The sequence below is a fragment of the Streptomyces sp. NPDC005794 genome (genome assembly GCF_042871445.1).
Classification (GTDB): Bacteria; Actinomycetota; Actinomycetes; order Streptomycetales; family Streptomycetaceae; genus Streptomyces.
Genome location: NZ_JBIAIN010000027.1, coordinates 36,250 through 89,832 on the forward strand (window position 1 = coordinate 36,250; position 53,583 = coordinate 89,832).

60 protein-coding genes (1 of these 60 only partly in view) are annotated in these 53,583 nt (G+C 70.5%); 30 read left to right on the forward strand and 30 right to left on the reverse strand.

The genetic code is table 11. From position 1 onward, the window contains the following. On the forward strand, positions 1-1,067 hold a 1,067-nt coding region (locus tag ACFYQ5_RS32185), incomplete at its 5' end, for a tetratricopeptide repeat protein (RefSeq protein ID WP_389202707.1). Here ACFYQ5_RS32185 and ACFYQ5_RS32190 read toward each other — a convergent pair. Then, a complete protein-coding gene (locus ACFYQ5_RS32190) occupies positions 1,064-1,252 on the reverse strand; it encodes a hypothetical protein (RefSeq protein WP_389202709.1) in 189 nt (62 codons plus the stop codon). The two genes, ACFYQ5_RS32185 and ACFYQ5_RS32190, sit on opposite strands and share 4 nt — an antisense overlap. Before the next feature lie 153 nt (positions 1,253-1,405). On the opposite strand from ACFYQ5_RS32190, the gene ACFYQ5_RS32195 reads away from it, so the two are divergent. Continuing rightward, positions 1,406-2,287 carry a hypothetical protein gene (locus ACFYQ5_RS32195; protein ID WP_389202711.1) on the forward strand — a complete coding sequence of 294 codons (882 nt, stop codon included), beginning with the start codon at positions 1,406-1,408 and terminating at the stop codon, positions 2,285-2,287. 134 nt (positions 2,288-2,421) lie between these two features. Further along, positions 2,422-2,631, forward strand: coding sequence for a hypothetical protein (locus tag ACFYQ5_RS32200; protein WP_389202714.1), 210 nt, complete (start codon positions 2,422-2,424; stop codon positions 2,629-2,631). A 16-nt stretch (positions 2,632-2,647) separates the two neighbouring features. Here the strand turns inward: ACFYQ5_RS32200 and ACFYQ5_RS32205 are convergent, their stop codons facing one another. Continuing rightward, complete coding sequence (locus ACFYQ5_RS32205) at positions 2,648-2,995, reverse strand: metal-sensitive transcriptional regulator (protein WP_389202715.1); 348 nt, start codon at positions 2,993-2,995, stop codon at positions 2,648-2,650. A 221-nt stretch (positions 2,996-3,216) separates the two neighbouring features. On the opposite strand from ACFYQ5_RS32205, the gene ACFYQ5_RS32210 reads away from it, so the two are divergent. Together ACFYQ5_RS32210 and ACFYQ5_RS32215 are read left to right on the forward strand one after the other, a co-directional pair. Beyond that, entirely contained in the window at positions 3,217-3,837 is a 621-nt protein-coding gene (locus ACFYQ5_RS32210; protein WP_389202716.1) for a DUF47 domain-containing protein, read from the forward strand. Positions 3,838-3,842: 5 nt separating this feature from the next. Continuing rightward, a complete protein-coding gene (locus ACFYQ5_RS32215; protein WP_389202718.1) occupies positions 3,843-4,841 on the forward strand; it encodes an anion permease in 999 nt (332 codons plus the stop codon). 171 nt (positions 4,842-5,012) lie between these two features. Here ACFYQ5_RS32215 and pstB read toward each other — a convergent pair whose 3' ends face one another. From pstB to ACFYQ5_RS32275, 12 genes are all read right to left on the reverse strand, one after another. After that, on the reverse strand, positions 5,013-5,789 hold the full coding sequence (gene pstB / locus ACFYQ5_RS32220) for a phosphate ABC transporter ATP-binding protein PstB (protein WP_389202720.1): 777 nt from the start codon (positions 5,787-5,789) through the stop codon (positions 5,013-5,015). Positions 5,790-5,816: 27 nt separating this feature from the next. Beyond that, complete coding sequence (gene pstA / locus ACFYQ5_RS32225; protein WP_389202722.1) at positions 5,817-6,905, reverse strand: phosphate ABC transporter permease PstA; 1,089 nt, start codon at positions 6,903-6,905, stop codon at positions 5,817-5,819. Continuing rightward, a complete protein-coding gene (gene pstC, locus ACFYQ5_RS32230) occupies positions 6,902-7,897 on the reverse strand; it encodes a phosphate ABC transporter permease subunit PstC (protein ID WP_389202724.1) in 996 nt (331 codons plus the stop codon). Before pstC ends, pstA begins: the two co-directional genes overlap by 4 nt. A 133-nt stretch (positions 7,898-8,030) precedes the next feature. After that, complete coding sequence (pstS, locus tag ACFYQ5_RS32235) at positions 8,031-9,164, reverse strand: phosphate ABC transporter substrate-binding protein PstS (protein ID WP_389202726.1); 1,134 nt, start codon at positions 9,162-9,164, stop codon at positions 8,031-8,033. Between the two features lie 246 nt (positions 9,165-9,410). After that, positions 9,411-9,830 (reverse strand): NUDIX hydrolase, encoded by a 420-nt coding sequence (locus ACFYQ5_RS32240; RefSeq protein WP_389202728.1) that lies wholly within the window; start codon positions 9,828-9,830, stop codon positions 9,411-9,413. Next, positions 9,827-10,819 (reverse strand): CHAD domain-containing protein, encoded by a 993-nt coding sequence (locus ACFYQ5_RS32245; RefSeq protein ID WP_389202730.1) that lies wholly within the window; start codon positions 10,817-10,819, stop codon positions 9,827-9,829. Before ACFYQ5_RS32245 ends, ACFYQ5_RS32240 begins: the two co-directional genes overlap by 4 nt. Next, on the reverse strand, positions 10,806-13,052 hold the full coding sequence (locus ACFYQ5_RS32250) for an RNA degradosome polyphosphate kinase (RefSeq protein WP_389202732.1): 2,247 nt from the start codon (positions 13,050-13,052) through the stop codon (positions 10,806-10,808). Before ACFYQ5_RS32250 ends, ACFYQ5_RS32245 begins: the two co-directional genes overlap by 14 nt. Before the next feature lie 268 nt (positions 13,053-13,320). Then, positions 13,321-14,277 carry a hypothetical protein gene (locus ACFYQ5_RS32255; RefSeq protein WP_389202733.1) on the reverse strand — a complete coding sequence of 319 codons (957 nt, stop codon included), beginning with the start codon at positions 14,275-14,277 and terminating at the stop codon, positions 13,321-13,323. Continuing rightward, positions 14,274-15,167, reverse strand: coding sequence for an ABC transporter ATP-binding protein (locus tag ACFYQ5_RS32260; protein WP_389202735.1), 894 nt, complete (start codon positions 15,165-15,167; stop codon positions 14,274-14,276). Before ACFYQ5_RS32260 ends, ACFYQ5_RS32255 begins: the two co-directional genes overlap by 4 nt. Next, positions 15,164-15,574, reverse strand: a complete 411-nt coding sequence (locus ACFYQ5_RS32265; protein ID WP_389202736.1) for a GntR family transcriptional regulator — start codon at positions 15,572-15,574, stop codon at positions 15,164-15,166. Before ACFYQ5_RS32265 ends, ACFYQ5_RS32260 begins: the two co-directional genes overlap by 4 nt. A gap of 92 nt (positions 15,575-15,666) precedes the next feature. Beyond that, the gene (gene mshD / locus ACFYQ5_RS32270; protein WP_389202738.1) at positions 15,667-16,590 is read right to left on the reverse strand and encodes a mycothiol synthase; all 924 of its coding nucleotides are present in this window, start codon (positions 16,588-16,590) and stop codon (positions 15,667-15,669) included. A 73-nt stretch (positions 16,591-16,663) separates the two neighbouring features. Then, positions 16,664-17,734: a YhcG family protein gene (locus ACFYQ5_RS32275; RefSeq protein ID WP_389202739.1), complete on the reverse strand. Its 1,071-nt coding sequence runs from the start codon at positions 17,732-17,734 to the stop codon at positions 16,664-16,666. A 172-nt stretch (positions 17,735-17,906) separates the two neighbouring features. Here ACFYQ5_RS32275 and ACFYQ5_RS32280 point away from each other — a divergent pair, with 172 nt between their 5' ends. Beyond that, complete coding sequence (locus ACFYQ5_RS32280) at positions 17,907-19,712, forward strand: bifunctional metallophosphatase/5'-nucleotidase (RefSeq protein ID WP_389202740.1); 1,806 nt, start codon at positions 17,907-17,909, stop codon at positions 19,710-19,712. A gap of 234 nt (positions 19,713-19,946) precedes the next feature. Here the strand turns inward: ACFYQ5_RS32280 and ACFYQ5_RS32285 are convergent, their stop codons facing one another. The 3 genes from ACFYQ5_RS32285 to ACFYQ5_RS32295 form a co-directional block, all read right to left on the reverse strand. Continuing rightward, complete coding sequence (locus ACFYQ5_RS32285) at positions 19,947-20,975, reverse strand: DUF6801 domain-containing protein (protein ID WP_389202741.1); 1,029 nt, start codon at positions 20,973-20,975, stop codon at positions 19,947-19,949. 120 nt (positions 20,976-21,095) lie between these two features. Then, positions 21,096-23,879 carry a trypsin-like peptidase domain-containing protein gene (locus tag ACFYQ5_RS32290; protein WP_389202743.1) on the reverse strand — a complete coding sequence of 928 codons (2,784 nt, stop codon included), beginning with the start codon at positions 23,877-23,879 and terminating at the stop codon, positions 21,096-21,098. Further along, positions 23,876-24,175: a trypco2 family protein gene (locus ACFYQ5_RS32295; protein WP_389202745.1), complete on the reverse strand. Its 300-nt coding sequence runs from the start codon at positions 24,173-24,175 to the stop codon at positions 23,876-23,878. The genes ACFYQ5_RS32290 and ACFYQ5_RS32295 overlap by 4 nt, the downstream gene beginning before the upstream one ends. Between ACFYQ5_RS32295 and ACFYQ5_RS32300 the strand changes: the two genes are divergently transcribed. The 3 genes from ACFYQ5_RS32300 to ACFYQ5_RS32310 all read left to right on the forward strand — a co-directional run bounded on the left by ACFYQ5_RS32300 (position 24,153) and on the right by ACFYQ5_RS32310 (position 25,672). Continuing rightward, positions 24,153-24,455: a hypothetical protein gene (locus ACFYQ5_RS32300; RefSeq protein ID WP_389202747.1), complete on the forward strand. Its 303-nt coding sequence runs from the start codon at positions 24,153-24,155 to the stop codon at positions 24,453-24,455. The genes ACFYQ5_RS32295 and ACFYQ5_RS32300 overlap by 23 nt on opposite strands. Before the next feature lie 37 nt (positions 24,456-24,492). Beyond that, the gene (locus ACFYQ5_RS32305; protein ID WP_389202748.1) at positions 24,493-24,690 is read left to right on the forward strand and encodes a hypothetical protein; all 198 of its coding nucleotides are present in this window, start codon (positions 24,493-24,495) and stop codon (positions 24,688-24,690) included. An 88-nt stretch (positions 24,691-24,778) separates the two neighbouring features. Continuing rightward, a complete protein-coding gene (locus ACFYQ5_RS32310; protein WP_389202750.1) occupies positions 24,779-25,672 on the forward strand; it encodes a phosphatidylinositol-specific phospholipase C in 894 nt (297 codons plus the stop codon). Positions 25,673-25,705: 33 nt separating this feature from the next. On the opposite strand, the gene ACFYQ5_RS32315 is transcribed toward ACFYQ5_RS32310, so the two are convergent. After that, the gene (locus tag ACFYQ5_RS32315) at positions 25,706-26,422 is read right to left on the reverse strand and encodes an SDR family oxidoreductase (protein ID WP_389202752.1); all 717 of its coding nucleotides are present in this window, start codon (positions 26,420-26,422) and stop codon (positions 25,706-25,708) included. A 133-nt stretch (positions 26,423-26,555) separates the two neighbouring features. Here ACFYQ5_RS32315 and ACFYQ5_RS32320 point away from each other — a divergent pair, with 133 nt between their 5' ends. Next, positions 26,556-27,002 carry a MerR family transcriptional regulator gene (locus ACFYQ5_RS32320; RefSeq protein ID WP_389202754.1) on the forward strand — a complete coding sequence of 149 codons (447 nt, stop codon included), beginning with the start codon at positions 26,556-26,558 and terminating at the stop codon, positions 27,000-27,002. A 56-nt stretch (positions 27,003-27,058) separates the two neighbouring features. On the opposite strand, the gene ACFYQ5_RS32325 is transcribed toward ACFYQ5_RS32320, so the two are convergent. Beyond that, entirely contained in the window at positions 27,059-28,588 is a 1,530-nt protein-coding gene (locus ACFYQ5_RS32325; RefSeq protein ID WP_389202756.1) for an alpha/beta hydrolase, read from the reverse strand. A gap of 271 nt (positions 28,589-28,859) precedes the next feature. Between ACFYQ5_RS32325 and ACFYQ5_RS32330 the strand changes: the two genes are divergently transcribed. Further along, positions 28,860-29,642, forward strand: coding sequence for a MerR family transcriptional regulator (locus ACFYQ5_RS32330; protein WP_389202757.1), 783 nt, complete (start codon positions 28,860-28,862; stop codon positions 29,640-29,642). Between the two features lie 33 nt (positions 29,643-29,675). Here ACFYQ5_RS32330 and ACFYQ5_RS32335 read toward each other — a convergent pair whose 3' ends face one another. Both ACFYQ5_RS32335 and ACFYQ5_RS32340 read right to left on the reverse strand, forming a co-directional pair. Continuing rightward, a complete protein-coding gene (locus ACFYQ5_RS32335) occupies positions 29,676-30,752 on the reverse strand; it encodes a cell wall protein (RefSeq protein WP_389202759.1) in 1,077 nt (358 codons plus the stop codon). Positions 30,753-31,065: 313 nt separating this feature from the next. Beyond that, positions 31,066-31,539: an ATP-binding protein gene (locus tag ACFYQ5_RS32340; protein WP_389202760.1), complete on the reverse strand. Its 474-nt coding sequence runs from the start codon at positions 31,537-31,539 to the stop codon at positions 31,066-31,068. 204 nt (positions 31,540-31,743) lie between these two features. Here ACFYQ5_RS32340 and ACFYQ5_RS32345 point away from each other — a divergent pair, with 204 nt between their 5' ends. Next, a complete protein-coding gene (locus ACFYQ5_RS32345) occupies positions 31,744-32,601 on the forward strand; it encodes a helix-turn-helix domain-containing protein (RefSeq protein WP_389202762.1) in 858 nt (285 codons plus the stop codon). Positions 32,602-32,606: 5 nt separating this feature from the next. Next, positions 32,607-32,801 carry a DUF397 domain-containing protein gene (locus ACFYQ5_RS32350; RefSeq protein ID WP_389202834.1) on the forward strand — a complete coding sequence of 65 codons (195 nt, stop codon included), beginning with the start codon at positions 32,607-32,609 and terminating at the stop codon, positions 32,799-32,801. A 208-nt stretch (positions 32,802-33,009) separates the two neighbouring features. Here the strand turns inward: ACFYQ5_RS32350 and ACFYQ5_RS32355 are convergent, their stop codons facing one another. Continuing rightward, on the reverse strand, positions 33,010-33,849 hold the full coding sequence (locus ACFYQ5_RS32355) for an SDR family oxidoreductase (protein ID WP_389202763.1): 840 nt from the start codon (positions 33,847-33,849) through the stop codon (positions 33,010-33,012). Between the two features lie 91 nt (positions 33,850-33,940). On the opposite strand from ACFYQ5_RS32355, the gene ACFYQ5_RS32360 reads away from it, so the two are divergent. The 3 genes from ACFYQ5_RS32360 (at position 33,941) to ACFYQ5_RS32370 (ending at position 35,284) form a co-directional block, all read left to right on the forward strand. Beyond that, positions 33,941-34,312 (forward strand): winged helix-turn-helix transcriptional regulator, encoded by a 372-nt coding sequence (locus ACFYQ5_RS32360; RefSeq protein ID WP_389202765.1) that lies wholly within the window; start codon positions 33,941-33,943, stop codon positions 34,310-34,312. A 126-nt stretch (positions 34,313-34,438) separates the two neighbouring features. Then, positions 34,439-34,885 (forward strand): helix-turn-helix domain-containing protein, encoded by a 447-nt coding sequence (locus ACFYQ5_RS32365; protein ID WP_389202767.1) that lies wholly within the window; start codon positions 34,439-34,441, stop codon positions 34,883-34,885. A gap of 240 nt (positions 34,886-35,125) precedes the next feature. Then, a complete protein-coding gene (locus ACFYQ5_RS32370; protein ID WP_389202770.1) occupies positions 35,126-35,284 on the forward strand; it encodes a hypothetical protein in 159 nt (52 codons plus the stop codon). Positions 35,285-35,296: 12 nt separating this feature from the next. Here the strand turns inward: ACFYQ5_RS32370 and ACFYQ5_RS32375 are convergent, their stop codons facing one another. The 5 genes from ACFYQ5_RS32375 to ACFYQ5_RS32395 form a co-directional block, all read right to left on the reverse strand. Continuing rightward, positions 35,297-36,709 (reverse strand): sensor histidine kinase, encoded by a 1,413-nt coding sequence (locus ACFYQ5_RS32375; protein ID WP_389202772.1) that lies wholly within the window; start codon positions 36,707-36,709, stop codon positions 35,297-35,299. Further along, on the reverse strand, positions 36,706-37,440 hold the full coding sequence (locus tag ACFYQ5_RS32380; RefSeq protein WP_389202773.1) for a response regulator transcription factor: 735 nt from the start codon (positions 37,438-37,440) through the stop codon (positions 36,706-36,708). The genes ACFYQ5_RS32375 and ACFYQ5_RS32380 overlap by 4 nt, the downstream gene beginning before the upstream one ends. Positions 37,441-37,592: 152 nt before the next feature. Further along, the gene (locus ACFYQ5_RS32385) at positions 37,593-38,774 is read right to left on the reverse strand and encodes a trypsin-like peptidase domain-containing protein (RefSeq protein WP_389202775.1); all 1,182 of its coding nucleotides are present in this window, start codon (positions 38,772-38,774) and stop codon (positions 37,593-37,595) included. Positions 38,775-38,868: 94 nt separating this feature from the next. Then, on the reverse strand, positions 38,869-39,912 hold the full coding sequence (locus ACFYQ5_RS32390; RefSeq protein WP_389202777.1) for a LacI family DNA-binding transcriptional regulator: 1,044 nt from the start codon (positions 39,910-39,912) through the stop codon (positions 38,869-38,871). Between the two features lie 24 nt (positions 39,913-39,936). Next, positions 39,937-40,740: a response regulator transcription factor gene (locus ACFYQ5_RS32395; RefSeq protein ID WP_389202780.1), complete on the reverse strand. Its 804-nt coding sequence runs from the start codon at positions 40,738-40,740 to the stop codon at positions 39,937-39,939. 298 nt (positions 40,741-41,038) lie between these two features. Between ACFYQ5_RS32395 and ACFYQ5_RS32400 the strand changes: the two genes are divergently transcribed. From ACFYQ5_RS32400 to ACFYQ5_RS32435, 8 genes are all read left to right on the forward strand, one after another. Continuing rightward, positions 41,039-42,010 (forward strand): alpha/beta hydrolase, encoded by a 972-nt coding sequence (locus ACFYQ5_RS32400; RefSeq protein ID WP_389202783.1) that lies wholly within the window; start codon positions 41,039-41,041, stop codon positions 42,008-42,010. A gap of 41 nt (positions 42,011-42,051) precedes the next feature. Beyond that, positions 42,052-42,306 carry a MoaD/ThiS family protein gene (locus ACFYQ5_RS32405; protein ID WP_099174183.1) on the forward strand — a complete coding sequence of 85 codons (255 nt, stop codon included), beginning with the start codon at positions 42,052-42,054 and terminating at the stop codon, positions 42,304-42,306. A gap of 10 nt (positions 42,307-42,316) precedes the next feature. Next, positions 42,317-43,522 carry a hypothetical protein gene (locus tag ACFYQ5_RS32410; protein ID WP_389202784.1) on the forward strand — a complete coding sequence of 402 codons (1,206 nt, stop codon included), beginning with the start codon at positions 42,317-42,319 and terminating at the stop codon, positions 43,520-43,522. Between the two features lie 165 nt (positions 43,523-43,687). Further along, a complete protein-coding gene (locus tag ACFYQ5_RS32415) occupies positions 43,688-44,383 on the forward strand; it encodes a DUF2993 domain-containing protein (protein ID WP_389202787.1) in 696 nt (231 codons plus the stop codon). A 249-nt stretch (positions 44,384-44,632) separates the two neighbouring features. Further along, complete coding sequence (locus tag ACFYQ5_RS32420; protein ID WP_350310325.1) at positions 44,633-44,713, forward strand: putative leader peptide; 81 nt, start codon at positions 44,633-44,635, stop codon at positions 44,711-44,713. 152 nt (positions 44,714-44,865) lie between these two features. Next, on the forward strand, positions 44,866-45,711 hold the full coding sequence (locus ACFYQ5_RS32425) for a sulfurtransferase (protein ID WP_389202789.1): 846 nt from the start codon (positions 44,866-44,868) through the stop codon (positions 45,709-45,711). 48 nt (positions 45,712-45,759) lie between these two features. Then, positions 45,760-46,047 carry a DUF1416 domain-containing protein gene (locus tag ACFYQ5_RS32430; protein WP_014154938.1) on the forward strand — a complete coding sequence of 96 codons (288 nt, stop codon included), beginning with the start codon at positions 45,760-45,762 and terminating at the stop codon, positions 46,045-46,047. Positions 46,048-46,179: 132 nt separating this feature from the next. Further along, on the forward strand, positions 46,180-46,569 hold the full coding sequence (locus tag ACFYQ5_RS32435) for a DUF3099 domain-containing protein (RefSeq protein WP_389202791.1): 390 nt from the start codon (positions 46,180-46,182) through the stop codon (positions 46,567-46,569). Between the two features lie 28 nt (positions 46,570-46,597). Here ACFYQ5_RS32435 and ACFYQ5_RS32440 read toward each other — a convergent pair whose 3' ends face one another. Continuing rightward, positions 46,598-46,960, reverse strand: coding sequence for a DsrE family protein (locus ACFYQ5_RS32440; protein ID WP_389202794.1), 363 nt, complete (start codon positions 46,958-46,960; stop codon positions 46,598-46,600). 300 nt (positions 46,961-47,260) lie between these two features. On the opposite strand from ACFYQ5_RS32440, the gene ACFYQ5_RS32445 reads away from it, so the two are divergent. The 3 genes from ACFYQ5_RS32445 (at position 47,261) to ACFYQ5_RS32455 (ending at position 49,363) form a co-directional block, all read left to right on the forward strand. Next, on the forward strand, positions 47,261-47,833 hold the full coding sequence (locus ACFYQ5_RS32445) for an FABP family protein (protein WP_150488558.1): 573 nt from the start codon (positions 47,261-47,263) through the stop codon (positions 47,831-47,833). A gap of 72 nt (positions 47,834-47,905) precedes the next feature. Beyond that, positions 47,906-48,367 carry a Fur family transcriptional regulator gene (locus ACFYQ5_RS32450; RefSeq protein ID WP_389202797.1) on the forward strand — a complete coding sequence of 154 codons (462 nt, stop codon included), beginning with the start codon at positions 47,906-47,908 and terminating at the stop codon, positions 48,365-48,367. Positions 48,368-48,397: 30 nt separating this feature from the next. Next, positions 48,398-49,363, forward strand: coding sequence for a YgfZ/GcvT domain-containing protein (locus ACFYQ5_RS32455; protein ID WP_389202798.1), 966 nt, complete (start codon positions 48,398-48,400; stop codon positions 49,361-49,363). A gap of 39 nt (positions 49,364-49,402) precedes the next feature. On the opposite strand, the gene dtd is transcribed toward ACFYQ5_RS32455, so the two are convergent. Continuing rightward, the gene (dtd, locus tag ACFYQ5_RS32460; protein WP_389202799.1) at positions 49,403-49,852 is read right to left on the reverse strand and encodes a D-aminoacyl-tRNA deacylase; all 450 of its coding nucleotides are present in this window, start codon (positions 49,850-49,852) and stop codon (positions 49,403-49,405) included. A gap of 115 nt (positions 49,853-49,967) precedes the next feature. On the opposite strand from dtd, the gene ACFYQ5_RS32465 reads away from it, so the two are divergent. The 3 genes from ACFYQ5_RS32465 (at position 49,968) to ACFYQ5_RS32475 (ending at position 52,979) form a co-directional block, all read left to right on the forward strand. Further along, the gene (locus ACFYQ5_RS32465; RefSeq protein WP_389202800.1) at positions 49,968-50,645 is read left to right on the forward strand and encodes an ABC transporter substrate-binding protein; all 678 of its coding nucleotides are present in this window, start codon (positions 49,968-49,970) and stop codon (positions 50,643-50,645) included. 47 nt (positions 50,646-50,692) lie between these two features. Further along, positions 50,693-51,661, forward strand: coding sequence for an asparaginase (locus ACFYQ5_RS32470; RefSeq protein ID WP_389202801.1), 969 nt, complete (start codon positions 50,693-50,695; stop codon positions 51,659-51,661). A gap of 61 nt (positions 51,662-51,722) precedes the next feature. Continuing rightward, positions 51,723-52,979 (forward strand): GNAT family N-acetyltransferase, encoded by a 1,257-nt coding sequence (locus ACFYQ5_RS32475; RefSeq protein ID WP_389202802.1) that lies wholly within the window; start codon positions 51,723-51,725, stop codon positions 52,977-52,979. Positions 52,980-52,999: 20 nt separating this feature from the next. Here the strand turns inward: ACFYQ5_RS32475 and ACFYQ5_RS32480 are convergent, their stop codons facing one another. Continuing rightward, positions 53,000-53,583, reverse strand: partial view of an ABC transporter permease gene (locus ACFYQ5_RS32480; RefSeq protein WP_389202803.1) — the 3' portion only. 190 nt of this gene lie beyond the right edge of the window; only the last 584 of its 774 coding nucleotides appear in the window; the start codon falls outside the window, past its right edge; it ends in the stop codon at positions 53,000-53,002.

The following is a 53,583-nucleotide window of genomic DNA, read 5'->3' on the forward strand; positions in this document are numbered from 1 at the left end:
CCGGCTACGGCCGTGCCATCGGGATGGATCCGGAGTACGCCTGGGCCTACGGCAGCCGGGCGCGGGTCCATGAGGCCATGGGCCGGTACGAGGAGGCTCTGGCTGATTACGACCGTGCCGTCGGGATCGATCCGCAGTACGAGTGGGCCGTCGGCAGCCGGGCTCAGTTGTTCGAGCGGATGGGCCGGTACGAGGAGGCTCTGGCCGGCTACGGCCGTGCCATCGGGATGGATCCGGAGTACGCCTGGGCCTACGGCAGCCGGGCGCGGGTCCATGAGGCCATGGGCCGGTACGAGGAGGCCCTCGCCGACTACACCCGGGCCATCGAGATCGTGCCCGAGTACGCCTGGGCCGTCGCCGGGCGTGCTCAAGTCCACGCCGCGCTGGGCCGCCACGAGGAGGCCCTGAGCGGTTTCGGCCGTGCCGTCGCGATCGATCCGGAGTACGCCTGGGCCCATGGCAGCCGGGCGCAGGTGTACGAGGCGCTGGGCCGGCACGAGGACGCCCTCGCCGACTACACCCGGGCCATCGACATCCGCCCCGGGTACGCCTGGGCGGCCGGGCGCCGCGCCGAGGTGTACGAGCGGCTCGGCCGTTACGAGGACGCGCTCGCCGATCTGACCAGGGCCATCGGGATCGATCCGGCCTCCGACTGGACCCTGGGCGCCCGCGCCCGGATGCATCTGCGCCTGGCCAGGCATCAGGACGCCCTCGCCGACTGCGTCCGGGCCGTCGAGATCGATCCGGCGGACGGCTGGAACCAGATGCTGTACGCCCTCGTGCTGCGCGCGACCGGCGACGGGGAGGGGGCGCAGGCGCGTTTCGCGCAGGCCCTGCACCTCTTCACCGCTGCCGACGACGCAGAGGTGCAGGGCCTGCTGGTGCTCTCCTGCGCCCTGCTCGACGCCGACGGGGCTGCCGCCCGGTGCGACGAGCTGATCGCGCTCGCGCCCGGGGAGAGCGCGGTCGGGGAGACGATCGAGGACCTCTCGTTCCTCCGTGAGGTCTTTCCGGAGGCGGGGCGAGGCATCGAGTCGGTCGTGCGGCGGCTTCGAAACGCGCCTTAGCCGGCTTCGCCCATGGACGTACGGTGCTCCGCCGCGTCCGTGCGGGCCCGGTCGCGTGAGCGTCTGGCCGCCCCCGACCAGCCGCAGCTGCAGCGCGCCAGACAGAAAGAGCCCCGTTCGACGGTCGCGATGCTGTGCGCCGGAGCAGGGCTGTGGACGGGGGAGTCCGAGGGGTCCTGATACACGCTTCCACGCTACCGGGGCCGTCCCACGGCGGTCAGGGAGTAAGCCGATCTGCTTCCGGAAGGAGCCCCGCGGCGTGACGAGGCGCCCCGGTCGTCGTTAGGCGAGGCGGGCGGGAACTCGGTCAGGTGTGCGTCGTTGAGGGTTGGCAGGCGATGGTGGTGCAGCAGCACAGGTGCGGAGGCGGGGCACTGGCTGTGTGCGCTCTGGCGGTCGCAGGTGTGATGACGGTGGGCAGCGGGTGTTCCGGTACGGACGGCGTCGACGGGGCCGGCCGGCGTGCCGTCGCCCGGGACGGCACGGCCGGCACCCCGGCGGTCGTGGTCCGGAGGGCGGCCGAGGCGCTGGCCGGAGCGGGCAGCGCCGAGACGCGTACGTCGATGGAGACCGCGGCCGGCGGGACCCGGGTGACGATCAGGGGCGAGGGGGCGTACGACTTCCGCAAGCAGCTGGGCCGGATCAGGGTCGTCCTGCCGAAGGACGCCGCCGGGTCCGACGAGCACCGGCCGATCACGGAACTGCTGGCCCCCGGTGCGCTGTACATGAAGAACCGTGGGGCCGGGGTGCCCGACGACAAATGGGTGCGGATCGACACCACGGCCCTGGAGGACGGCAACCTGGTCACCGGTGGTGTGACCGATCCGACAGCCGCCGCGGAGCTGCTGCGCGGCGCGGGCGAGGTGACGTACGTCGGCCGGTCGGAGCTGGCCGGGGTGGCGGTCCGGCACTACCGGGGGATCGCGGACCTCGGGCGGGCGGCGCGGGCGGCCTCGGTGACTTCCCACGGGGCGCTGGCCGCCGCGGCGAAAGGGTTCAGCACGGACGCGGTGCCGTTCGACGCCTATCTCGACGACGAGGGGCTGCTGCGGAAGGTGCGCCACCGCTTCACGTTCGCGACCGAGGGACCGGCGGTCGCGGTCGTGTCGACGATGCTGCTGTACGGCTTCGGGGTGCCGGTCTCGGTGGAGCTGCCCCCCGACGCGGACCTCTACACGGGGCAGGTCGACCAGGGCCGGAGTGGCGCGGAAACGCCGTAAGGAGGGGGCCGAAATGGTCCGTCCGTGCCATGCGCGGTGCGGGTCGCGCTCCCTACGCTGAGGGCTGGCCCGCCAGGTGGTACGGGACAGCCCTTGGAGGTCGGTGTGCCAGGACTCGGCGAAGGCAGAGAGAGGTGACGCAGGTGGTGACGCTCAGCGCTCCGAACGCTCAGGACTGTGTGGCCCTCGCCGAGATCGAACTGTGCGGTGAGCTCATGATCGCGGCAGCCGACGCCATCGAGGACCGGCTCAGCCCCGACCGCATCGACGAGGTGCTCAACGTCAGGTCGGATCCGGCCATGCCGCCGGCGACGATTCCCCGGCAGGGCCGCCACCGGGGATGACCTCCTCCCGCCGCGATCAGGTGCGCAGGAGGCGGGCGATCGCCTTGGTGGCTTCCTCGACCTTCGCGTCGATCTCCTCGCCGCCCTTGAGAGCGGCGTCCGCGACGCAGTGGCGCAAATGCTCCTCCAGCAGCTGGAGCGCGAAGGACTGCAGGGCCTTGGTGGAGGCCGAGACCTGGGTGAGTATGTCGATGCAGTAGACGTCCTCGTCCACCATCCGCTGGAGGCCGCGGACCTGGCCTTCGATGCGGCGCAGGCGCTTGAGGTGCTCTTCCTTCTGGTGGTGGTACCCGTGAATGCCGCGGTCGTGGTCGGTGACGACCGCTTCCGTACCGGCTGTCTCCGTGGACTCGGTGGTGGTCATGGGGTCCTCCCGTTGTCCTCTTGGCCTGCGGTGAACGTGCCGCTCTGCGCTGTCTGTATACCCCTGCCGGGTATATCGTACCGAATCCAGCCGAAACGTGACCGGGGGGCCGTGCTGATCACTGTGCCCGATGCGCGACACTGAAGAACGCCGGTTAGCCGTGGCCGGATGATGCGCCTAGCATCAGCCTGACCGAATCCAAAGCACCCCGAGGACCCCACGTGCGCTTTCGTCTGACCCCCAGGGAGACGAGCTTCTACGACATGTTTTCCGCATCCGCGGACAACATCGTCACGGGCTCGAAGCTCCTCATGGAACTGCTCGGGGCGGATTCTGCCTCCCGAGTCGAGATCGCGGAGCGTATGCGGGCAGCGGAGCACGCGGGGGACGACGCCACCCACGCGATCTTCCACCAGCTGAACTCCTCCTTCATCACGCCGTTCGACCGCGAGGACATCTACAACCTCGCCTCGCAGCTCGACGACATCATGGACTTCATGGAGGAGGCCGTCGACCTGGTCGTGCTGTACCAGATCGACGAGCTCCCGAAGGGTGTCGAGCAGCAGATCGAGGTTCTGGCCAGAGCGGCGGAACTGACCGCCGAGGCCATGCCGGGTCTGCGGACCATGGACAACCTCACGGAGTACTGGATCGAGGTCAACCGCCTGGAGAACCAGGCCGACCAGATCCACCGCAAGCTGCTGGCTCATCTCTTCAACGGCAAGTACGACGCCATGGACGTGCTGAAGCTCAAGCAGATCGTGGACGTACTGGAAGAGGCGGCTGACGCGTTCGAGCACGTCGCCAACACCGTGGAGACCATCGCGGTCAAGGAGTCCTGAACCTCGTGGACACCTTTGCGCTGATCGTGACCATCGGTGTCGCGCTCGGCTTCACGTATACGAACGGCTTCCACGACTCCGCGAACGCCATCGCCACCTCGGTCTCCACCCGGGCGCTGACCCCGCGTGCGGCTCTGGCGATGGCCGCCGTGATGAACCTCGCAGGCGCCTTCCTGGGCCAAGGGGTTGCCAAGACCGTCAGTGAAGGGCTGATCGCCACACCCGAGGGCCAGAAGGGGATGGGCATCCTCTTCGCGGCGCTGGTCGGCGCGATCATCTGGAACCTCGTCACCTGGTACTACGGCCTTCCGTCCTCGTCCTCGCACGCCCTGTTCGGCGGAATGGTCGGTGCCGCACTGGCCGGCGGGACGATGGTGCACTGGGACGGGGTGCTCTCGAAGATCGTCATCCCGATGTTCCTCTCCCCGGTCATCGGCCTGGTCTTCGGCTATCTGGTGATGGTCGGGATCATGTGGATATTCCGGAAGACCAACCCGCACAAGGCCAAGCGCGGATTCCGCATCGCGCAGACGGTATCGGCGGCGGGCATGGCGCTCGGGCACGGTCTGCAGGACGCCCAGAAGACGATGGGCATCGTGGTGATGGCGCTGGTCATCGCCGATGTCGAGGGCCCGAACGACGAGATCCCGGTCTGGGTGAAGATCGCCTGTGCGGCGATGCTGTCCCTGGGTACGTACGCCGGTGGCTGGCGCATCATGCGGACGCTCGGCCGGAAGATCATCGAGCTGGACCCGCCGCAGGGTTTCGCCGCCGAGACGACCGGCGCGTCGATCATGTTCGGCTCGGCGTTCCTCTTCCACGCACCGATCTCCACGACTCATGTGATCACCTCGGCGATCATGGGCGTCGGCGCCACGAAGCGGGTGAACGCGGTCCGCTGGGGCGTGGCCAAGAACATCATCCTGGGCTGGTTCATCACGATGCCGGCCGCGGCACTGGTGGCCGCGCTCAGCTACGGGATCGTCGTACTGCTCTTCGGGTGAGCCGGTCCGGGTGTCCCCGGCGGTCGCTCGTCGCCCTGTCCTCGATCGCCGGACGGGCGTGCGCGTGCTGACCTGGTAATGGGTCCGCCCCTGCTCTCCGGTGGAGAGCGGGGGCGGACCCTTGCCTTGTGGTGGCACCGCCATGCAGCACCCCAAGGCCGTCTCTGTCGGTTATCCGAAGCGGCCCGAGATGTAGTCCTCGGTCGCCTGCACGGACGGGTTGGAGAAGATCCGCTCCGTCTCGTCGATCTCGATCAGCCGGCCGGGCTTGCCCACCGCCGAGAGGTTGAAGAAGGCCGTACGGTCCGAGACGCGTGCCGCCTGCTGCATGTTGTGCGTCACGATGACGATCGTGAAGCGCTCCTTCAGCTCGCCGATCAGGTCCTCGATGGCGAGGGTCGAGATCGGGTCGAGCGCCGAGCACGGCTCGTCCATCAGCAGCACGTCCGGCTCGACCGCGATCGCGCGGGCGATGCACAGGCGCTGCTGCTGACCGCCGGAGAGGCCGGAGCCCGGCTTGTTCAGGCGGTCCTTGACCTCGTTCCAGAGGTTGGCGCCCTTGAGGGACTTCTCGACGACGTCCGAGAGCTCGCTCTTGCGGTACGAGCCGTTCAGCCGCAGGCCCGCCGCGACGTTGTCGAAGATCGACATGGTCGGGAAGGGGTTCGGGCGCTGGAAGACCATGCCGACCGTGCGGCGCACGGTGACGGGGTCGACGCCCGGACCGTACAGGTCCTCCTCGTCCAGCAGCACCTTGCCCTCGACGCGACCACCGGGGGTGACCTCGTGCATGCGGTTCAGGGTGCGCAGGAAGGTGGACTTACCGCAGCCGGACGGGCCGATGAAGGCGGTCACGGAGCCGGGCTCCACCGTCATCGAGATGTCCTCGATGGCCTTGTGGGAGCCGTAGTAGGCGGTGAGGCCGCCGATGTCGATGCGCTTGGCCATGTGGAATCAACTGCTTTCTGCGTGGCCTCAGCGGCCGGTCTTCGGGGCCTTCCAGCGGGCGATGCCGCGGGCCACCAGATTGAGGATCATGACGAAGGCGATCAGCACCAGTGCCGCGGCCCAGGCGCGGTCGAAGGACGCGGCCTCACCGACCTTGTACTGCTCGTAGATGTAGAACGGCAGTGAGGACTGGGCGCCTTCGAAGGGGTTGCTGTTGATCAGCTGGCTGCCGAAGACCAGCAGCATGATCGGCGCTGTCTCACCGGCGATACGGGCGATGGCGAGCATGACGCCCGTCGTGATGCCGCCGATCGCGGTGGGGAGGACCACCTTCAGGATGGTGCGCCACTTCGGGATGCCGAGCGCGAGGGAGGCCTCGCGGAGCTCGTTGGGGACGAGCTTGAGCATCTCCTCGGTGGAGCGGACCACGACGGGGATCATCAGGATGGTGAGGGCGAGCGCGCCCATGAGGCCGGACGGCTCCAGCTCCACCATCAGCATGATCGACAGGATGAACAGACCGGCGACGATGGACGGGATGCCGGTCATGACGTCGACGAAGAAGGTGACGGCCTTGGCGAGCGTGCCCTTGCCGTACTCCACCAGGTAGACCGCGGTCAGCAGGCCCAGCGGGGCGGAGATCACCGTGGCGATCCCGACCTGCTCCAGGGTGCCGATCAGCGCGTGGTAGACGCCGCCGCTGTTCTCGTGGCCGAGGACACCGGCCATCGAGTGGGTGAGGAAGTAGCCGTCGAGGCGCTCGATGCCGCGGCTGATCGTGGTCCACAGCAGTGAGGCGAGCGGGACGACGGCGATGAGGAAGCAGACCCAGACGATGCTGGTGGCGAGGCGGTCCTTGGCCTGGCGCTGGTTCTCGACCTTGGTCGTCGCGACGTACGAGATGGCCAGGAAGAACAGGGCGGAGATCAGGCCCCACTGCACGCGGCTGTGCCATCCCGCCGCGAGGGAGACGCCCACGCCGAGCACGATCGCCAAGGCGGCGAAGCCGAGCGGGGCCCAGCGGGGGAGGCTGCGGCTGCTGAGGCCGGCCTTGGCGGGTTCCGGCGAGATCCGGGGACGGTTGTCCTGGACGTCGGTGGTGGTGACGTTGCTCATGCGTTGGCCCCCGAGTACTCCTTGCGGCGGGCGATGATGAGCCGGGCCGCGCCGTTGACCAGCAGGGTGAGGACGAAGAGGACGAGGCCCGAGGCGATCAGTGCGTCACGCCCGACGAACTCGTCGGCCTCACCGAACTTGGCGGCGATGTTCTGTGCGAAGGTCCCGCCGCCGGGGTTGAGCACGTGCAGCGAGATGAGGAAGCTCGGCGAGAGGACCGTGGCGACGGCCATCGTCTCGCCGAGGGCACGGCCCAGGCCGAGCATCGAGGCCGAGATGACGCCGGAGCGGCCGAACGGCAGGACCGAGAGGCGGATGACCTCCCAGCGGGTGGCGCCGAGGGCGAGCGCCGCTTCCTCGTTCATCTTCGGGACCTGGAGGAAGACCTCGCGGCTCACGCTGGTCACGATCGGCAGGATCATGATCGCGAGCAGGATGCCGACGGTGAAGAGCGACCGGGGGACGCCGATCTCGGTCTGGTCGAAGACGTACGTCCAGCCGAAGAACTGGTCGAGCCAGAGGTTCAGGCCCTGCAGGTACGGGACGAGGACGAGAGCGCCCCAGATGCCGTAGACGATGCTGGGCACCGCGGCGAGCAGGTCGATCACGTAGGCGAGGGGGGCGGCCAGCTTGCGCGGCGCGTAGTGCGAGATGAAGAGGGCGATACCGACAGCGATCGGAACCGCGATGACCATCGCGATGATCGAGCTGACGACGGTGCCGAAGAGCAGGACCGCGATGCCGAAGACCGGCGGGTCACCGGCCGGGTTCCAGTCGGAGGTGGTGAGGAAGTTGCCCTCGTTCTGCGATATCGCGAGGTAGGCGCGGTAGCTGAGGAACACGGCGATCGACGCCATGACCACGAGCAGCAGAATGCCCGAGCCGCGTGAGAGGCCCAGGAAGATCTTGTCGCCTGCGCGCCCGGTGGATTTGGGGCGGCTACGTGTTTCCGGCGGAGCCGGTGGGATGTCGAGCGGTGTGGTGGAAGCCATGGTCTTTCCGGTCTGTGTGGGGGAGCGGCTGGCTCCCCTGGCGGCGGTGCACCGGATGGTCGGGCGGTGGGGGGCCGGTCCGGAGGGGTGCGCCGGACCGGCCCGCCTGCGCGTGCGTGTCGTGCGGGGTGGGTTACTTCAGGCCGGCGACGGTCTCGCGGACCTTGGCGTTGATCGCCTCGGGGATCGGGGCGTAGCCGGCGTCGGTCAGGATCTTCTGGCCGTCCGCGGAGGCGGCGTAGTTCAGGAAGGACTTGACCGTGGGAAGGGTCTCGGCCTTGTTGCCGGTGTCACAGACGACCTCGTACGTCACCAGGACCAGCGGGTAGGCGCCCTCGGCCTTGGTGGTGTAGTCGACGTCGAGCGCCAGGTCCTTGCCGGTGCCCTTGACCTTGGCGGCGGCGATCGCCTTGGAGGCGTTCTCCGAGGTGGCCTCGACCGGGGCGGCGCCACCGGTGTTGATGTCGACGGTGGTGATGTCCTGCGACTTGGCGTACGACAGCTCGAAGTAACCGATGGAGCCGTCGACGGTCTTCACCTGGCTGGCGACACCGGCGGAACCGGACGCGGCCTGGCCACCGGGGGCCGGCCACTTCTTCTCGGCCTCGTACTTCCAGTCGCTCGGGGCCGCGGCGCTCAGGTACTTGCCGAGGTTCTGCGTGGTGCCGGAGTCCTCGGAGCGGTGGAAGGCCAGGATGTTCTTGCTCGGGAGCTTGACGCCCTCGTTGAGCGCGGCGATCGCCGGGTCGTCCCACTTCTTGATCTTGGAGTCGAAGATCTTGGCGAGCGTGGAGGCGTCCAGCGTCAGCTTGTCGACGCCCTCGAGGTGGAAGCCGACCGCGATCGGGCCGCCGACCATCGGGAGGTTGATGCCCTGGCCGGTCTTGCAGATCTTCTTCGAGGCGGTGACCTCTTCGGGCTTCAGGGCCGAGTCCGAGCCGGCGAAGCCGACGGTGCCCTGGTTGAACGCGACGATGCCCTCACCGGAGGAGGAGGAGCTGTAGTTGATCTCCACGCCGGAGCAGGCGGCCATGTAGTTCTTGATCCAGAGGTCCATCGCGTTCTTCTGGGCGCTCGACCCGGACGCGCGCAGCTGGCCCTCGGCGCCTTCGCAGTCGATGTTCGACGCGGCGGCGCTGGTCTTGCCACCGTTCGCATCGGTGCCGGTGTTGTCGTCCGAACCGCACGCCGTGAGGACCAGGGCGCCGGAGACGGCGAGGGCACCGAGCGCGGTGGCACGAAGCCGGTTCTTGCGCTGAAGCTTCACTTTCGGGGTGTTCCTTCCAGGAGCCGCCGCGGCAGGTGGGGCGAGGCGGCGTGCGATGAGGAATGGTGCGGCGGCTTGGTGCCGTGCACCGTGTACGTCCGAAATTAGGCAGAACAGGTGAAGCGGCCTGCGGGGGAGGATGAACGGCAGGTGAACCGTGTCGGGCGGGCTGGTTCCGTGTCGCGGCACGGCGGGGCGAAGGTCCGTCCCCGCGGGCTGGAGGACGGACCTTCGGCTGCCCGGTGCTCAGAGGCGTCGGCCGCTCGCAGGGAGGGCGTCCAGGAAAGCGTCCAGTTGGACGCGGTCGCCGGGGCGGCTCAGGCGGGCCCGGGCGTCCTCCGGGGGGAGCCACGCCAGCCGGTCGACCTCGTCGTTGGGCACGAACGCGCCGTCGGTCGCTTCGGCCGCCCAGTAGCTGACCTCTTTCGGACGCCCCTTCGCCGTGTACCGGGCGGGCGGCAGAGCGGCGCCCGGCACGCAGTGGTGGCCCGTCTCCTCCAGGACCTCGCGCAGGGCGGCGTCCAGGGCCGTCTCGCCGCGCTTCAGCTTGCCCTTCGGGAACGACCAGTCGTCGTAGCGCGGTCTGTGGACGAGACAGACCTCCGGGGCGCCGGTGGCCGACCTGCGCCAGAGCACGCAGCCGGCCGCCAGGACGAGGTCGCTCACGGCGTGGTCACGGCCGCCGCGTACGGCCAGGTCTCCCGGAACACACCGCGCGCGGCCTCCACCTCGTGGCGCTGGTCGGCGTGGAGCACTCCGAGGGCGTACGCCGTCGCCGGGGCGATGCGCGGGGTGCGCGCCGCCGCCGCCGCTGCCGCGGCGGCCTCCGCCGCGTCCCGGTGCAGGTCCAGCGCGTGTCCGGGGCCGGTGAGGGCCGGATCGGGGGCGCCCCGCAGCATCTCGTGCGCGTACCGGTGCAGCCGGAGCAGCAGGCGGGCCTGCTGCCAGAGGGCGTCGTGGGCCTCGTTGTACGGCTCCACCGACTCGTCGGGCGGGAGTGCGGCCACCGCGTCCAGCATCCGCTGCTCGGCGAGCGCGACCGGGTCGTGCAGGACGTTCGTCATTGGCTCGGCCGCCGAGGGCGACAGGGGGACCTCCGAGGCGAGCAGCGCGACGGCGTCGGCGACGGCGTGGAAGCGGGAGGAGCCCAGTGCCTGGAGCGCGGCCGAGTGGGCGCGGGTCCTGGCGAGGGTCAGTCGGCGTTCCAGGAGGGCTGCGGCCCGGGCCGCGCCGACGCCGAGTGCCGCCCGCTCCTTGTCGCTCGCGTCCGGGCCGTCCCCCGGAGCGGGCCGGGCCGCCGGGAGCGAGGTACCGGACAGCTGGTGCAGGGCCTCCAGGAGCCGGCCGAGCCGGGTGGCGTAGGCGTGCTCGCGGGCCAGGGTCCCGGAGAGCCAGGCCAGTTCCGCACGGAGCTGGTCGGCCCAGACCGGGTCGAACGCTCCCCGGAAGGTGTGCAGGGTGCCGCTGATCCGGCGTGCCGCGTGGCGCAGCGCGCGGGCGGCCTCGTCGGCGCTCTGCGTGCCGGCGTCCGCGGGGGCGCTGTGCTCGCGGTGCAGTCGCAGGCCCCGTAGGAAGCAGGCGGCCTGTTCACGCAGGTAGGGCGCGAGGACCGCTTCCGCGGAGAGGGTCGTCGTGTGATGGTCAGGGCGTCGCACGCCGGCGCCTCCGGGCGTCAATGAGCATCTCTTGTACGTGCCGCAGCGGCTGCCCGTCCGCGTCCGTGGAGTGCCGGGTCCAGTTTCCGTCGGGGCCCAGGTGCCAGGAGGTGGTGGTGTCGGACATGCCTGTTTCCAGGAGCCTGCTGAGGGCGGCGCGATGCGCGGGGTCGGTGACGCGGACCAGTGCTTCGATCCGTCGGTCGAGGTTACGGTGCATCATGTCGGCGCTGCCGAACCACACTTCGGGTTCGCCGCCGTTGCCGAAGGCGAAGAGCCGGGAGTGTTCGAGGAAGCGGCCGAGTATCGAGCGGACCCGGATGTTCTCGGAGAGGCCGGTGACGCCGGGGCGGATCGCGCAGATGCCGCGCACCCAGATGTCGACCGGCACACCGGCCTGTCCCGCCCGGTAGCAGGCGTCGATGATCGCTTCGTCGACCATCGAGTTGACCTTGATGCGTACGTAGGCGAGGCGGCCCGCGCGGTGGTGGGTGATCTCCTTGTTGATGCGGGCGATCAGCCCGTCGCGCAGGGATTTCGGGGCGACCAGCAGCCGGCGGTAGGTCTCGCGGCGGGAGTAGCCGGAGAGCCGGTTGAAGAGGTCGGAGAGGTCCGCCCCGACCTGCGGGTCGGCGGTCAGCAGGCCGAGGTCCTCGTAGAGCCGGGCCGTCTTGGGGTGGTAGTTGCCGGTGCCGACGTGGGAGTAGCGGCGCAGGGTGTCGCCCTCCTGCCGGACGACGAGCGACAGCTTGCAGTGGGTCTTCAGGCCGACGAGACCGTAGACGACGTGGCAGCCGGACTCCTCCAGCTTGCGGGCCCACTTGATGTTGGCCTGCTCGTCGAAGCGTGCCTTGATCTCGACGAGGACGAGGACCTGCTTGCCGGATTCGGCGGCGTCGATCAGGGCGTCCACTATCGGCGAGTCGCCCGAGGTCCGGTACAGGGTCTGCTTGATCGCGAGGACGTCCGGATCGCCCGCCGCCTGTTCCAGGAAGGCCTGGACGGAGGTGGAGAAGGAGTCGTACGGGTGGTGCAGCAGTACGTCGCGCTCGCGCAGGGCGGCGAAGATGTCGGGCGCGGAGGCGGACTCGACCTCGGCGAGATCGCGGTGGGTGCCGGCGATGAACTTGGGGTACTTCAGCTCGGGCCGGTCCAGCGACGCGATGCCGAACAGCCCGGTGAGGTCGAGCGGGCCCGGCAGCGGGTACAGCTCGGTCTCGGAGATCTTCAGCTCGCGTACGAGCAGGTCAAGGACGTACGGGTCGATGGACTCCTCGACCTCCAGGCGGACCGGCGGGCCGAAGCGGCGCCGCATGAGCTCCTTCTCCAGGGCCTGGAGCAGGTTCTCGGCGTCGTCCTCCTCGACTTCCAGGTCCTCGTTCCTGGTGACCCGGAACATGTGGTGGGCGAGGACCTCCATGCCGGGGAAGAGCTCTTCGAGGTGGGCCGCGATGATGTCCTCTATCGGGACGTAGCGCTGCGGGGACGCCTCCAGGAAGCGGGTGAGCAGCGGCGGCACCTTGACGCGGGCGAAGTGCCGGTGGCCGCTGACGGGGTTGCGCACGACGACGGCGAGGTTCAGCGACAGCCCGGAGATGTACGGGAACGGGTGCGCGGGGTCGACGGCCAGCGGGGTCAGCACGGGGAAGACCCGCTGCCGGAAGAAGGTGAACAGGCGGGCCTGTTCCTTCTCGGTCAGCTCGGGCCAGCGCACCAGCTGGATGCCCTCGTCGGACAGGGCGGGCGCGATGTCCTGCTGGTAGCAGGCGGCGTGCCGGGCCATGAGCTCGCGGGAGCGGGTCCAGATCAGGTCGAGGACCTCGCGGGGCTGCAGTCCGGACGCGGACCGGGTGGCGACACCGGTCGCGATACGCCGCTTGAGACCGGCGACCCGGACCATGAAGAACTCGTCCAGGTTCGAGGCGAAGATCGCGAGGAAGTTAGCCCGTTCGAGGAGCGGGGTGGCGGGGTCCTCGGCGAGTTCCAGAACGCGTTCGTTGAACGCGAGCCAACTGCGTTCCCGGTCGAGGAAGCGGCCCTGCGGCAGTTCGTCGCCGGCCGCGTCGGGCTCGTACGCGTCCGGGTCGTTGTCCAGGTCGGGGTCGAGATCGGCGGCTGTGGACAGACCTGCGGGCACCGCTCCCGGGATCGCGTGCGGCCGGTGGGCGGCGAGGGAGCCGACCGAAGGCTGGACGGGCTGGACCGGGACCTCGGAGCTGGGCTGCTGGCTCATGGACCTATTCTTCCGCGCATTCGGCTGATGAGGCGCGTCGGATCCCGGAAAGATCGCGGAAGAAGCGGAGGTGGCCCCTGGAGCGGGGCCGCTCCCGTTGCGGGGGGTGGGCACAGCTGGCTGCATCCCGTGAGGGTCGCAAGCTCGTCTGAATGGCTGGTAACGGTGACATGACGTACAGGAACCGGTGTGACTGCGGGGGCGTCCCTGATCCACCGTGGGTGAACCCCCTGCCCGGACTCCCCCCGGGGCCCGGACAGGGATGGTCTCAGGCGGTGCGCCGGCGCAGGACGCGGAAGGCGAGCGTCAGGGCCAGGGCGGCGAGGGCGAGCAGGATGCCGGTCTCGACGAGCTGGATGGGCCAGAAATGGGAGGCGGGGTGGTAGTCGAGGTAGTGGGCGGTGATGTCGTGGTCGGTCATGCAGGACACCACGGTGTTGCACAGGTCGTGCGGCACTCGCACACCGCTGCTGGTGAGGTCACCCGACTCCACCCACCACATGCCCTCCTTCGCGTTCAGGGTCGGGCCGGTGAGCGTGCGTGTGGGCCAAAGCTCGCCGCGCCAGTAGCGGAAGACCATGATGGTCGCGCCGGTGACGAGCGCGGAGACGGACAGCGCGAGGAGGGTGCGGCGGGCCAGCAGTCCGACGAGTGCTCCGACGCAGAGGCCGAAGAGGACGTGTGCGGCCGGCACCGTGCCCGTGGTGGCGAAGACATCCGAGGTGTGCCACTCGGACGCGTACGGGGTGTCCGCATGGGACCGTGCCCAGTGGAGGGCCGCTGCCAGAACGACCGTCCCGGTCAGCAGCAGCACGGTGGGCACGGCGAGCTTCGCGGCCAGCCAACGGGCCGGCGACACGGACTGGGTCCACGACAGCTTGAAAGTGCCGCTCTCCAGCTCCCGGGCGATCAACGGGCCGGCGACGAAGGCGCTGAAGACCGCGGGCAGGGCCGTCAGGACCAGGGCGACGTCAGTGAAGACGCTGCGGTACTTCGACGTGCTGTCCGAGTAGCTGCGGGCCTGCACATCGCAGAGCCGGCCTGCTCCCCCGTCCACAGGGCAGTTGCTCGCCGCGAAGACCTCCGCGACGTGGGAGGCCCGCAGGGCCACGGCGATCAGGCCGGCGACGGCGACCAGGGCGAGCCCGCCCGCGATCCACAGCGTCCACCGGTGCTGGCGTACGACGACGCGGGCGGGCCCGCGCAGTGAGGTGAGGGTGTTCATATCGCGGCCACCTCCTCGCGGGCGTGCGCGCTCGGGGTGAGCAGCGGCGGGGCCTCCGGCGAGCGGAGGTGGGCCAGCAGCAGCTCCTCCAGCGACGGCTCCGTGACGTCCCAGACGGTGCGGTCCACCGGGCCCTCCCTCCGTACGAGTGCGGTGAGCTGACGGCCGGTCGTACGTGACTCGACGACCGTGTGCGGGGCGAGGTCGCGGGCCTGTCCGGTGAGTAGGGAGTGCGCGGCGACGATGTCGTCGCTCTCGCCGCCGAGCCGGACCCGGCCGCCGTCGACCAACAGCAGGTAGTCGCAGGCGCCCTCCAGCTCGGTGAGGATGTGCGAGGACATGACGATGGTGGTGCCGTGGTCGGCGGCCTCGGCCATCAGTGTGCCCATCAGCTGGTGGCGGACGAGGGGATCGAGGTCGGCCATCGGTTCGTCCAGCAGCATCAGTTCGGGCCGTTTGCCCAGGGCGAGCGCGAGGGCGAGGCGGGTGCGCTGGCCCCCCGACAGGGTGCGCACCTTGGCGTCCTGCGGGAGCGGTCCGGCGACCCGGTCGGCGGCCGCACGGTCCCAGGTGGCGGGATTGAGCTGCCCGCCCGCCCACAGGGTGTCGGCCACGGTGAGCTGCGGGTACAGCGGCTTGTCCTGCGAGACGTACGCGATACGGGGCCGCGCCTCGCCGGGGTCGGTGCCGAGCACCCGCACCGACCCCTCGGCGGGCCGGAGCAGCCCGGCCGCGAGGGAGAGCAGGGTGGACTTCCCGGCGCCGTTGGGCCCGACGAGGGCACAGATCCGTCCGGCGGGCAGCTGGAACGAGCAGTCGCGCAGCGCCCACCCGCGCTTTCGTCCGTAGGTCATGCCGAGGCCGTCCGCCTCGATCGCGGCGCCTGTCATCTGTCCGTGTCCCCCTTGAATGTGCTGTCCAGTACGTCGGTGAAGAGCGCGCTCACGTCGTCCTTGTCCAGTCCGGCGGCACGGGCCCTGCGGGTCCACTCGGTGAGCTCGGCGCGCAAGGGTGCGTCGGTGGTGACGGCCGCGCTGCCGAGGGTCCGGCGGACGAAGGTCCCGAGGCCGCGGCGCGCCTCGACGAGGCCTTCGCGTTCCAGTTCGCGGTAGGCCTTGAGGACGGTGTTCGGATTGATCGCCGTGGCCTCGACGACCTCGCGGGCCGTGGGCAGCCGGTCGCCCGGCTCCAGCACACCGAGGCGGAGCGCCTGCTTGGTCTGCTGCACGATCTGGAGGTAGGTGGCGACGCCGCTGCGCCGGTCGATGCGGTACTCGACCGCTGCGGACTCTGCCATGTTCACCACCCTTTCACTAATTGAGTAGTGAAAGGGTGTCGCAAAGAAGGGGCGGCGTCAAGTGACGCCGCCCCTCTCTCGGTTGACCGTGTTCAGGACTCCGTGCGGTACATCAGGTCGACCTCGTGCGTGGCGAAGCCCATCCGCTCGTACACCGACAGGGCCGCCGGGTTGTCGGCGTCCACGTAGAGCATCGCCGTCGGCAGCCCCCGGGAGGCCAGGTGGCGCAGTCCGATCGCGGTGAGCGCCTTGCCGAGGCCGCCGCCCTGGGCGTCGGGCAGGATGCCGACGACGTAGACCTCGCCGAGCTCGTCCTCGGCGTGCACCTTCGTCCAGTGGAAGCCGATGATCCGGCCGTCGCGCTCGGCCAGGAAGAAGCCCTTCGGGTCGAACCAGGGCTCGGCCTTGCGGTCGTCCAGGTCCCGCTGGGTGAGGGAGCCCTGCTCGGGGTGGTGGGCGAACGCGGCGCTGTTGACCGCCAGCCAGGCCGCGTCGTCCTGGCCCGGCACGAAGGTGCGGACGGTGACGCCCGTCGGGAGGGACGGCTCGGCGATGTCGAGGTCGGTCAAGGGGCGGCGCAGCTGGCGCAGTTCGCGGAAGAGGGAGAGACCGAGCACCTGCGCGAGGTGCCGGGCGGCCGACTTGCCGCCGTGCGCCCAGACCCGCAGCCGCTTCCCGGTCGCGGCGAGCAGCGCGGCACCCAGGGCCCGGCCGTGCCCGCGGCCCCGGTGGGCGGGGGCCACGACCAGCTCGGCGGCGGGCGCCTCGACGGGGTCGGTGTCCTCCAGCTGCGCGTATCCGGCGAGCACGCCGTCGACGGTGAGCAGGAGATGCCGGACGCCCTCGCGGTGTCCGCCCCTGAGCTGGAGCCGCCCCTGCTCCGAGACCGCCTGGCGGCCGTCGGTCTCCGCGGCCTCGTCGAGGAGAGCGGACACCGCCTGGGCCTGCTCGGCGGTGAGCGCGTCGAGGGTCTCGATCTCGCGCCCGGGGGAGGGGAGGGGTACGTCAGTCGTCATACCTACGAGCCTACGGCGCGGGGGTGGGGTGCAGGGGTGGATCGGAGTGTGACCAGCAGCTGCGCGGTTCGTGTCAGCCCTCGCGGTGCAGGACTTCATGGGCGATACGGGAGAGGTCGTCCGAGGTGGGCATCAGCTCCCGTACGCCTGAGGGAAGGGCCGCGTACGTACTGACCGCGAGAGGCTGGTTCTGCGACTGGAGGGCGAATTCGACGGTTGTCTCGTCCTGGCTCTCCGCGATGAGGATGCCGAGTGTCCGGTCGTCCCGCTCCGGGTCGCGGAGGAGACGGTCCACCGCGGTGACGTAGAAGCTGAGCTGTCCGAGGTGTGAGGGCTGGGCCTTGGCGGTCTTCAGCTCGACCACCACGAAGCGGTGCAGCCTGAAGTGGTAGAAGAGCAGGTCGATGCGGAACTCGGTGTCGCCCACGGTGAGGGGGTACTGACGGCCCACGAAGGCGAACCCGAAGCCGAGCTCGGTGAGGAACTGGATGATCTTGTTCGTGAGCGCGTCCTCGAGTTCGCGCTCGGCGGCGGTGTCCGACAGCTGGGTGAAGTCGAGGCGGTACGGATCCTTGAAGATCTGCGTCGCGGCCTCGGACTGCTCCGGGATGGTGACGTCGAAGTTGTTGGCGGCCGCGCCGTGGGCCAGGTGCAGCTCGCTGCGGATGTGGGTCGTGAGACGGTCGCGGGACCAGCCGTGGTGGACGGCGTGCTGAGCGTAGAAGTCCAGCTCGAAGCGGGTTTTGCACTTGTCCATGAGGAGTTGTAGGTGGCCCCAGGGCAATTGCGCAGCAGCTTGCTGCGTAAACTGTTCGGTCCACGTTCGAGCCATCTGCTGCATGTACTGCACGTTGCGCGCGCTGAACCCCCGCTGGTTCGGGAACTCGGTCCGCAGCTCCGTGGCGATCCGGCCGACGACCTTCGTCCCCCACTTCTCCTCGCCCTGCCGCTCCAGGATCGTCCGTCCGAGCTCCCAGTACATCCGAAGCATCTCGGTGTTCACCTTGAGCTGCGCGCGCACGTGCGCACCCCGCACGATCGACTTCAGATCGTCGATCATCTCGTGGTATCCCGGGGGCAGTTCCGCTCCGCGCTGAGCGGGTACCACTGTCTCGGTCGTGAGTTCGTTGTCCACGAGGTGCATACTTCCGGCACAAATGCGCGCGGTGACGTTTCTGCTTCGATATGTACGCCCTACGGGTGATCAGCCCCTTTCTGAGTGCGCGGCAACCAGTTCGTAACCCCGGACATCTGTCGCGCTACGCGCGTTGACCCTAGGCTGCGGCACGCAGGATCCAGAGATTCGAAGGGGACCGATGTCAGCGACTCCACACAAGAACCGTGCGTCCCGGCGGGCGCTCGCCGCCGCTGCCGGGCTGGTCACCGCCGGCGCGCTCGTCGCCGCGATGCCAGCCGGTGCCCACGACCGGGGGCACGGTCACGGCCACCCGTCCCGCACCGTCGACGTGCAGCTGCTCTCCTTCAACGACCTGCACGGCAACCTGGAACCGCCGGCCGGTTCCGCCGGGACGGTCAGCGAGACGCAGGCCGACGGCACGGTGAAGTCGGTCCCGGCCGGAGGCGTCGAGTACCTCGCCACCTCGCTGCGCACCGCGCGCAAGGGCAACCCGTACTCCGTCACCGCGGCCGGCGGCGACATGGTGGGCGCGAGCCCGCTGCTGTCGGGCCTCTTCCACGACGAGCCCACCATCGAGGCGCTCAACGGGCTCGACCTCGACGTGACGGCCGTGGGCAACCACGAGTTCGACGAGGGGGCCACGGAGCTCGCCCGTCTGCAGAACGGCGGCTGCCACCCGGTCGAGGGCTGCTACGAGAAGGACAAGAAGTTCAAGGGTGCGGACTTCCCGTACCTCGCGGCCAACGTGACGGACGAGAAGACCGGCAAGCCGGTCCTCAAGCCGTACACGGTCTGGAAGAAGAACGGCGTCAAGATCGGCTTCATCGGGGTGACCCTGGAGGGCACGCCGAACATCGTCACGGCCAACGGCGTGAAGGGCCTGGAGTTCCACGACGAGATCGAGACGGTGAACAAGTACGCCAAGGAGCTGGACCGCCAGGGCGTCAAGTCCGTCGTCGCGCTGATCCACGAGGGCGGGGCCCCGGCGTCCTCCTCGTACAACTACGACTGCGACAGCCCGGGCGCCGGTGACGGGATCTCCGGGCCGATCGTCGACATCGCCAAGGGCATCACGCCGAAGGTCGACGCGCTGGTCACGGGCCACACCCACCAGGCGTACGTGTGCACGGTCCCCGACCCGTCCGGCAAGCCGCGGATGGTCACCTCGGCGTCGTCGTTCGGCAAGGTCTACACCGACACGACCCTCACCTACGACCGCCGCACCAAGGACATCGTGCGTACGTCGGTGGAGTCGGCGAACCACATCGTCAGCCGGGACCAGGCCAAGGCCCCCGACATGACCGCGCTGATCACCCGCTGGAACACGCTCGCCGCCCCGATCGCGGGCCGGCCGCAGGGCTTCATCACCGCCGACATCAACGGCCGGGGCTCCACGGCCCCCGAGAAGCCGCTCGGCAACCTGATCGCCGACGCCCAGCTGGAGGGCCTGGCCGCCGAGGACAAGGGCGGCGCGGTCGTCGCGTTCATGAACCCGGGCGGTATCCGCTCCGACCTCGTGTACGCGGCGTCCGGGAGTGAGGGCGACGGGGTGGTGACGTACGGCGAGGCGTTCACCGTCCAGCCGTTCACCAACATGATGAACGTCGTCGACCTCACCGGTGCGCAGCTCGTGACCGCGCTCCAGCAGCAGGTCAGCGGCTCCAACGAGGCGTCCCCGAAGATCCTCCAGGTCTCGAAGGGCCTCACCTACACGCTGGACATGACGAAGTCGGGTGCCGGCCGGGTGGTCGCGGACACGATCCGTCTGAACGGCGAGGCGATCGACCCGGCGAAGACGTACCGCGTCGCGATGAACGAGTTCCTCGCGGGCGGCGGCGACGGCTTCGCGGCCCTCGGACAGGGCACGGACAAGCTGGTCGGCGCGTCCGACCTGGACCTGTTCAACGCCTACCTGGCGGCGCACTCCACGGCCTCCGCACCGCTGGCCCCGCCGGCCACGGACCGGATCACGGTCGTGCGGTAGCTCCGGTATACGAAGGCCCCGTCCGCCCGGTCGGGGCCCGCAGACCGACGGTCCGCCACACCACGTGGCGGACCGTCGGCTTGTTCAGGCCGGTCGGGGGACGAAGATTGCGGCTACACCGCGAGCGACGAGTACAACGCCGGACGGACCCGTCCGCCTCACCGCCGAAAACATTTGCCATGCCCGGCAAGCTGGGGTCGCTCACGACGCGTTCACGCTACGGCAGTTGACGGGTCACGCGCCTGGCGCCCGGCTGCGGCGTCGGCGCAGGTGGAGGACGGCGGCGACGGCGCAGACGGCCGCGGCCAGGAGACCTGCGGAGAGGTAGACCAGGCTCTCGGTGTCGACGCCGCCGGGCTTGTCGGCGGCCCCGTCGGGTCCGGCAGCCCCGTCGGGTCCGGCGGCCGAAGGGTCCGTGCCTCCCGCGCCTCCCGCTGATCCGGACGGCGCGCCACTCGACCCGGGGTCGGCTCCCGTGGTGCCGGAGGGAGCCGTGGCACCGGAGCCGGCACCGGAGCTGGAGCCGGAGCTGGATCCGGAGCCGGAGCCGGAGCTGGAGCCGGCTCCAGCGCCAGAACCGGACGCGCCCGAGCCCGACGTACCGGAACCGGATGTGCCCGAGCCCTGCGTCCCCGTGCTCCCGGAGGTGCCCGCGCCGGTCGATCCACCCGCCGCCGCGATGTCGAAGGACGCCACCACGTCGTTCCCGCCGCTCAGCGTGCACGGTGCGGTGAACTCGCCTGGGTAGGTCACACCACCGTTCGCGTTCCTCGTGGTGAGGCGCAGGGTCAGCTGACGGACGGTGATCTTCGCGGTGCCCGACTCGCTGAGGACGACCTGTGGCGCGGTGCCGGTCCCCTTGACGTCGGACGAGCCCCACCCGATGGTCGTCCTCGGCACGGTGAACAGCACGTCGCGGTGGATGTCGCCCTCGGGCGCGACCACGACCGCCTTCGCGTTCACCGTCCCCTCGACGCTGCTGATCCCGACGGAATGCAGAGCGGCGGCGAGGCCACCGTTGACCGGAACGGCTGCGGTGAGGGGGAACGCGGGGGTGGGCTTGCCGACCACGGCCGTCGTGGGGATGGCCGAGTCCAGCCGCAGCGTGACGCTCTGCCGACCCGCCGGGCTGGGGAGATTGCAGTCGTACTGCTGGGTGATGACTGCCGGGTCCGCGGCGGCGGTTCCGGCGTCCAAGCCGACCACGGCGGTGCCGGCGATCCCCAGTGCCACCGCCGCTCCCCGTGCCCTTCCAGTGTTCATCTTGGTTCCCCCGTAAGGAAGTTGGTCCCTTTTCGCCAAAATAGGCCCGCAGGTTCACAGCCGTGTCATAGACCCGTTCCGGTTACTCATCCGAACCGAAAGGATCACGGAGAGTGCGGGTCAGGTTGTGGAGGTGGTGCTCAGGTGGTCCTGAAGTTCTGCGTGGCGGAACTGGTAGACGGCACCGGCCTGGCGCAGCACGCCCCGGCGGCAGGCGTCGTCCAGGAACGCGATCAGCCGCCAGGGCAGCCGCCCGTTCAGCGGCAGCCAGATGCGTGCCAGGGCCACCCACTGCCCCCACGCCGTCAGGCTGAGCCCGTACCCGAGCCCGCCGGCGAAAGCCGCTTCGAGCCCGAACACGAGACCGGCCCCGAGCCCGAGCAGGGGCCCCATGACGAACACGTTGACGACTGCGAAGCCCACCCCGAAGACAAGCGCCCACATCAGGACATGGACGAGCACGTTGTTGCGGTTGCTGGTCAGCAGGGCGGCCGGGCTGACGGCGGACTCGATGCGGTCGGGGACCTCCAGCCAGGCCATCAGCCCCAGCACCAGCCCGATAGCGAAACCGAACCCGAGCACGAACAGCAAGGTGCCGATGAGGGTGCCGCTCTCCAGTCCGTCCGCGAGACCGATGCGCGCGACGATGCCCCGGTCCACGAGGACCAGCGCGGCCGCCGCCAGGGCGCCGAGGACCAGCCCGGCCAGGAACCTGGAGTAGGGCTCGACGCCGCGCTGCACCCGGCTCCGGCCGAAGATCTGCACCCGCACCCGCGACGGCAGCCCCGTCCCCCGGTACGCCGACCCGTACAGCGCCCCGAAGCCCAGACCGGCCACGAGGCCGTGCAGGACGGCGACCACGAGGCCGCGCTTCACGGCGCGCCCGGGGCCGTAGTCGGTCACGACCAGGTCCACCGGTATGTTCCCGATCCCGGTCGTCACCCCGAAGGCCAGGGCGGCCAGGAACCCGATCACACAGACCCGCGCGCGGCGGCTCATGGTCGTGCCGAGTCGCCACCATTCGAGGTCACGGCTGCCGAGTGCGGACATATGCACGGCGAGGTGGCGAAGCCAGCGCTGGGCGCGCTCGGCGTCCCACTGCCGGGTCCCGCTGTCGTCTGCCAGGGGCCGGTAGGCGGCGGGGATGAACGCGGCGACCAGATGCGCGCGGATCGCGTCGGCGTCCTGGAACAACCGGGTGCTCAGAAGGTCCTGCGGGCAGCCCTCGCCGGCGTCGTCGTAGACCGTGCGCGCCATGGTGACCATCAGCGGTGTGCTGAGCGCTTCCGCGACATTCTGCGCGCCCTGGCTGCGCGGCTCCTTGCGCAGTTCGTCCAGGACGGGGACCCAGGGCGACGTACGACCGTCCCCGTCCGGTGAGCCCATGCCGGACAGATAGTCGCCGAGGTCGTGCATCGTGAGCCTCTCCAACTCGACCACCGCGGCGCCGCTAAGCACCTTGCGTCGCTTTCCCGGTTTTCCCTCTACCGCCTCTCTGTACTCCTGGGTGCGGCTGGTGAGCAACAGGGGCATGTCGCCGAGGCTGCTGAGCGCGTCGAGGGCCTTCAGCTGGAGGCCGGGCGCGAGTTCGTCGAAGCCGTCGAGGACGGGCAGCACCCGGTCCTCCTCGATCAGGGCCCTGGCCAGGGTCCTGCCGTCCTGCGCCGCCGCCCCGATGCCGTAGTCGCGCACGAGAGTCCGGGACATCCAGGTGCGCAGGGACAGCGCGGCCGGGTCCCAGGAGCCCAGGCCGAAGATCACCGGCACCCGGTCGCCGCGAGCCGGGTTCTTCAGCAGACCGAGGGCGAAACGGGTGGTCAGGATCGTCTTGCCGGACCCGGCGGCGCCCAGCACTACCAGCCGGCCGGAGGGGATGGACCGGTAGACCTTCACGATCTGGTCGAGTTCGTCCGCGAGCGGCAACGGTCCGGGGTCCGCGGCGATCGGGACTCCACGGATGCGCGCCCAGTAGTCGAAGGGGACCTCCTCCGCGTGCCGGAACCGCACCTGCAGAGGGGCGGGATCGTGCACCCGGCGCCGCTCCTCCTCGGCCTTCCACTGACTGCGTACCAGCGAGGCGAGCCACCCGGCCGTCTTCCCCAGCTCCCCCGGCCCGTCGGTCTGAGGCTTGGGCCCGGACACCTCGTCGAGCCCGTCGATCCGATCCGGCAGTGCCAACATCCGTGCCAGCGCACGGAGTTGCGAATGCGTCAGATCCGCGTACCACCGTTCCACCCGACTCGCCGTGAGCCTGCCGATACCCTCGCGGCCGTGATGTGCGGTGACGACGCCGATGACGCGCCCTTCGCTCCACACGAGCGCCCCCGACATCCCCTCCCAGGGAGACCGCCCGGGCTCGTCACGGGGATCCGGCGGGGTCTGGACGGTGAACTCGAGGGTGCCCTCGCGCACGTTCGCCGTCGCCCGGCCGCGCGCGTAGTGGGAGTCCCGGTACGTCGTGGCGGCGCGCCCGTCGCGGGAAGCTCTCTCCGAGCGCAGCTTGAACCAGGGGAAGCCCAGCGCTCCGCAGTCCACCTCCGCCAACTGCGCGATACGGCCGAACCGCACCGGCGGTACATCGGCGGCAAGTTGACCGTCGAGCTGACCACCGGGATGCGCGTCCACCGCGATCCTGAGCAGCGCGACGTCCGTGTCGTCGTCCGCCCAGACGCATTCCCCCGGCACCTCCCACGGGGCGCCTTCGCCGGTGAAGAAGCGAGCGAGGACCGACGCCGCGCCGTCCAGCGCGTGCGCGGCCGTGAGCACCGTGTCCCGGGACACCCGGTAACCCGACGCCAGACGTACCCCGTCGGCGTCGCCGACCGTGACCACGACCTGGACCACACGCCGCAGATCGAGCCCGTCCCGCTGCGGCTCCGGCTCCCCGGCCACCGCGGGGCTCACCGCTCGTTCGGCTCAGCGTTCCCGGAGACGGCGACCGGTCTGTGCGACCCCGCCAGCGTCGGCTTCAGCGTCAGCGAGATGCGCTGGGTGGACGTCTTCCCGAGCCTCGCGTCCGCACCGGAGTCCACGACCAGGAAACGGACCTTCGCCTGGGCCTGTGCATTCCGCTCCAGAGCGACCGACAGCTCCAGCTCGATCGGCCCCAACTCAAAGCGCAGCGCCTCCCCTTCCGCCGCGCTGACCGCGCGGTCCAGCTCCTCCCGCAGATCCCTGATGACACTCGCTAATTCGATCACGGTGCGCTCCCTCTCCCGGACTCCCCGTGCGCACGGGGGATGCGATCCTGATACGTCTCCGGCCCGAAAGCAACCCGGTCACTTCCGTAACCGGGCCACCACCCAGACCATCCGCACCCGCCACATCTACGGCCAGTTCGACCTCACCGCACCCACTTCCCGTGACGCCATCCGCGACGATTTCATCCAACAGACCGCCGACGAGCTGATGATCCCCGTCGCCCAGATCGAGTTCGTCAGGTTCGATCTCAAGCACGCCGAGACCGCCCCGACCACCTGACCCGACAGCGCACCACGGAAAGCGCATCCTGCACCACGTGCACAGACCGCCCCGGCGGACCAGGCGGTTGGTCCAGAAGGCGGGCGATGTGCGCACGATCCCGCGCAGCCGGACCGAGAGCTACCGGCGCGAGCCGCGTGACCCGCACGGACTGCTGGACCGGCTGGATGCGGGCGGTGCCCCGCAGTTCGCGGCGGAATTCCGGCGGCGCCTCCGAGATCCGGGCTGCCGGTGACCGTCGCGCGGCAGACCCTGTTCCGCTATTGATGTGTGCCCGACATAATTTCAGGTCTCCCCCCCACACCGACGGAGGCCTCTTCCGCATGAGCCCGAACACCGCCAGTCGCCGGACCTTCCTCACCGGCGCACTCGCCGCCACCGCCGGAGTCCTCATCGGCGCGGCGCCCGCCGTCGCCTCCGCCCGCAAGGCCCTCGGCACCCAGGACTGGATGGCCGGCATCGCCGACGCCACCCCGCTGCAGCGCCTCACGATCCCGGGAACGCACGACTCCGGGGCCCGCTTCGGCGGCCCCTGGACGGAGTGTCAGAACACCACGATCGCCGAGCAGCTCGACAGCGGCATCCGCTTCCTCGACATACGCTGCCGGATCAGCGGTGACGCGTACGCGATCCATCACGGGGCCTCTTACCAGAACCTCAACTTCGACGATGTCCTGGGCGCCTGCCGGGACTTCCTGGCCCGGCGGCCGTCGGAGACGGTACTGATGCGGGTCAAGCAGGAGTACTCGGAGGAGAGTGACGCCGCGTTCCGGCGGATCTTCGACATCTACCTCGACGGCAAGGGCTGGCGCTCACTCCTCCACCTCGACCCCACGCTCCCGGACCTCGGCGGTGCGCGCGGCAAGGTCGTGCTGCTCGCCGACAACGGCGGGCTCCCGGGCGTCCGGTACGCCGATTCCGCGCTCTTCGACATCCAGGACGACTACATGGCGGAGCCGTTCGCCAAGTACCCCCAGGTCGAGGCGCAGTTCCGTAAGGCGGCGCAGCAGCCAGGCAAGCTGTTCATGAACTACGTGAGCACCGCCGCCCTGCTGCCCCCGCGCTGGAACTCCGACCGCCTCAACCCGCAGGTGCACGCGTTCCTCGACGGGGCCGAGGCATCGGGCTGGACCGGCCTCGGGATCGTCCCGCTGGACTATCCGGCGACCCGGTCGGGCCTGGTGGAGTCGCTGATCCGCCACAACCCGACCGGCTGAGGCGCAGGCGCGGAAGCGGCCGCCGCGGTGTGGTCAGCTCGCGGACGGCGGGCCGTAGAGCTGCGCAGGGTCGCCCGAGAGGGCGGCCTTGACGAAGCGACTGGGGTCGTCGACCAGCACCTCGATGGCCCCTGCCCGCAGGCCGTCGAGGCTGGCTCGTGCGACGTCCGCCGGGTCGATCTTGGGTGCGTCACGTCCCGCCATCATGTCGGTGTCCGCAGCACCCAGATGTACGCCCTGGACGAGGGTCTTCTGACCCGCGAGCTCAACGCGCACCCCGTTGGTCATGTTCCACTCCGCGGCCTTGGCCACGGAGTACGATCCCGACCCTCCGTGGGTGGCCACCCACGACAGCACGGAGAGGACGTTCACGATCGCCCCGCCGTTGTTGGAGGCCAGGACCGGCGCGAAGGCACGGATGACTCCCAGGGTGCCGAAGAGGTGTGTTTCCAGATCCCGCCGGATCATGGCCAGGTCGGCGGTCAGGAGATCGGCGCCGGTCGAGATACCGGCGTTGTTGACCAGCAGGGTGACGTCCTGCGCCACCGCGGCCGCCGCCGAGACCGACTTCTCGTCCAGCAGGTCCAGGTGCAGGGGCGTGACCCGCGCGTCGGTGAAGCCGATCGACTCCGGGCGGCGGGCTGTCGCGTAGACCTTCTCGGCTCCCTGGTCCAGCAACTGCTCGACGAAGCGCCGGCCGATGCCTCGGTTGGCTCCGGTCACAAGTGCGATGGCGCCGGTGATATCCATGATCATTCCTTTCGGTGGGCGGGCGTACGGTTCGCTCCCGCCCTGGGGCGCCTACGCTAAAACCTGACGTCAACGTGAAGGGCAAGTCGTGCCTGGCAACGGAAGGGGCGACGGAAGGGGCGAAGGAGTCGCGATGCGTATCGGTGAACTGGCCGCAAGGGCAGGAGTCAGCACGCGTGCCCTGCGCTACTACGAGGAGCAGGGCCTCCTGAGTCCCCACCGCACCTCCAGCGGCCAGCGCGTCTACCCGGAGGCGGCCGTGGACCGGGTGAAGATCATCCAGCAGCTCTACACCGCCGGCCTCGGCAGCCGCCTGCTCGCCACCCTCCTGCCCGCCATCGACGCCCGCTCCGTGGGTCCCGAACTGCTGGACCACTTGCTGGCCGAACGCGCCCGCATCGGAGCGAAGGCCGCCGAGTTGCAGGCTGCGGGGCGCAGGCTCGATGTGCTGATCGAGCTCGCCACACATCCTGATACCGAATCCTGCCCGGCCTCGCTCGACCGACCGGATGCCCGACAGTCGCACCCCGACGGCCACGGGGATGCGCGCACGTTCGATTCCACGAGTGGATCGCGCTGAGCGCCACCGGCACTCCCGCGCTCAGGCTCGCCCCTCGGCGGCCACCGGTCCGGGGATCAGTCCGCGCGGCAGTGCGTGTCCTCGGCGGGCATCTCACCCTCGACGAGGTAGCGCGTGGTGGTGTTCAGCGCGCAGGAGTTGGGGCCGAGGACGTAGGCGCCGTGGCCGCTGTCGTCGACGGTGAGCAGCCGGGACCGGTCCGCGAACTTCTCGCGCAGCAGCTTGCCACCGGCGAGCGGGGTCGGTACGTCGCGGAGGTTCTGCACGAGCAGCACGTTCTGCGGGCCCTCGTCGTTGACCGCGACCGGCTTCTCGGCCGGGGCGTGCGGCCAGAAGGCGCAGGGCGTGATGTTGGCGGCGGCGGCGCCGTACATCGGGTAGCGCTCGCGGTCCTCGGCGACGCCCTTCCGGTAGGTGTCGACGTCCTCGGGCCATTCGACGTCGTTGCAGGTCACGGATAGGAAGACGGTCAGGGAGTTGTCGGCCGGCGACAGCGCTCCGCCCGAGGCGGCGTTCTCCGGCAGCAGGTCGGTGGACGCCGTCGCGTCACCACTGTCTAGCGTCTGCCACAGCTGGGCCAGCTGGGAGTACTGCGACTTCTTGAACAGGAAGCCGAAAGCGGCGATACGGAAGTGCTGGCCGGTCCACCCGTCCGCCGTCGGCTTCTCGTCGAGTCGCTCGGCGATGGTGAAGTAGGTCTCGCGGACCTGAGCGGGGGTGCGGCCCAGGCCGTAGCTGTCGTGGCGTGCTGCCGCCCACTTGGCGAATGCGGGGAACGTCTCCTCCATCCCGAGGGCGTAGCGGCGCAGGCCGTCACGGTCGAGGTGGGTGTCGCCGATGTTGCTGTCGAGCACGATCCGGTCGGAGCGTTCGGGGAACATCGACGCGTAGGCGGCGCCCAGTGCCGTGCCGTAGGAGTACCCCAGATAGCTGGTCTTCTCCTCTCCGAGCGCGGCCCGGATACGGTCCAGGTCACGGGCGGTGTTCGCCGTCGTCATGTGGCGCAACCGCCCGTCGCTGTCATTGCGCGCGCATTGCTCGGCGACCTCTTCGGCGACCTTCGCCCGCGCGGTGACGGCCGCGTCGTCGACCGCGTAGGCCGGGAGGTTGGCGAAGTAGGGGCCGTCTTCCGTGAACCCGCAGCTGACCGGTGACGAGTGACCGACGCCACGGGTGTCCATGCCGATCAGGTCGTAGCTGTCGGTGACGCTGCTCGGCAGGCCCTGGGCCACCAGCAGCGAGGACAGCGCCAGTCCGGACCCGCCGGGGCCGCCCGGATTGAGCATGAGCGTGCCGCGCCGCTTCTCCGGGGCGGTGCTGGCCAGCCGGGAGATCTTGAGATCGATCCGAGTGCCCCCGGGATCGGCGTAGTCCAGCGGAACGGGAACGGTGGCGCACTCCAGCACGGACGGGACGGCTTCGGCCACGACGTCCTCGGGGCACCCGCTCCACTGAACCTTCGGCGTCTGCGGGGTCCGCGGTTCCTGCCGCTCGTCCGCGCCGGCGGGAGCTTGGGCCAGCGAACCGCTCAGGCCGAGGGAGAGGACCAGAGCCAGGCCCCGGCCGGTACCGCGTCGTCGTTTCATGTTCCAGCCTCCGTCTGCCGGTTTCGTGGTCGCCTCCCATCCCACTCCGTGCCCTTGGGGCATGGTCAACCCCGGGCTCCGCCGAGGGTTGACCAAGTCCCCTCCACCTGGGTTTAGATGGGCTGCTGAACGCGGCCCCCGCATGGCCGGACCCGGCGGCGCCGAGCTCACGTGGGCTCGGATCCGCCCTCCCGCCCACTGTCCCGGATGCGCGCATTCCCACGGCCGCGGTGACGGGTCGCCGTCGAGCACCTCGGAAAGGGGCCTCCTGGTGGCGTGGAGCACGAGTCAGCTGGCGGAACTCGCCGGAACCACTCTGAAGACCGTCCGGCACTATCACGAGATCGGCCTGCTGGACGAGCCGGAGCGAGCGGCCAACGGCTACAAGCAGTACCGCATCAGCCACTTGGTCCGCCTCCTGCGCATCCGCAGACTGGTCGGTCTCGGTGTGCCGCTGTCGGCCGTCCCGTCGGTCGAGGGCCCCGCCGAGGAGGCGGAGCAGACCCTGCGCGCACTGGACACCGAACTCGCTGCGAACATCGAACGCCAGCAGCGGATGCGACGGGAACTGGCCGCGATCCTGGAGAACCGGGCCTGGGCCGAACTCCCCCCGGGCTTCGAGGTGCTCGCCGACGACCTGCCGGAGGACCAGCGCTCCTCCGTGCTGGAGCGCGTCGGCACGAAGGACCAGCGATCCTTCGTCCTGGCGTGCTCCAGCATTCTGACCCCCTCGGCGATGTCGGAGCTCCAGGATCAGTTCCAGGCCCAGCTCTCCGCGCCTCACCGTGAAATCGCCCTGGACTTCGACACCCTTCCGGAGGACGCGCCCGAGGACGTCCGGCAGCGGCTCGCGGAACGCCTCGCGCCCGAAGTCCGCAGGCAGCAGGAGGATTACCCGTCCCTGCAGGACCTGGGGGCCTCCTCCCGCCGGGAGGCGGCTGTCACCCAGTCGGTCGTCGTTCAGGCACTGGTCGAGTTCTACAGCCGGGCCCAGCTCGACGTCCTGCGCCGCGTTCACCTCCTCCTGACGGAGGACGATGCCGTCGAGGTGTGACGACAGAGCGCGGGAGGCCCGTCCCCACTCCGGTCACGTGGCCCGTTTGACGGCGTAGGCGCACAGCCTGGTTCCGTACAGGTCCAAGGCGTCGTCGGGGTTCACGTCGTAGTGGGCGGCGACCTCGTACCAGCGGTCCCAGGCGTAGAGCCGGGCGTGGCGACGGTCGTCGTCCGTACGCGCCGGGGCATCGGCCTGGCGGCTGTTCAGCCACTGCTGCCATTCCCGGTGAGCAGCCGGGTCGGCCGTGAGATCCACGTCCGCCGGGTGGGTCGCTTCGGCCTGCTGGTCCCGCGTGAGGGCGGCGGTGATGTACGCGGCGGGCTGTGCGGGGCGCCAGCCGAGGGCCAGGCCTATGAGCTCGGCGGCGATGTCATGGACCTCCAGGCCCCGGTCGATCAACGGGCGCAGCGCGAACGCCAGACGTCGCAGGCACTCCCGTTGGGTCCACCCGACGAGCGGCCGGACCTGCCGGGCGACGCCGATGTCGCGGGCCACCTGCCACGGACTCCGGTGCGACGCGCCGCCACCGCTGCGGTGCTGGGAACGGGGAGTCGGCGCCTGGGCGCGACTCGCGGGCCCAGGCGAGGTGTAGTTGAACTTCTCACTCAGGTCAGCGGTAGGTACGAGGGGGCGGGGGCCAGAGGAATGGGGTGCACGCCGCCGAGGACTGCGAGGGCCTGCCAGGCGGTTGTCCACAGGGCGGACTCGCGCGCGGGCGGCCTTCACCGCGAGCGCCCGGCCCTCGTCCGTTACTCCGGCCACCCGGGCCCGGTACCCGGTGCCGTCGAGCCGGTGTCCCATCGCCGCGTCGTACGCCGCCGGGATCGTCGCCGCGTAGATGGTCGCCGTAGCGGTGTACGGGCGCCCCGGGAGCTGGAGGTTCTTCTTCGTGCCGTGCCGTTGCCACGCCAGCGCGCCCAGTTCCCGCAGCACGCGGACATGGCGCTTCACCGTCGCCGTCGACACTCCGCAGCGGGCGGCCGTGCCTTCGAGGTCGTACAGCACGGAGCCCAGCCGGTAGTCCATCCGTACGGCGAGGTCCCGGGCCACGGTCAGCGTCGTCGCCCCTGCGCGCGGGTGCAGGCCGGTGCCGATCAGCCACGTCACGGCAGGCAGCCACGTGTGCGGCCGGGCCTGTCGGGCAGAGGTCGAGTCGACCTCCTGGAGGGCGCGGGGGACGGGAGCCCATACCGGATCAGGGCATGGCGGAGGAGCGCAGCGCGAAGCCGCGCCGTTGACAGGGCGCATCGAGGTCCGTCGAGGTGGGGTGGGCCAGCGACCAGGCCTGCCGGAGAATCAGGGCGGGCGGCCGGGCCGGAGCGGCCGTGTGGGACGCGCGTAGAGCGCGCGGATGCGGCGGGTGGCCGAGGCCGTTCTTGCGCGGCGTCGGCCCTGGGTTCCGCCAGTCAGGCGCAGAACGTTATGCAGCGCTCCCCGCGTCTGCGGCGAGCGTGAACCACACCGCCTTGTGGCTGGGCGTGCAGCACCCGCAGACGTCCGAACCCCACGCGAGGGCCAACTCGTCCAGGAGGAAGAGACCCCACCCGCCCTCTTGTACGGCGTCGTTGTCGCACGCGTCGTAGGTACCGCTCGTCGAGGGAACGGTTTGGGGCTTGTCGTCGGCTACGGAGACGGTCACCAGGTCCGGGCCGACCGTGACATGCACACGGATCAGCGCAGTCCGGGTATGGCGATGGGCGTTGGCCACCACCTCGCTGACGCAGAGGCGGGCGTCGTCGACGACGCCGTAGTGCGGGGTTCCGGTGAGCAGCGAGGTGACGAAGCGCCGCGCGATCCCGGCTGAGCGCGCGGTGTTGGGCAGTGAAAGCCGGTAGCTCTCACCGTCCTGGCGGTGCGGTGACATGGAGGGGGCTGTGGTGTTGGCGCTGGTCATGTCGTTCTCCCCACGGGGTGCGATCCGAACGGGCACGCGGCTCGTTAGCCGAGGTGATGGCCGTGCACCCGAGTGGTGTCATGTACAGGAGTTCTCAGGAAGGAACCCATAGTTCATAACTAGTGATACGTCTCGATGTTGTGAGTAACGAACGCCTGCTGGTTCGGGTACGGCCACAGTGGGATTCGATAGGAGGAGATCCTGATGCCGCCAAGAAAGCTGCTCACGGTGCGGCAGCGCCGACTGGGCTCCGAGCTGCGCAGACTCAGGGAGCATGCAGGCCTGACGCTCGCCCAGGCTGCGGCGCGACTGGGAGCGGACCGCACCACCATCAGCAACACGGAGTCCGGACGATTCGGCGTGAGTTCCCAGCGGGTTCGAGCGTGGGCCGACCACTACAAGTGCCCTGAAACGGCGTATGTCGATGCTCTCGCCGCCATGGCCGGCGAGCGTGTGCGCGGGTGGTGGGAGCACTACCGTGGTGAGCTGGTCAACGATGCCCTCGATCTTGCCGAGCTGGAATATCATGCTGCGGGCATCCGATCAGTGCAGGTCATGTATATGCCGGGTCTGCTTCAAACCGAGGACTACGCGCGCAGCGTCTTCGCTGAAACCGTCCCGCCTCCGAGCCCGACGCGGCAACGACGGCTGTTGTCACACCGGTTGCAGCGACGCGATCTTCTCGACCGGCGCGATTCGCCCGCCTGCACCTTCCTGATTCACGAGGCCGCGTTGCGGATGACGTACGGAAGCCCGGTAGTCGCGCGCGGTCAACTCGCCCATCTCTTGAGGGAGTCCGAACGCGCCAACGTCACGATCAGGGTGATTCCCTTCGCTGCGGGCGGGTTCCCGTTCGCGAGTAGTTCGGCACACTACGTGTACGGGATCGTGCCGCAGCTCGACACCGTGCAGGTGGACACCGCGACCGGGTCGGCATTCCTCGATGCCGAGACGAGCCTGAGCAACTGGAGAGCCGCGCTGGACCGGACCGAGGAGAGGTCTCTCGACCCGGAGAGCTCGCGGGACTTCATTCGCGGGATCGCACAGAGTATGGAGGCGTGAGAATCATGGAAATCCAGTGGCGCAAGTCCTCGAAGTCCTCGAATGCCGAGGGCTCCGACTGTCTTGAACTTGCCGAGCACAAGGGCGAGATACTTCTCCGCGAGAGCGACCACCCGGACGTGGTCGTGCGGACCACCCGGGCGAAGCTCCGGGCCTTCCTCGGCGGGGCCAAGGGGGGCGAGTTCGACGACCTGGCCTGAGCCGCGCGACGTCAAGAACTTGGGCGGAACGAGACGGTGACATCACCGTGCAGCCAACCGGGGTCGGCTGCACGGTGATGTCACCGTTGCTGCGGTTTGGGGACCAGGCCGGCATCGGGCCATGTCGGTGCCGACTTCAGGTCAGTTCCCCGGGCGTCAGCAGCGGATCGCCGAGCCCGAAGAGCAGTTCCAGCGGTGCCGGCCGGTCTCAGCGGAACGCGTCGACATTGCGGGCGGCCCAGTCGGAGAAGGAGCGCGGGGCGCGGCCGAGGACCTGCTGGACGTCCGGGCTGACGCGCAGCTCGGACGGGTTCGGGGAACCGAGGATGTCCAGGGTGTCGTCGGCGAGCTCCGCCGGCATGCTCTGAGCCATGGCGTTCTTGGCCTCGTCGCGGGTGAGCTCGTGAAACCTGACCGGCGACCCTAGCGCGGCGGCGATGGCCTCCGCCTGCTGGCGCGGAGCGATCACCTCCGGGCCGGTCAGCTCGTACACGCCGCCGGTGTGCCGGTCGTCCAGGAGGCAGGCCGCCGCGACCTCGGCGATGTCCGCCGGGTCGATGATCGGCACCCCGATGTCGCCGAAGGGCGCAGCGACGACCTGTTGCGTGCGGACGGACTCGGCCCACCACAGGGCGTTGGAGGCGAAGCCGCCCGGCCGCAGGATGGCCCACTCCAGGCCGGACTCCCGCAGCGTGTCCTCCAGTGCGCGCATCGCGACCCGCGTGGGGCCGAAGGGCCTGGTCACCACGCCCAGCGTGGAGAGCAGGACGACCCGGCGGACTCCGGCGGCCGCAGCTTCCTTGATGATGTCGGCAGGGCTGGCCCCGGTGGCGTGCAGGTCGCCGGACAGCAGCAGGAACAGTGCCTTCGCCCCGGCGAGCGCGGGCTTGAGGCTGCCCGGCTCGGCCAGGTCGGCCGTCACGTGGCGGACGCCGTCAGGCACCGCCGCCGTGTGCCGTGACACGGCGATCACCTGCTGGCCCGCCTCGGCGAGCGCCTGCGTCAACGGGCGGCCGATATTTCCGGTGGCTCCGGTTACTACGATCATGAATAGCTCCTGGTCAGAAGTCCTGTGTGGCCTTCAAGCTAGGACCAGGACTAACTTTCGGTAAGGGCATACCTTGAGGTAAGTTCATGACGTGACAGAAGGTGTGCAGCGCAGGCAGGTCGAGACGGGGAAGCGGTATGACGTGTTTCACACCGACTGCCCCGCCCGTGAGATGGTCGACCATGTGACCAGCCGGTGGGGCGTCTGGGTGTTGATCTCCTTGCGGAGCGACAACCTCCGGTTCTACGAGCTGCGCGAGAGCATCCAGGGCATCAGCGAGAAGATGCTCTCCCAGACCCTGCGCGCGCTGGTCCAGGACGGCCTGATCTGGCGGGAGGTCGAGCCGACGACGCCGCCCCAGGTCACGTACGGGCTGACCGAGTTCGGCCGGGACGTCGGCGAGCCGCTGACGGAGATGTTCGACCGGATCACCCGGCGGCTGTCGGCGCCCAGTACGGCCTAGCGGGCCCCCGCCGCCGACTCCGGGGCCTCGCCCGCACGGCCCCCGGGTCATGGTCTCGGGCGGGAGCGGTCTCTTGCGTTTCTTTCGAATTGTGCGATGTCGGGGCGACTCCGAAGGAGACGGACCATGCACGGAACCACTGAGGACCGCACTCTCCTGCCCGAGCACCGAGCGGAGATCGCCGAGCTCTGCGCCTTCCTCGACCGCACGCCGCAAGCAGCCGAACCTGCTCTGCTGCGCGGTCCTGACGGAAGCACGCGCTCCCTCCCGTCGGAGGTCTATGAGGCGCTCGTGGCAGTGGTGCGGGCTCTGTCGGAGGGCAAGGCGGTAACGGTCGCTCCCGTGAACACCACGCTCACCACGCAAGAGGCCGCAGACCTGCTGGGTATCAGTCGACCTACCTTCGTCAAGATCCTCGATGAAGGAGGCGTTCCGTTCTCGCGCCCGGGCAGACACCGCCGGGTGCTGCTGGCCGATGGGCTCGCCTACAAGGAGCAGAGGCGCTCACAACGTAAACGAGGGCTGGACGAACTGGTCCGGCTCACCGAGGATGCGGGTCTGTACGACAACTGAGTGCCTGATCGGCTGAGTCGACCGGAGTGATGTGCAGCGCGTGGACACCCTGTGTCCTCTTTCCGAACTACCTCAGGGACACGCTTCTGCGTCTTGCCGAGGCGGAGCTCTATGAGCCGCTCTGGTCACCTGACATCCTGGCCGAGCTGACGAGGAACCGTCACACTCAACGTCAAGGACTTTCCCGCCGAGGCCGCAGTCCCCTACGAGATCGAGGTTCTGCGGCCGGACGACTTCCTGTTGGACCTGCTCGATCTGGCGCCGGTGGAGGTGAACCACGTTCTTCGGGCCCAAGTCGGCGGTTACCGGCGTGAGCCGCGCGACCTGCACGGTCTGCTGGACAGGTTGGACGCCGGCGGTGCCCCGCAGTTCGCCGCAGAATTCCGCCGCCGGCTCTGAGCTGCCCCGCCCTCACACCCCGGGCGGCGGCGTCGGCGCCCCCGGCAGCCGGATCGACGCCACCGTGCCGGCGCCGCCCTCCGCCGGGCGCAGCGCGATCTCGCCGCCCGCGTGCTGCACCGTGCGGGCCACGATGGACAGGCCGAGGCCGGAGCCGGGGAGCTGACGGGCCGAGGGGGAGCGCCAGAAGCGGTCGAAGACGTGCGGGAGGTCCTCGGCCGGGATGCCGGGGCCGTGGTCCCGTACGGTCAGCTCGCCGCGGTGGAGCACGACGTCGATCGTCCCGCCGGCCGGGCTGAACTTCACCGCGTTGTCCAGGACGTTGACGACCGCCCGTTCCAGGGCGGCGGGCTCGGCCCGTACGTACCAGGGGGCCAGCTCAGCGGTGAGGGTCAGCTCGGGGCCGCGCAGCCGGGCACGCTGCAGGGCGTTACGGGTGATCTCGTGCAGCGCGACCACCTGGAGGGGGCCGGGCTGGGCGGCGTCGGGGCGGGAGAGCTCCTGGAGGTCGCCGATGAGGGCGGCGAGCTCGGTCATCTGGGCCTTGACCGACGTCATCAGGGCCTTGCGGTCGTCGGGCGGGATGGCCCGGCCCGTCTCGTCGCTGCGGGCGAGCAGCTCGATGTTCGTACGGAGCGAGGTGAGCGGGGTGCGCAGCTCGTGCCCGGCGTCCGCGATGAGCTGCGACTGGCGGTCGCGGGAGGTGGCCAGGGAGCTGGTCATGGCGTTGAAGGAGCGGGAGAGACGGGCGATCTCGTCCTCTCCCTCGGCGGGGATCCGGATGGTCAGGTCCTCGGTCTCGGCCACGTGCTCGACGGCGTGGGCGAGGTCGTCGACGGGACGCAGACCGGTGCGGGCGATCCACAGGCCGGCCGCACCCGCACCGACGACGCCGATGCCGGCGACGAGGACCAGCACCCAGGCGAGGCTGGAGAGCGGGTCGGTGACCTCCCTCTCGGGGCGCGCCACCGACACGGCGTAGATGTCTCCCGAAGGGCGCAGCTCCAGGCCGTAGGTGTAGACCCGCATCTTCTGGCCGTCGGCGCCGGTGGCCGAGTACAGCACGTCCCGGCGGCTGCCGCCGGCCACGGCCAGATCCTCGTCCGTCGGGGTGATGCGGGTGGAGCCGGGGCTCTCGCAGACCGTGCCGGCCGCGTCGATGATCTGCAGGGAGTACGAGCCGGGCGAACGCAGGGGGCCGCGCCCCGCGCCCTGGCAACTGGCCAGGAGCTCCGTCACGTAGGACTTGTCGATGGTCGGGGAGTTGCGCAGGGAGCTGTCCAGCTGATGCTCCAGCTGCTCCCGCGTCACGAACCAGCAGGCGGCGGCCACCGCTGCCACCGCCACCGCGACCGCCATGGCGACCAGCAGGGCGAGCCGTGAGCGCAGCGGCAGTGCGCGCAGTCTGCGGGGCAGGCCGGTCACCCGTCACCGCCGCCGGAGCGCAGGGCGTATCCGACGCCCCGGACCGTGTGGACCAGGCGCGGCTCGCCGCCCGCCTCCGTCTTGCGGCGCAGGTACATCACGTACACGTCCAGGGAGTTGGAGCTGGGCTCGAAGTCGAAGCCCCAGACCGCCTTGAGGATCTGCTCCCGGGTCAGCACCTGCCGGGGGTGGGACAGGAACATCTCCAGGAGCGTGAACTCGGTGCGGGTGAGCTCCACCCGGCGGTTCCCCCGGGTGACCTCGCGGGTGTTCAGGTCCATGCGGAGGTCAGCGAAGGACAGCACGTCGTCGTCGTCGGGGAGGGGCCCGCCCGCCGCGACGGCGTACGAGCTGCGGCGCAGCAGGGCGCGGATGCGGGCGAAGAGCTCGTCCAGCTCGAAGGGCTTGACGAGGTAGTCGTCGGCGCCGGCGTCGAGGCCGGTGACCCGGTCGCCGACGGTGTCACGGGCGGTGAGCATCAGGATGGGCGTGGTCGCCCCGGTGGACCGGATGCGCCGGGCGGCGGTGAGGCCGTCCATGCGGGGCATCTGGATGTCCAGGACGATCAGGTCGGGGGCGTACGACTCGACCTTGGCCAGGGCGTCGTAGCCGTCCACGGCCACCTCGGTCCCGTACCCCTCGAACGCGAGGCTGCGCTGCAGGGCCTCACGCACGGCGGGCTCGTCGTCGACGATCAGGACACGCTGCGGATCGTCTTCGGCGGGGCTCATCGCTTCTTCGTCCTCTTCCTTCGTGCCGGGGTGCTTCTGCGCTGGGCTCTCAGCCTCGCACGGCCGCCGCACGGCGTCGCGCGGCACGGCGCTCGCGGCCGGTGTCGGCGGCGGTGGCGGCGGCGGTGTCGGGGTTCATGGAGACCTCTTCGTCAGGAGCCGCCGCCGGCGCGCAGGGTGTCCAGGTCGGCCTTGACGGTGTCGACCGGGATGGCGAAGCCGAGGCCCACGCTGCCCGCCGCCGAGCTGCCCGAGCCACTGGCCGAACTGGGGGAGTACATCGCGGAGTTGATGCCGACGATCTCGCCGTTCATGTTGATCAGGGCGCCGCCGGAGTTGCCGGGGTTGAGTGAGGCGTCGGTCTGGATGGCCTTGTACGTCGTCTTGGACGAGCCGGTGTCGCCGTTGAACTGCTGCCCGCCGAACTCGAACGGCCAGTTCTGACCGCCCTGTTGCTGCTGCTGTTCCTGCTCGTCGTCCTTGGCGACCGTGACGTCGCGGTCGAGCGCCGAGACGATGCCGCTGGTGACCGTGCCGGTGAGGCCCTCGGGCGAGCCGATCGCCACGACCTGGTCGCCCACCTTCACCGAGGAGGAGTCGCCGAGCGTGGCCGTCTTCAGCCCGCTCGCGCCCTGGAGCTTGATGAGGGCCAGGTCCTTGTCGGCGTCCGTGCCGACGACGTCGGCGGTGTACGTCTTGCCGGTGCTGAGGGCCACCTTGATCTCGGAGGCGCCGGAGATGACGTGGTTGTTGGTGACGATCTCGCCGTCCGCCGTGATGACGACACCGGAACCGGTGGCGTCGCCCGCCGAGGACGTCGCGCTGATCTCGACTATGGCCGGTGACACGGCCGTCGCCACACCGGAGACGGTGCCGGCGCTGCTCTGCGAGACGGTGGTGCCGCTGACGACGCCGCCGGAGGCGGAACCGCCGGAGCCGCCGCCCGCGAGCTCACCGATGAGGGTGGCGGTGCCGCCACCGATCGCCGCCGCGGCGATCGCCACGGCCGCGAGCAGGGCGAGCGGCCGCTTCACCCGGCGTTCGGGCTTCGGGACCTCCTCCGCCGCGCCGGGCTGGGGCGCCGGGGCGGGCCAGGCGTAGGCGGCGGCGGGGACCTCGGCCGTCGGCTGCTGGGGCCGGTGCGCCGGAGGCGGCGGGTAGGCCGTTGCGCCACCGCCGTGCGAAGCGGTGCCGTACGGACCGGTGCCGTAAGGACCGGTGCCGTGCGGCGCGCTGTCGTACGGACCGTTCCCGTACGGACCGTTCCCGTACGAACCGTTGTCGTGCGAGGGGGACATCGGGTACTCGCCGCTCGGGCGGTGGCTGTCGGTCATGTCCACGAGAGTGGCCAGCGAACATGAGAGCAGCCTGAGTACGCCCTGAGAAGCCCGACAGAACCTCATATGCCCCACATAAGAGCGCGCCCCGTCAGCGTGAGGTGACCGTCGGTTCGTCGCAGCCGCACGAGCGGCGCACCACCAGTGCGGACGGGAACTGCTTCAGCCGCTCGCGCCGCGACCCCGAGACCCGCAGCGAGTCGTCGAGGACCAGGTCCACCGCTGCCCGGGCCATCGCCGGACGGTCCGAGAAGACCGTCGTGAGCGGCGGGTCGGTCAGTCCCGCTTCCTTCACGTCGTCGAAGCCCGCGACGGCGAGCTCGCCCGGTACGTCGATCCGCAGCTCGCGCGCGGCCCGCAGCACCCCGATGGCCTGGTCGTCCGTCGAGCAGAAGATCGCCGGGGGCCTGTCGGGCCCGGAGAGCAGCTCCAGGGCCACCTGGTAGGCGTCGTAACGGTTGTACGGGGCGTGGAAGAGCCGGCCCTCCGTCGGCAGCCCGGCCTCCTGCATCGCCCGGCGCCAGCCCTCGATGTGGTCGGCGACCGGGTCACCGACCACCGGGGTCGACTCCATGCCGCCGAGGCACGCCACATAGGCGTTGCCGTGCTCCAGGAGGTGGCGGGTGGCGAGCTGGGCGCCGCCGACGTCGTCGGTGACGACCGCGACGTCGTCGATCGCCTCAGGGCGTTCGTGCAGCAGGACGACACGGGCGTCCCAGGCCTCTATCTCCGCCGCCGCGCGCTCGCTGGGCCCCTGGCTGACCAGGATCAGCCCGGACACCCGCATACCGAGGAAGGCCCGCAGATAGTGGACCTCGCGCTCGTCGCGGTAGTCGGAGTTGCCGACGAGCACCATTTTCCCGCGCTCCGCCGCCGCCTGTTCGACCGCGTGCGCCATCTCGGCGAAGAACGGCTGCCGGGCGTCCGGCACGATCATCCCTATGAGGTCCGTGCGCCGTGAGGCCATGGCCTGGGCGACCCGGTCGGGCCGGTAGCCCAGCTCTTTGATCGCGGCGAGCACCCGCTCGCGCGTGGCCGGGGCGACCGGCCTCGGTCCGTTGTTGATGACGTAGCTGACGACCGCTGTCGAGGTCCCCGCCAGTCTCGCCACATCGTCCCGCGTCACCTTGGCCACGCGCGGCAGTCTACGCGGATCGACCTACCGCTTGGCAGGTCGGACCGGGGCTTCTTCCGTGATCTCGGCCTCCGCGGACTGCTCCGAACGGGTGACCTCCTCGTCCGAGGGCTGCGCCGCCGCCCTGGCCTTGGCTTCTTCGGCGGCCCGGTCCACCTTCTCGGGGGTGACGAAGCGGTAGCCCACGTTGCGCACGGTGCCGATCAGGGACTCGTGCTCGGGGCCGAGCTTGGCCCGTAGCCGCCGTACGTGGACGTCGACCGTGCGGGTGCCGCCGAAGTAGTCGTAGCCCCAGACCTCCTGGAGCAGCTGGGCGCGGGTGAAGACCCGGCCCGGGTGCTGCGCGAGGTACTTGAGCAGTTCGAATTCCTTGAACGTCAGGTCGAGGACCCGGCCCTTGAGCTTGGCGCTGTACGTCGCCTCGTCGACGGACAGGTCGCCGTTACGGATCTCCATGGGGGAGTCGTCGGCGGTGATCTGCTGGCGGCCGGTGGCGAGCCGCAGCCGGGCTTCGACCTCGGCCGGACCCGCGGTGTCCAGCAGGACGTCGTCGATGCCCCAGTCGGCGGTGACGGCCGCGAGGCCGCCCTCCGTCACGACGAGGATCAGCGGACAGCCGGGTCCGGTGGACCGCAGCAGCTGGCAGAGCGACCGCACCTGAGGGAGGTCGCGACGGCCGTCGACGAGAATGACGTCGGCACCAGGGGTGTCGACGAGCGCGGGTCCCTCGGCGGGGGCGACCCGCACACTGTGCAGCAGAAGGCCGAGGGCGGGGAGCACCTCCGTCGACGGTTGAAGGGCATTCGTCAGAAGCAGCAGTGAACTCATCGCCGCCCACCTGCCTGGGTCGTCGGTCGATCGTGCACGTTCGGCTCGCCCATTACGTCGGTCCTCCTCGTTCCCTGCGAGAGGGGCACTCCCGGGTCGGACCCGGGGGAGTAGTGCGGCATTGCTTCGTACTCCCGTACGGCCATCACCCGCGACGGCCGTCATACGGTTTTTACTGTGCGGTCCCGTACCGGGGGGCCGCTGAGCTTGTGGAAACGTTGCCGTAACAACGCTCGGAAAGCACAAAAGGATCCGGGGGCTGCTTTGCCCGGATCCTCTTCGCAGCAGAATAGCCCACATGAGTTCAGTGTCCGAGGGTCGTTTCCCGAGTTCTTCTGTTCCCTCGATCACGCGGGTCACCCGTCGCACCACATTGCTGACGGGTGACGGCGTCCGTATCGAGGCGGTGTACACCCCGTGTACGGCGGGTTCCGGAGCCGCTGGGCGCCGTGCGCCGGAAGGGACCGCCGTCGTCCTCGCGCACGGTTTCACCGGCGCCGCCGACCGGCCTGCGCTGCTGCGGGCCGCCGGGGTGTTCGCCCAGCGTGTGGCCGTGATCACGTTCTCCTTCCGGGGGCACGGAAGGTCCGGCGGACGGTCCACGGTGGGCGATCGCGAGGTACTGGACCTGGCGGCGGCGGTCGCCTGGGCGCGGTCGCTGGGGCACCGTCGTGTCGTTACGGTCGGATTCTCGATGGGCGGTTCCGTGGTCCTTCGGCACGCAGCTCTGTATACGGCGCCGGAAGCCGCCGAATCCGTGAATGAGGAATGGGGGACGGCAGAGACCGAACGGGTGGCGCGGCGCACCGAGGCGCAAAGGGCGCACGAGGAGCGTGCGAGGCGCATAGGGGCGCATTCATGGGCGTACGCGGATGTCCCCGTGGCAGCGCACACGGACGCGGTCGTCGCGGTGAGCGCTCCCGCCCGCTGGTACTACCGAGGCACGGCCCCCATGCGCCGCCTGCACTGGGTCGTCACCCGCCCCACGGGCCGGTTCGTCGGCCGCTACGGGTTCCGCACCCGGATCCACCGCGAGGACTGGGACCCGGTGCCGCTCTCGCCGGTGGAGGCGGTCCCGCTCATCACCGCGCCCCTGCTGATCGTGCACGGCGACAAGGATCCGTACTTCCCCGTCGACCACCCCCGGATGCTGGCGGGAGCGGCGGGGGACGGGGCGGAACTCTGGCTGGAGCACGGCATGGGCCACGCGGAGAACGCCGCGGACGAGAAACTGCTGAGCCGTATCGCCGACTGGACGGAGTCGGTGTGATCCATGATGGACAGCCGACGTACGACGAAAGGGGTGCCGCCATGGCAGCGGGAACGATCCGCTACTGGGCCGCGGCCAAGGCCGCCGCAGGAACCGCGGAGGAGCCGTACACGGCGGAGACACTCGCCGAGGCGCTCGACGGGGTGCGCGAGCGGCACCCCGGTGAGCTGACGCGCGTACTGCTCAGATGCTCGTTCCTGATCGACGGGAATCCTGTGGGGACCCGCGGTCATGAGACCGTACGGCTTGCCGAGGGCGGCACGGTCGAGGTGCTCCCGCCGTTCGCAGGAGGGTGAACCGCAGACCATGAGCAACAGCGATCAGCAGTATCCGTACGACCCGGGACACGCGCAGCAGTACCAGGGCCGGCAGCCCTACGACCCGGCGTACGGGCAGCAGCAGCCGTATGACCCGGCGTACGGGCAGCAGAACCAGCAGCCGGGTCACGGGCAGCAGCAGCCGTACGCGTCCCAGCAGCCCGCCGTGTATCCCGAGCGGGGCGCCCCCCAGGCCCCCGACGACCAGGGCATGACCCAGACCTGGCAGGGCCAGACCTGGGACACCCAGTACCAGCCGACGATCCAGCCGGCGCACGGGACAGCGCTCCCGCAGGCCGCTCCTCGCGCCTACCCGCTGCCGCCCGAGGCCCCGGTGGCCCCGGTGGCCTCCGAAGCCCCGCCCGCCCCGGCGGGGGCTCCGCCGGCCGCGCCCGGTGACACGGGCTACAGCGCGCCCACCACCCTGGGCAACAGCCGGATCACCGACGCGCAGCGGGCCCGCGCCGAGGGGCGTTCGCCGATCATCGCGCCGGGTATGCAGCCCGCCGCGATCACCGCCGGCCTCGGCCTGCTGCTCGCGCTCGGCGCCGAGATCGGGGCCTACGCCCTGCTCGTGCCCCTGGTGCTGCTCCAGGCCGTGACGGCCGCGGGGTGGTTCCGGCTCAACGGCATGTGGCCGGCCAGGCAGGGCATCGCGCTCGCGTTCGCCGGCGGTGTCGTGGCCGATGCCGTACTGCTCGCGGCGGGCCGGAGCAACGCCCCGGCGGCGCTCCTCGGCACGCTCGGGGTCTGGGTGCTGCTCACCCTCGTCCTCCAGTTGCGCAGCCGTGCCGGGGCCGACGAGCGGATGTACGGCCTGACGGCCACCGTCGCGTCGGCCGCGCTCGCCGTGCTGGCCGCCGGACACCTCGCGGCCGTCCCGGACGCGGTGACGGTGGGCGGCGTCGCGGTCGCCGTGGCCGTGCTCGTCAGGGCCCTGCCGCTGCCAGGACCGGTCTCCGTCGTCGTGGCGCTGCTCGCCTCGGCGGGTGCGGGCCTGCTCGCCGGAGCGTTGACCGACTTCGGCGCGCCGGCCGCGTTCCTCGGCTTCGCGGCCGGTGGCTGTGCGCTGATCGGCCTGCGGGTCGCGAGCTACGACTACCCGTCCCGCTTCGTGCACATGACGGCAGGGGTGGCGCTGCCGCTCACCGCCGCGGCTCCCGCCGTCTATCTGATCGGCCGTGCGATCGCCTGACGACCCGGACGTTTCCGACGTTCCCCCACTCCGCGCCTCTCCCGTCCCCGGCCACGGGGAACCGGCCGGGCCTCCCACTCGTCGATCATTCCGGGCACGACGCGCTGCGGCAGTAGTCTCACGTGCACCAGGCGTCAGACCGGTCCGAGTGGGGGAACAACAGGCATGCGAGCACTGCGAATACTGCTGATCATCGCCGTGGTGCTGGGCGGCGCCTTCGTCGCCGTGGACCGCGCCGCTGTGTATTTCGCGGAGTCGGAGGCCGAGGGGCGGGTCGCCTTCGGCGGCGCCGACACCGGATCGACGGACATCTCGATCGCGGGCTTCCCCTTCCTGACCCAGGTCGCCGGGTCGGAGCTCGACCGCGTCGACGTCACGGTCAAGGACATCCGCGCCAACGCGGCCGGGCGGGCGATACGGATCAGCGAGATCCGGGCCGAGCTGCGGCAGGTGACGCTGGGCGCCGGTTACACCAGCGCGACGGCCGCCCGGGCCACCGGGACGGCCGTCATCCCGTACGCCGCGCTCACCGAGGCGGCCGACGACGGCGTCACGGTCAGCTACGGCGGCGACGGCAAGGTCAAAGTCACCGGCACGGTCCGGATGCCGCTGCTGGAGCAGACGGTCACGCGCAGCGTGCTCTCCACGGTCACCCTGGTCGACGGCGACACCGTCAGGGTGCGCGCCGACGAGGTCCCGGGCGAGGGCATCCCCGGCCTGGAGGACCTGGTCAGGAAGAAGACCGACTTCGAGCGCGGGATCGGCGGGCTGCCCGAAGGTCTGAAGCTGGAGAAGATCGACGTGACGCCGGGCGGCCTGGAGATATCGATGACCGGGGCCGACATCCAACTGGCGGGATGACGGGGCGACATGGAGCGGCCGCGGATATCCCGCGGCCGGGCGGGGTAGGGGCCTCGCGGAGACGGGCGGACGTCCGATCCGGATGCTGAGACGAGTCCGTCCGCTCCGCAGATGACCTGCGGGCTCCGACCACCGGACCGTGGCCCGACGGGCGCGCGACGACCCTCGCATCTCGCATGGCGGACGATCGTGTCTCATCATTCGACACGACGGTGACATCTCCGCCCGTACCTCCCTACGATCGGACGCATGAAGCGACAGGCGGACCTCACGAAGCGGCGGGCAGTAGACCTGTGCCGCGTCGCCGCCATGCTCTGTCGCACCTTCTGAGCGGGACCCTCTCCCGTTTCCCCCCGGCCCTTCGACGATGTCAGGGCCGAACCCGTGCCTCCCGTACGCGTTCCGCTCCAAGCGCCTGCGCGTACACCTCGCACCCCGCACACCGCACCACCCCGCCGCAGACTGCCCCGGAGGAGAAACACATGAGCCGCGCAGACGTTCTGGTCGACGCCGACTGGGTCGAGGCCCGCATCGACGACCCGCAGGTCGCCATCGTCGAGGTCGACGAGGACACCTCGGCGTACGAGAAGAACCACATCAAGAACGCGATCCGGATCGACTGGACCAAGGACCTCCAGGACCCGGTCCGCCGCGACTTCATCGACCAGGCCGGCTTCGAGAAGCTCCTGTCGGAGAAGGGCATCGGGAACGACACCACGGTCGTCCTCTACGGCGGCAACAACAACTGGTTCGCGTCCTACGCCTTCTGGTACTTCAAGCTCTACGGCCACCAGGACGTCCGCCTGCTCGACGGTGGCCGCAAGAAGTGGGAGCTCGACTCCCGCGACCTGGTGGACGGCGACCAGATCCCGTCCCGCCCGGCCACCCAGTACAAGGCCAAGCCCCAGGACGAGTCCATCCGTGCCTACCGTGACGACGTCGTCGCCGCGATCGGCAGCCAGAACATCGTCGACGTACGGTCGCCCGACGAGTTCAGCGGCAAGCTGCTCGCCCCGGCGCACCTCCCGCAGGAGCAGTCGCAGCGCCCCGGCCACGTGCCGAGCTCGCGCAACATCCCGTGGTCGAAGAACGCCAACGACGACGGCACCTTCAAGTCGGACGACGAGCTCAAGGCCCTCTACGAGGACGAGCAGGTCGACCTGGCGAAGGACACCATCGCGCTCTGCCGCATCGGTGAGCGCTCGGCCCTGACCTGGTTCGTGCTGCACGAGCTGCTCGGCGTCGACAACGTCAAGAACTACGACGGTTCGTGGACCGAGTACGGCTCCCTCGTGGGCGTGCCGATCGAGCTCGGCGCCAACAAGTAATTCCGCAGGGCCTGATCAGCAGGACCCCGACCAGAAGGACAGAACACCATGTGTGGAGCACAGGCCGGCGGCCCCGACGCTTCGACGATCAAGCCGGGCGAGACGACCATCCAGGGCAGCGTGACCCGCGACGGCGAGCCCGTCACCGGCTACGTCCGTCTGCTGGACTCGACCGGTGAGTTCACCGCCGAGGTCCCGACCTCGGCGACCGGACAGTTCCGCTTCTACGCGGCCGAGGGCACCTGGACGCTCCGCGCCCTGGTTCCGGGCGGCACCGCCGACCGTACGGTCGTGGCGCAGACCGGTGGCCTCGCCGAGGTCGCCATCGCCGTGTAGTTCACGCACGCATCCGGCCGGAGGGCCGCACCCCAGGGGGTTGGACGCCACCTGAACAGGGGTGCGGCCCTTCGCGCCGTCCGCACGCGCTTCGGCATGCGCATCCGCGCCGGAGAGTTCTACGCTGGAGACATGTACGCCCGGCGCAGGCGCGCCTATTTCCTCTTGATGGGCGGATGCCTCTTCCTCTTCGTCTCCGCCTGGGCTTTCGTGCGTCTCTGGTCCGTCCCGGCGGCCGTGGCGATGTGCGTGCTCGCCATGGTCATACCGCCGGTCGCGGCGATCGTCGCCAACCGCAAGGGTCCCGAGGACCGTTGGTGGGACGACCCCCCGCCCGACGTCCCGCGCGGGGACTCCCGGGCCCCGGACACCCGGGCCCCGGACACCCGGTCTCCGGGGATCCGGCCCCCGGAGGTCCCGCGCGGGGACTCCCGGCCTCGCCCGCCCAGGGAGGCGCCCACGGGCGATCCGACGTCGGACGCCTGGTGGGACGAACTCGACGGCAGGAAGCGGCGCCGGTAGGCCGACGCGCATCCGGCGGCGGCGGACGTCAGTAGACGAGGGCCTGGGCGCCGTCCGACATGGCCTCCTGCACGAAGACCTGGGCGCCGGCGATCCGTACGCCCTCCAGGACGTCCTGCTCCGTGATGTCGCGCCGCGCCGCACACTGGGTGCAGAGCGTGATCCCGCCACCCGCCAGGATCGAGTCGATCAGATCGGGCAGCGGCGCGGAGTGCGGCAGTTCGAATTCGGCGGCGCGCCCCGGCAGAGCGAACCAGGCGGACTCGCCGGTCAGCCACAGGGAGACCTCGACCCCGCTGGCGACGGCCACGGCCGCCACGGTGAAGGCCTGCGAGCAGCGCTCGGGGGCGTCGGCTCCGGCGGTCACCTTGATCACGAGCTTCTTCGGCATGTACCGAACCCTAATCCTCGGCGGACGGCTTCCGGGCTGATCCGACCGCGCCCGGGGGAAACCCCGGGCCGTCGTGCCGGGCGCCCACCCATTAGGCTGGGGGCCCGGCCGCCTGCTGCCGTCATGTCGTTCGTACCGAGGAGCTCCCGTGCTTGAGGCTTTCTTCTCCGCCCTGCTGGTCCTGGTCTGCGTCGGCGTGCTCGCCTTCGCCGCCGTGGCCGTGAAGAAGCTGTACCAGGGCCAGCGCTGACCCTCGCCTGAACACCTTCCGTACACCCTCACAGATCGTCTGAGCCGCTCATGATCGAGATTCCGTCCGACCTCCATCCGGACCTCGTGCCGCTGGCCTTCCTCCTCGGCAACTGGGCGGGTGCGGGCGTCTCCGACTTCCCCGGCGCCGAGAAGTGCAACTTCGGCCAGGAAGTCACCTTCAGCCACGACGGCCGCGACTTCCTCGAGTACGTCTCGCACTCCTGGGTGCTGGACGCCGAGGGCAACCAGGTCAAGCCGCTGGAGTCCGAGTCCGGCTACTGGCGCATCGACAAGGACCGCAAGGTCGAGATCGTCATGGTCCGTGACCAGGGCATCGTCGAGGTCTGGTACGGCGAGCTGGCCAAGCAGAAGCCGCAGATCGACGTCGTCACCGACGCGGTGGCCCGCACCGCGGCCTCCGGCCCGTACAGCGGCGGCAAGCGCCTCTACGGCTATGTGAACAGCGACCTGATGTGGGTCGGCGAGAAGGCCACCCCCGACGTGGAGCTGCGGCCGTACATGTCGGCGCACCTGAAGAAGGTCGTCACCCCGGAAGAGGTCGCCGCGATGGCGAAGAGCCTCGGGGACATGCCGGACGACGGAATCGCGTTCTTCAAGTAGCCCGCGCCGGACGCCACGGCCCGCCCGCCCGGACCTGGCGGGCCGGTGCTCGCCCCGCCCTACACTGGGGCTGTGGTGAGCACCGACTGGAAGACCGATCTTCGGCAGCGTGGCTACCGGCTGACGCCTCAGCGCCAGCTCGTCCTGGAGGCCGTCGACACCCTGGAGCACGCGACCCCCGACGACATCCTCTGCGAGGTGCGCAGGACGGCGTCGGGCGTGAACATCTCCACCGTCTACCGGACCCTGGAGCTCCTGGAGGAGCTCGGGCTGGTCAGCCACGCCCACCTCGGGCACGGCGCCCCGACGTACCATCTGGCGGACCGCCACCACCACATCCACCTCGTCTGCCGGGACTGCGCGGACGTCATCGAGGCCGACGTCGACGTGGTCGCCGACTTCACGGCGAAGCTGCGGAGCACGTTCGGCTTCGAGACCGACATGAAGCACTTCGCGATCTTCGGGCGCTGCGCCGACTGCACGGCGAAGGCGGCGGAGGCCGGCCCGGCCGAGGAACCCGGCAGCGCGCGGTAGAGCGTGCCGCCCGGGTCGTACGCTGGTCGCATGAAGAGCCCCTTGCTGTCCCTGCCCGGCGCCGTCCCCGCCGAAGGGCGCGACGAAGGCGTCGCCGCGCACTACGGCGACCTGTTCCGTGAGCAGCGCGCACTCGCCGACGGCGGCGGCCTCGTCGACCTCTCGCACCGCGGGGTCGTCACGGTCACCGGCGACGACCGGCTGGCCTGGCTGCACCTGCTGCTCACCCAGCACGTCAGCGACCTCGCGCCGCACCAGGCGACCGAGGCGCTGATCCTCTCCGCCAACGGCCACATCGAGCACGCTCTCTATCTGGTCGACGACGGCACGACGGTGTGGATGCACACCGAGCCGGAGACCCAGGGCGAGCTGATCGCGTACCTGGAGTCGATGAAGTTCTTCTACCGGGTCGAGGTCGCCGACCGCACCGAGGACATCGCCGTCGTGCACCTGCCGGCCGGTTCCATCGCCGAGGTCCCGGACGGCGTCGCCGTACGGGAGACGGCGCACGGCCGTGACCTCTTCCTGCCCCGGACCGACCTGGAGACGTACGCGGCCGCGCACGGCCCCGTGGCGGGGATCCTGGCGTACGAGGCGCTGCGCGTCGAGGCGCACCGCCCGCGCCTGGGCTTCGAGACCGACCACCGCACCATCCCGCACGAGCTGGGCTGGATCGGCAGCGCCGTGCACCTGCAGAAGGGCTGCTACCGGGGTCAGGAGACGGTCGCCCGCGTCCACAACCTGGGGAAGCCGCCGCGCCGCCTCGTCTTCCTGCACCTCGACGGCAGTGAGGTCCATCTGCCCGGCCACGGGACGCCGGTCCGGCTCGCCGCCGACGGTGCGGAGGGCAGGCAGCTCGGTTTCATCACCACCTCGGCCCGTCACCACGAGCTGGGGCCGATCGCCCTGGCACTGGTGAAGCGGAACGTCGCGGTGGACGCGGAACTGATCGCGGGTGACACCGCGGCGGCCCAGGAGACGGTCGTCGAGCCGTAGAACGCCTACGTGCTGCCGTCCAGCCGGGCCGCCCGGTTGCTATACCTCGACCAGTACGGTGAACGGGCCGTGGTTCGTGAGCGAGACACGCATGTCCGCCCCGAACCGGCCCGTCTCCACCTGGGCGCCGAGCGCCCGCAGCTGTGCCACCACCTCGTCGACCAGCGGCTCGGCGACCTCGCCCGGCGCGGCGGCGTTCCAGGTGGGTCTGCGGCCCTTCCTGGCGTCCCCGTAGAGAGTGAACTGCGAAATGACCAGAAGCGGTGCATTCGTGTCCGAGCAGGACTTCTCACCCTCGAGGATCCGCAGGGTCCACAGCTTGCGGGCGAGCTGCGCCGCCTTCTCCACGGTGTCCCCGTGAGTGACCCCCACCAGCACACACAGGCCCTCGCCGATGATCTCGCCGACCGTCCCGGTCTCCGACGCGTCGTCCGCGGCGCCGGCCACGGTGACGGTCGCACCGTCCACCCTCTGTATCACTGCACGCATACAGACCAACCTATCTTGGGCTGAACGGGTACAGAGCACCTGCGTGAACACCGTGCGTAGTGGCACGATGCACGGTGTCGGTGTGCCGACGCACCGGTCGAGGGGACAGAACATCATGACGACATGTGGAACCGGGCCATCACCCGGCGCCGTACCAGTGACACGTACCGCCGCCGGTCTGCGGCCTCCGGTGCAGCGGACCGTTGCGGCGCCCGGCCAGCTGCCCACCCCGCCGCCCGTGCAGCTGCCCGGAGCGGTGTCCGTGCCCGGGCAGACCGGCGGCGCTGCGGTCGAAGGACTGTCCGCCGTGCGACCGCAGCCCGAATTCGGCGGGCTGCGGCTGCCGGAGCTGCGCACCCTGCGCCGTGACGCCCAGCGCGACGAGGCGGACCTCAGCTACGTGCGCCGTCTCGTCCAGGGCCGGATCGACATCCTGCGGGCGGAGCTCGCCCGCCGGGTGGATCCCGAGTCGCCCGTGGTGGACCGGCTCTCGGAGATCCTCGCCGACACCCCGTCCGTCCACCGTTCCTCGGTCCGGCACGTCACCCTCACCACGCCGCGCAGCGACGAGTACCGGCAGCTGGCGGCGGACACGCTCGCGGAGGTCGAGCTGTCCGACCTCGACGCCCGGACGGACGACGAGCTCCTCACCGCCATGGGGCGGCTCGTCCGCTACGAGCAGCGGGTGTCCCGGCGTCGTCACCGGCTCCAGCGGACGGTCGACGATTGCAGCGCGGAGATCGCCCGCAGGTACCGTGACGGAGAAGCACAAGTACAGGACCTGCTCGTCTGAAGCGACCCTTCCGGGGGCGGGTCACGCCCGTCCCCGGAAGGCCCGCCATGACCCCCATACCCCCCTCCGCGTCCCCCGCGCTCCCGGTCCTGGCCGAGGTCGTGCGGTCCGGCTTCACCGAGGGCCGTCACCGGGGGTCGCTGGTCGTCCTGGCGGCGGACGGCAGCGTGGAACTCGCGCTCGGCGAGCCGGCGGCGCCGGTCTTCCCGCGCTCGTCCAACAAGCCGATGCAGGCCGCCGCCATCCTGCGGGCCGGTCTCGACCTCTCGGGGGAGCGGCTGGCCCTGGCCGCCGCGAGTCACTCGGGTGAGGCCTTCCACCTCGGCCTGGTGCGCACGATGCTCGCCGAGCACGGGCTGAAGACGGACGATCTGCAGACGCCGCCCGACCTGCCGCTGGACCCGGTCGAGGCGGAGGCGTACCTCGCCGCCGGGGGTGTGCGGGAGCCGCTCACCATGAACTGCTCCGGCAAGCACGCGGCGATGCTCGCCGTCTGCGTACGCAACGGATGGGACACGGCGACGTATCTCGACCCGGCCCACCCGTTGCAGCGGCTGGTCGGCGAGGTGGTCGCGGAGGCGGCCGGTGAGCCCGTCGCGGCGGTCGGCACGGACGGCTGCGGGGCCCCGCTGATGGCGATCGGGCTGGTGGGCCTGGCCCGTGCGTTCCGTACGTTCGTGCTGGCCGAGCCGGGCACGGCGGAGCGGCGGGTCGCGGACGCGATGCGGGCGCACCCGGAGTACGTCGCCGGCACACGACGGCCGGACACCTGGCTGATGCGGGAGGTGCCGGGCACGCTCTCCAAGATGGGCGCGGAGGCGGTCCAGGCGTTGGCGCTCCCGGACGGCAGGGCCCTGGCGTTCAAGATCGACGACGGCTCCACCCGCGCCCTGGGCCCGGTGCTGGCCCGTTCCCTCGAACTGCTGGGCGTGGACGCCCCGGTGGTGTCCCGCGTCGGGCGGGCGCCGCTGCTGGGCGGTGCCGCGGAGGTGGGCGAGATCCGGGCCGCGTTCTGAGCGGCGGCCCGGCCGGAAAACCGTGCGACATCCCGTACGCCCTGTGCCTAGCGTGGGCCGCATGAACCTTGATCCGCGTACCGTCTCCGCAGCCGAATTCCCCGACTGGCTGCGTGCCGTGGATACCGGATTCCTTCGGGCGTCGGCCTCGGTCCCGGGGGAGGAGGAGATCGCGGTGCGCCTGGCCCATACCGATCTCGACCGCGTCCAGGGCGTGTTCGACGGCGGGCGCTGCGTGGCCACCTTCCGGTCGTTCGCGCAGGAGTTGACCGTCGTCGGCGGGGCCACGGTGCCGGCCGACGCGGTCTCCAGCGTGACGGTGACACCCACGCACCGCCGCCGCGGGCTGCTCAGCCGGATGATGGCCACCGACCTGGCGGCGGCGAAGGAGCGCGGCGACGTGGTCGCCTCGCTGGTCGCCGCGGAGTACCCGATCTACGGGCGGTACGGCTTCGGCCCGGCCGCCTGGAGCACCGAATGGGAGATCGACGTCCCCCGGGCAGGCCTGGACCCGCGCGGCCGGGTCCCCTCCGAGGCGGACGGCGGCCGGATCGAGCTGGTGGACGGCGCGGACGTACGCAAGCTGGGCCCCGAACTCCACGGCCGTCTCGCCGCACGGCAGCACGGCGTGGTCTCCCGGGACGAACGCTGGTGGCGGCGCAACACCGGCGAGGACGCCCCGGCGCACGATACGTGGACGGAGCCGTTCTACGCGGTGTACCGGTCGCCGGGCGGGGAGGCGGACGGGCTGATCGTCTACCGTGCCGACGACCACTGGGGCGACCGGAAGCAGCCGCTCAACACGGCGAAGGTGGTCGGCATGATCGCGACGACCCCGGCGGCGGAACGCGCCCTGTGGCAGTTCGTGTGCTCCATCGACTGGATCACGACGGTCCGCTCGGGCTACCGCGCGCCCGACGACCTGCTCCCGCTCCTCCTCCCGGACCCGCGCGCCGCCCGCGTCGTGACCCATACGGACTGGCTGTGGCTGCGCGTCCTGGACGTCCCCCGGCTCCTGGGGACACGTACGTACGCGACCGAGGGCGCCCTGGTCCTGGACGTTCGGGACGCCACGGGCCTGGCGAGCGGCCGGTTCCTGCTGGAGGTGTCACCGTCCGGCGCCTCCTGCGTCCCCACGCCCCGGGAAGCCGACCTCACGCTGGACGTGGCGGAGCTGGGCACGCTCTGCCTGGGCGACGAGTCACCGGTACGGCTGGCCGCGCTGGGCCGGCTCGACGAACACCGGGCGGGCGCGGCGGCGACGGCGGACGTGTTGTTCAGGGCGCCGCGGCGGGCGTGGTGCCCGGACGTGTTCTGAGCCGGTCATGTGGCCCCAGGTCACCGTGTCCGCACCCTGAAGAGCACCCCCGACAGGGCCACGGCCACCAGCAGGATCCCGGACGCCCACGCGAGCGCGGTCCAGGGGGCGTTGCCCACCGGCTGGTCCAGGAGGAGGCCGCGGAGGGATTCGATGGCCGGGGTGACCGGCTGGTGGTCGGCGAAGCCGCGGAGCCAGCCCGGCATGCTGTCGACCGGGACGAACGCGCTGCTCGGGTAGGGCAGGAACGACATGAAGAAGGTGAACCCGCCGGCTGCCTCCGGGGTACGGGCGAGCAGCCCCATCGCCGCCGAGATCCAGGACAGGGCCACGATGTAGGCGAGCAGTACGGCGGCGACGGCGAGCCAGCCGGCGGGGGTGGCGGCGGGGCGGAAGCCGATGAGCAGGGCGACGGCGAACACCAGCATGGTGGAGACCAGGTTGCGCACCGTGCTCGCCACCACATGGCCGGCCAGGATCGGCATCGCGCCGATGTCCAGGGAGCGGAAGCGGTCGATGATGCCGCCCTTCATGTCCTCGCTCACCGCCACCGCCGTGGTGGCCGAGCCGAAGCCGGCGCACAGGAACAGGACGCCGGGGACGA

Bases quoted from the DNA above. Each gene is read 5' to 3' on its own strand.
- ACFYQ5_RS32195 (WP_389202711.1), top strand. From the start codon at position 1,406: ATGGTGGTGCAGCAGCACAGGTGCGGAGGCGGGGCACTGGCTGTGTGC.
- ACFYQ5_RS32205 (WP_389202715.1), bottom strand. From the start codon at position 2,995: ATGACCACCACCGAGTCCACGGAGACAGCCGGTACGGAAGCGGTCGTC.
- pstB (WP_389202720.1), bottom strand. From the start codon at position 5,789: ATGGCCAAGCGCATCGACATCGGCGGCCTCACCGCCTACTACGGCTCC.
- pstA (WP_389202722.1), bottom strand. From the start codon at position 6,905: ATGAGCAACGTCACCACCACCGACGTCCAGGACAACCGTCCCCGGATC.
- pstC (WP_389202724.1), bottom strand. From the start codon at position 7,897: ATGGCTTCCACCACACCGCTCGACATCCCACCGGCTCCGCCGGAAACA.
- ACFYQ5_RS32250 (WP_389202732.1), bottom strand. From the start codon at position 13,052: ATGAGCCAGCAGCCCAGCTCCGAGGTCCCGGTCCAGCCCGTCCAGCCT.
- ACFYQ5_RS32255 (WP_389202733.1), bottom strand. From the start codon at position 14,277: ATGAACACCCTCACCTCACTGCGCGGGCCCGCCCGCGTCGTCGTACGC.
- ACFYQ5_RS32260 (WP_389202735.1), bottom strand. From the start codon at position 15,167: ATGACAGGCGCCGCGATCGAGGCGGACGGCCTCGGCATGACCTACGGA.
- ACFYQ5_RS32265 (WP_389202736.1), bottom strand. From the start codon at position 15,574: ATGGCAGAGTCCGCAGCGGTCGAGTACCGCATCGACCGGCGCAGCGGC.
- mshD (WP_389202738.1), bottom strand. From the start codon at position 16,590: ATGACGACTGACGTACCCCTCCCCTCCCCCGGGCGCGAGATCGAGACC.
- ACFYQ5_RS32275 (WP_389202739.1), bottom strand. From the start codon at position 17,734: ATGCACCTCGTGGACAACGAACTCACGACCGAGACAGTGGTACCCGCT.
- ACFYQ5_RS32280 (WP_389202740.1), top strand. From the start codon at position 17,907: ATGTCAGCGACTCCACACAAGAACCGTGCGTCCCGGCGGGCGCTCGCC.
- ACFYQ5_RS32285 (WP_389202741.1), bottom strand. From the start codon at position 20,975: ATGAACACTGGAAGGGCACGGGGAGCGGCGGTGGCACTGGGGATCGCC.
- ACFYQ5_RS32300 (WP_389202747.1), top strand. From the start codon at position 24,153: ATGACACTCGCTAATTCGATCACGGTGCGCTCCCTCTCCCGGACTCCC.
- ACFYQ5_RS32310 (WP_389202750.1), top strand. From the start codon at position 24,779: ATGAGCCCGAACACCGCCAGTCGCCGGACCTTCCTCACCGGCGCACTC.
- ACFYQ5_RS32315 (WP_389202752.1), bottom strand. From the start codon at position 26,422: ATGGATATCACCGGCGCCATCGCACTTGTGACCGGAGCCAACCGAGGC.
- ACFYQ5_RS32320 (WP_389202754.1), top strand. From the start codon at position 26,556: ATGCGTATCGGTGAACTGGCCGCAAGGGCAGGAGTCAGCACGCGTGCC.
- ACFYQ5_RS32325 (WP_389202756.1), bottom strand. From the start codon at position 28,588: ATGAAACGACGACGCGGTACCGGCCGGGGCCTGGCTCTGGTCCTCTCC.
- ACFYQ5_RS32340 (WP_389202760.1), bottom strand. From the start codon at position 31,539: ATGACCAGCGCCAACACCACAGCCCCCTCCATGTCACCGCACCGCCAG.
- ACFYQ5_RS32345 (WP_389202762.1), top strand. From the start codon at position 31,744: ATGCCGCCAAGAAAGCTGCTCACGGTGCGGCAGCGCCGACTGGGCTCC.
- ACFYQ5_RS32350 (WP_389202834.1), top strand. From the start codon at position 32,607: ATGGAAATCCAGTGGCGCAAGTCCTCGAAGTCCTCGAATGCCGAGGGC.
- ACFYQ5_RS32355 (WP_389202763.1), bottom strand. From the start codon at position 33,849: ATGATCGTAGTAACCGGAGCCACCGGAAATATCGGCCGCCCGTTGACG.
- ACFYQ5_RS32365 (WP_389202767.1), top strand. From the start codon at position 34,439: ATGCACGGAACCACTGAGGACCGCACTCTCCTGCCCGAGCACCGAGCG.
- ACFYQ5_RS32380 (WP_389202773.1), bottom strand. From the start codon at position 37,440: ATGAGCCCCGCCGAAGACGATCCGCAGCGTGTCCTGATCGTCGACGAC.
- ACFYQ5_RS32385 (WP_389202775.1), bottom strand. From the start codon at position 38,774: ATGACCGACAGCCACCGCCCGAGCGGCGAGTACCCGATGTCCCCCTCG.
- ACFYQ5_RS32395 (WP_389202780.1), bottom strand. From the start codon at position 40,740: ATGAGTTCACTGCTGCTTCTGACGAATGCCCTTCAACCGTCGACGGAG.
- ACFYQ5_RS32400 (WP_389202783.1), top strand. From the start codon at position 41,039: ATGAGTTCAGTGTCCGAGGGTCGTTTCCCGAGTTCTTCTGTTCCCTCG.
- ACFYQ5_RS32405 (WP_099174183.1), top strand. From the start codon at position 42,052: ATGGCAGCGGGAACGATCCGCTACTGGGCCGCGGCCAAGGCCGCCGCA.
- ACFYQ5_RS32410 (WP_389202784.1), top strand. From the start codon at position 42,317: ATGAGCAACAGCGATCAGCAGTATCCGTACGACCCGGGACACGCGCAG.
- ACFYQ5_RS32415 (WP_389202787.1), top strand. From the start codon at position 43,688: ATGCGAGCACTGCGAATACTGCTGATCATCGCCGTGGTGCTGGGCGGC.
- ACFYQ5_RS32420 (WP_350310325.1), top strand. From the start codon at position 44,633: ATGAAGCGACAGGCGGACCTCACGAAGCGGCGGGCAGTAGACCTGTGC.
- ACFYQ5_RS32425 (WP_389202789.1), top strand. From the start codon at position 44,866: ATGAGCCGCGCAGACGTTCTGGTCGACGCCGACTGGGTCGAGGCCCGC.
- ACFYQ5_RS32430 (WP_014154938.1), top strand. From the start codon at position 45,760: ATGTGTGGAGCACAGGCCGGCGGCCCCGACGCTTCGACGATCAAGCCG.
- ACFYQ5_RS32435 (WP_389202791.1), top strand. From the start codon at position 46,180: ATGTACGCCCGGCGCAGGCGCGCCTATTTCCTCTTGATGGGCGGATGC.
- ACFYQ5_RS32440 (WP_389202794.1), bottom strand. From the start codon at position 46,960: ATGCCGAAGAAGCTCGTGATCAAGGTGACCGCCGGAGCCGACGCCCCC.
- ACFYQ5_RS32445 (WP_150488558.1), top strand. From the start codon at position 47,261: ATGATCGAGATTCCGTCCGACCTCCATCCGGACCTCGTGCCGCTGGCC.
- ACFYQ5_RS32455 (WP_389202798.1), top strand. From the start codon at position 48,398: ATGAAGAGCCCCTTGCTGTCCCTGCCCGGCGCCGTCCCCGCCGAAGGG.
- dtd (WP_389202799.1), bottom strand. From the start codon at position 49,852: ATGCGTGCAGTGATACAGAGGGTGGACGGTGCGACCGTCACCGTGGCC.
- ACFYQ5_RS32465 (WP_389202800.1), top strand. From the start codon at position 49,968: ATGACGACATGTGGAACCGGGCCATCACCCGGCGCCGTACCAGTGACA.
- ACFYQ5_RS32470 (WP_389202801.1), top strand. From the start codon at position 50,693: ATGACCCCCATACCCCCCTCCGCGTCCCCCGCGCTCCCGGTCCTGGCC.
- ACFYQ5_RS32475 (WP_389202802.1), top strand. From the start codon at position 51,723: ATGAACCTTGATCCGCGTACCGTCTCCGCAGCCGAATTCCCCGACTGG.